The sequence below is a fragment of the Mycolicibacterium iranicum genome (assembly GCF_014190915.1).
Classification (GTDB): domain Bacteria; phylum Actinomycetota; class Actinomycetes; order Mycobacteriales; family Mycobacteriaceae; genus Mycobacterium; species Mycobacterium iranicum_B.
On record NZ_JACHVU010000003.1, the window covers coordinates 564263 to 621702 of the forward strand.

55 protein-coding genes and 1 pseudogene (2 of these 56 running past the window's edge) are annotated in these 57440 nt (G+C 68.5%); 40 read left to right on the forward strand and 16 right to left on the reverse strand.

Going from position 1 to position 57440, the window contains the following annotated elements; translation table 11 throughout:
• The 3 genes in view from scpA to lipL are tightly spaced (at most 51 nt apart) and all read left to right on the forward strand, a layout consistent with a single transcriptional unit that may run on beyond the window.
• Positions 1–6: the 3' portion of a methylmalonyl-CoA mutase gene (gene scpA, locus FHR72_RS09975; RefSeq protein ID WP_183467755.1), read on the forward strand. It extends 2253 nt beyond the left edge of the window; 6 of the gene's 2259 nt are visible here — the last part of the coding sequence; its start codon lies beyond the left edge, outside the window; the stop codon is at positions 4–6.
• Complete coding sequence (meaB, locus tag FHR72_RS09980) at positions 7–1020, forward strand: methylmalonyl Co-A mutase-associated GTPase MeaB (protein ID WP_183467756.1); 1014 nt, start codon at positions 7–9, stop codon at positions 1018–1020.
• A 51-nt stretch (positions 1021–1071) separates the two neighbouring features.
• Positions 1072–2364, forward strand: coding sequence for an esterase/beta-lactamase LipL (lipL, locus tag FHR72_RS09985; protein WP_183467757.1), 1293 nt, complete (start codon positions 1072–1074; stop codon positions 2362–2364).
• Between the two features lie 2 nt (positions 2365–2366).
• On the opposite strand, the gene FHR72_RS09990 is transcribed toward lipL, so the two are convergent.
• Entirely contained in the window at positions 2367–3101 is a 735-nt protein-coding gene (locus FHR72_RS09990) for a hypothetical protein (RefSeq protein ID WP_183467758.1), read from the reverse strand.
• Positions 3102–3154: 53 nt separating this feature from the next.
• Entirely contained in the window at positions 3155–3529 is a 375-nt protein-coding gene (locus tag FHR72_RS09995; protein ID WP_183467759.1) for an XRE family transcriptional regulator, read from the reverse strand.
• A gap of 136 nt (positions 3530–3665) precedes the next feature.
• On the opposite strand from FHR72_RS09995, the gene FHR72_RS10000 reads away from it, so the two are divergent.
• Both FHR72_RS10000 and ileS read left to right on the forward strand, forming a co-directional pair.
• On the forward strand, positions 3666–4274 hold the full coding sequence (locus tag FHR72_RS10000) for a hypothetical protein (protein WP_183467760.1): 609 nt from the start codon (positions 3666–3668) through the stop codon (positions 4272–4274).
• A 272-nt stretch (positions 4275–4546) separates the two neighbouring features.
• Positions 4547–7663, forward strand: coding sequence for an isoleucine--tRNA ligase (gene ileS / locus FHR72_RS10005; protein WP_183467761.1), 3117 nt, complete (start codon positions 4547–4549; stop codon positions 7661–7663).
• A 15-nt stretch (positions 7664–7678) separates the two neighbouring features.
• Here ileS and FHR72_RS10010 read toward each other — a convergent pair whose 3' ends face one another.
• Positions 7679–7915: an RNA-binding S4 domain-containing protein gene (locus tag FHR72_RS10010; protein WP_183467762.1), complete on the reverse strand. Its 237-nt coding sequence runs from the start codon at positions 7913–7915 to the stop codon at positions 7679–7681.
• 39 nt (positions 7916–7954) lie between these two features.
• On the opposite strand from FHR72_RS10010, the gene FHR72_RS10015 reads away from it, so the two are divergent.
• Positions 7955–9316 (forward strand): DNA polymerase IV, encoded by a 1362-nt coding sequence (locus FHR72_RS10015; protein WP_183467763.1) that lies wholly within the window; start codon positions 7955–7957, stop codon positions 9314–9316.
• On the opposite strand, the gene FHR72_RS10020 is transcribed toward FHR72_RS10015, so the two are convergent.
• On the reverse strand, positions 9317–10219 hold the full coding sequence (locus tag FHR72_RS10020; RefSeq protein WP_183467764.1) for an asparaginase: 903 nt from the start codon (positions 10217–10219) through the stop codon (positions 9317–9319).
• A 42-nt stretch (positions 10220–10261) separates the two neighbouring features.
• Between FHR72_RS10020 and lspA the strand changes: the two genes are divergently transcribed.
• The 5 genes from lspA to dnaE all read left to right on the forward strand — a co-directional run bounded on the left by lspA (position 10262) and on the right by dnaE (position 17124).
• On the forward strand, positions 10262–10960 hold the full coding sequence (lspA, locus tag FHR72_RS10025) for a signal peptidase II (protein WP_311736109.1): 699 nt from the start codon (positions 10262–10264) through the stop codon (positions 10958–10960).
• The gene (locus tag FHR72_RS10030) at positions 10957–11886 is read left to right on the forward strand and encodes an RluA family pseudouridine synthase (RefSeq protein WP_183467766.1); all 930 of its coding nucleotides are present in this window, start codon (positions 10957–10959) and stop codon (positions 11884–11886) included. The genes lspA and FHR72_RS10030 overlap by 4 nt, the downstream gene beginning before the upstream one ends.
• Positions 11883–12773 carry an EamA family transporter RarD gene (rarD, locus tag FHR72_RS10035; RefSeq protein ID WP_183467767.1) on the forward strand — a complete coding sequence of 297 codons (891 nt, stop codon included), beginning with the start codon at positions 11883–11885 and terminating at the stop codon, positions 12771–12773. Before FHR72_RS10030 ends, rarD begins: the two co-directional genes overlap by 4 nt.
• Before the next feature lie 53 nt (positions 12774–12826).
• Positions 12827–13501, forward strand: a complete 675-nt coding sequence (locus FHR72_RS10040; protein ID WP_183467768.1) for a TetR/AcrR family transcriptional regulator — start codon at positions 12827–12829, stop codon at positions 13499–13501.
• Positions 13502–13572: 71 nt separating this feature from the next.
• Positions 13573–17124 (forward strand): DNA polymerase III subunit alpha, encoded by a 3552-nt coding sequence (gene dnaE, locus FHR72_RS10045; RefSeq protein ID WP_183467769.1) that lies wholly within the window; start codon positions 13573–13575, stop codon positions 17122–17124.
• An 82-nt stretch (positions 17125–17206) separates the two neighbouring features.
• On the opposite strand, the gene FHR72_RS10050 is transcribed toward dnaE, so the two are convergent.
• A complete protein-coding gene (locus FHR72_RS10050; protein WP_183467770.1) occupies positions 17207–17437 on the reverse strand; it encodes a hypothetical protein in 231 nt (76 codons plus the stop codon).
• A 135-nt stretch (positions 17438–17572) separates the two neighbouring features.
• On the opposite strand from FHR72_RS10050, the gene ilvA reads away from it, so the two are divergent.
• Positions 17573–18862 carry a threonine ammonia-lyase IlvA gene (gene ilvA / locus FHR72_RS10055; protein WP_183467771.1) on the forward strand — a complete coding sequence of 430 codons (1290 nt, stop codon included), beginning with the start codon at positions 17573–17575 and terminating at the stop codon, positions 18860–18862.
• 16 nt (positions 18863–18878) lie between these two features.
• Here the strand turns inward: ilvA and treZ are convergent, their stop codons facing one another.
• From treZ to FHR72_RS10075, 4 genes are read right to left on the reverse strand one after another with little or no spacing between them, the layout of a single operon-like run.
• Positions 18879–20612: a malto-oligosyltrehalose trehalohydrolase gene (treZ, locus tag FHR72_RS10060; RefSeq protein WP_183467772.1), complete on the reverse strand. Its 1734-nt coding sequence runs from the start codon at positions 20610–20612 to the stop codon at positions 18879–18881.
• The gene (treY, locus tag FHR72_RS10065) at positions 20605–22896 is read right to left on the reverse strand and encodes a malto-oligosyltrehalose synthase (RefSeq protein ID WP_183467773.1); all 2292 of its coding nucleotides are present in this window, start codon (positions 22894–22896) and stop codon (positions 20605–20607) included. Before treY ends, treZ begins: the two co-directional genes overlap by 8 nt.
• Before the next feature lie 3 nt (positions 22897–22899).
• Positions 22900–25047 (reverse strand): glycogen debranching protein GlgX, encoded by a 2148-nt coding sequence (gene glgX / locus FHR72_RS10070; protein ID WP_183467774.1) that lies wholly within the window; start codon positions 25045–25047, stop codon positions 22900–22902.
• Positions 25047–27242, reverse strand: a complete 2196-nt coding sequence (locus FHR72_RS10075) for an acetyltransferase SucT (RefSeq protein WP_183467775.1) — start codon at positions 27240–27242, stop codon at positions 25047–25049. The genes glgX and FHR72_RS10075 overlap by 1 nt, the downstream gene beginning before the upstream one ends.
• Positions 27243–27265: 23 nt before the next feature.
• On the opposite strand from FHR72_RS10075, the gene FHR72_RS10080 reads away from it, so the two are divergent.
• Genes FHR72_RS10080 through FHR72_RS10095 form a run of 4 tightly spaced genes read left to right on the forward strand, consistent with a single transcriptional unit; the run spans position 27266 to position 30964 of the window.
• On the forward strand, positions 27266–28567 hold the full coding sequence (locus tag FHR72_RS10080; protein ID WP_183467776.1) for an adenosylmethionine--8-amino-7-oxononanoate transaminase: 1302 nt from the start codon (positions 27266–27268) through the stop codon (positions 28565–28567).
• Positions 28568–28620: 53 nt separating this feature from the next.
• A complete protein-coding gene (locus tag FHR72_RS10085) occupies positions 28621–29763 on the forward strand; it encodes an 8-amino-7-oxononanoate synthase (protein WP_183467777.1) in 1143 nt (380 codons plus the stop codon).
• Entirely contained in the window at positions 29760–30440 is a 681-nt protein-coding gene (gene bioD, locus FHR72_RS10090) for a dethiobiotin synthase (RefSeq protein WP_183467778.1), read from the forward strand. The genes FHR72_RS10085 and bioD overlap by 4 nt, the downstream gene beginning before the upstream one ends.
• On the forward strand, positions 30440–30964 hold the full coding sequence (locus FHR72_RS10095) for a 2'-5' RNA ligase family protein (protein WP_183467779.1): 525 nt from the start codon (positions 30440–30442) through the stop codon (positions 30962–30964). Before bioD ends, FHR72_RS10095 begins: the two co-directional genes overlap by 1 nt.
• Before the next feature lie 28 nt (positions 30965–30992).
• Here the strand turns inward: FHR72_RS10095 and FHR72_RS10100 are convergent, their stop codons facing one another.
• On the reverse strand, positions 30993–31565 hold the full coding sequence (locus tag FHR72_RS10100) for a TetR family transcriptional regulator (protein WP_183467780.1): 573 nt from the start codon (positions 31563–31565) through the stop codon (positions 30993–30995).
• A gap of 48 nt (positions 31566–31613) precedes the next feature.
• Here FHR72_RS10100 and bioB point away from each other — a divergent pair, with 48 nt between their 5' ends.
• Genes bioB through FHR72_RS10115 form a run of 3 tightly spaced genes read left to right on the forward strand, consistent with a single transcriptional unit; the run spans position 31614 to position 33528 of the window.
• Positions 31614–32609 carry a biotin synthase BioB gene (gene bioB / locus FHR72_RS10105; protein ID WP_183467781.1) on the forward strand — a complete coding sequence of 332 codons (996 nt, stop codon included), beginning with the start codon at positions 31614–31616 and terminating at the stop codon, positions 32607–32609.
• 29 nt (positions 32610–32638) lie between these two features.
• A complete protein-coding gene (gene bsaP, locus FHR72_RS10110) occupies positions 32639–32875 on the forward strand; it encodes a biotin synthase auxiliary protein BsaP (RefSeq protein ID WP_183467886.1) in 237 nt (78 codons plus the stop codon).
• Positions 32872–33528 (forward strand): DUF2567 domain-containing protein, encoded by a 657-nt coding sequence (locus FHR72_RS10115; protein ID WP_183467782.1) that lies wholly within the window; start codon positions 32872–32874, stop codon positions 33526–33528. The genes bsaP and FHR72_RS10115 overlap by 4 nt, the downstream gene beginning before the upstream one ends.
• Here the strand turns inward: FHR72_RS10115 and FHR72_RS10120 are convergent.
• Both FHR72_RS10120 and FHR72_RS10125 read right to left on the reverse strand, forming a co-directional pair.
• Positions 33464–34816 carry a lipase family protein gene (locus tag FHR72_RS10120; RefSeq protein WP_183467783.1) on the reverse strand — a complete coding sequence of 451 codons (1353 nt, stop codon included), beginning with the start codon at positions 34814–34816 and terminating at the stop codon, positions 33464–33466. The genes FHR72_RS10115 and FHR72_RS10120 overlap by 65 nt on opposite strands.
• 42 nt (positions 34817–34858) lie before the next feature.
• Positions 34859–35536 (reverse strand): NUDIX hydrolase, encoded by a 678-nt coding sequence (locus tag FHR72_RS10125; RefSeq protein ID WP_183467887.1) that lies wholly within the window; start codon positions 35534–35536, stop codon positions 34859–34861.
• A 74-nt stretch (positions 35537–35610) separates the two neighbouring features.
• Between FHR72_RS10125 and nadA the strand changes: the two genes are divergently transcribed.
• Genes nadA through FHR72_RS10145 form a run of 4 tightly spaced genes read left to right on the forward strand, consistent with a single transcriptional unit; the run spans position 35611 to position 39532 of the window.
• Entirely contained in the window at positions 35611–36654 is a 1044-nt protein-coding gene (nadA, locus tag FHR72_RS10130; protein ID WP_183467784.1) for a quinolinate synthase NadA, read from the forward strand.
• The gene (locus FHR72_RS10135; RefSeq protein ID WP_183467785.1) at positions 36651–38228 is read left to right on the forward strand and encodes an L-aspartate oxidase; all 1578 of its coding nucleotides are present in this window, start codon (positions 36651–36653) and stop codon (positions 38226–38228) included. Before nadA ends, FHR72_RS10135 begins: the two co-directional genes overlap by 4 nt.
• Positions 38225–39082, forward strand: a complete 858-nt coding sequence (gene nadC, locus FHR72_RS10140; RefSeq protein WP_183467786.1) for a carboxylating nicotinate-nucleotide diphosphorylase — start codon at positions 38225–38227, stop codon at positions 39080–39082. The genes FHR72_RS10135 and nadC overlap by 4 nt, the downstream gene beginning before the upstream one ends.
• A 3-nt stretch (positions 39083–39085) precedes the next feature.
• Complete coding sequence (locus FHR72_RS10145; protein ID WP_183467787.1) at positions 39086–39532, forward strand: hypothetical protein; 447 nt, start codon at positions 39086–39088, stop codon at positions 39530–39532.
• 1 nt (position 39533) lies between these two features.
• Here the strand turns inward: FHR72_RS10145 and FHR72_RS10150 are convergent, their stop codons facing one another.
• Together FHR72_RS10150 and FHR72_RS10155 are read right to left on the reverse strand one after the other, a co-directional pair.
• A complete protein-coding gene (locus tag FHR72_RS10150; RefSeq protein ID WP_183467788.1) occupies positions 39534–40172 on the reverse strand; it encodes a LysE family transporter in 639 nt (212 codons plus the stop codon).
• Positions 40173–40194: 22 nt separating this feature from the next.
• The gene (locus FHR72_RS10155) at positions 40195–40617 is read right to left on the reverse strand and encodes a nitroreductase family deazaflavin-dependent oxidoreductase (RefSeq protein ID WP_183467789.1); all 423 of its coding nucleotides are present in this window, start codon (positions 40615–40617) and stop codon (positions 40195–40197) included.
• 36 nt (positions 40618–40653) lie between these two features.
• On the opposite strand from FHR72_RS10155, the gene hisD reads away from it, so the two are divergent.
• Genes hisD through hisI form a run of 8 tightly spaced genes read left to right on the forward strand, consistent with a single transcriptional unit; the run spans position 40654 to position 47090 of the window.
• Complete coding sequence (hisD, locus tag FHR72_RS10160) at positions 40654–42009, forward strand: histidinol dehydrogenase (RefSeq protein WP_183467790.1); 1356 nt, start codon at positions 40654–40656, stop codon at positions 42007–42009.
• A 29-nt stretch (positions 42010–42038) separates the two neighbouring features.
• Complete coding sequence (locus tag FHR72_RS10165; protein ID WP_311736110.1) at positions 42039–43157, forward strand: histidinol-phosphate transaminase; 1119 nt, start codon at positions 42039–42041, stop codon at positions 43155–43157.
• A complete protein-coding gene (gene hisB, locus FHR72_RS10170) occupies positions 43154–43771 on the forward strand; it encodes an imidazoleglycerol-phosphate dehydratase HisB (protein ID WP_183467792.1) in 618 nt (205 codons plus the stop codon). Before FHR72_RS10165 ends, hisB begins: the two co-directional genes overlap by 4 nt.
• Complete coding sequence (hisH, locus tag FHR72_RS10175) at positions 43768–44388, forward strand: imidazole glycerol phosphate synthase subunit HisH (RefSeq protein ID WP_183467793.1); 621 nt, start codon at positions 43768–43770, stop codon at positions 44386–44388. The genes hisB and hisH overlap by 4 nt, the downstream gene beginning before the upstream one ends.
• Before the next feature lie 5 nt (positions 44389–44393).
• Entirely contained in the window at positions 44394–45149 is a 756-nt protein-coding gene (gene priA / locus FHR72_RS10180; RefSeq protein WP_183467794.1) for a bifunctional 1-(5-phosphoribosyl)-5-((5-phosphoribosylamino)methylideneamino)imidazole-4-carboxamide isomerase/phosphoribosylanthranilate isomerase PriA, read from the forward strand.
• Positions 45146–45964 (forward strand): inositol monophosphatase family protein, encoded by an 819-nt coding sequence (locus FHR72_RS10185; RefSeq protein WP_183467795.1) that lies wholly within the window; start codon positions 45146–45148, stop codon positions 45962–45964. Before priA ends, FHR72_RS10185 begins: the two co-directional genes overlap by 4 nt.
• Positions 45961–46746, forward strand: a complete 786-nt coding sequence (gene hisF, locus FHR72_RS10190; protein ID WP_183467796.1) for an imidazole glycerol phosphate synthase subunit HisF — start codon at positions 45961–45963, stop codon at positions 46744–46746. Before FHR72_RS10185 ends, hisF begins: the two co-directional genes overlap by 4 nt.
• Positions 46743–47090, forward strand: a complete 348-nt coding sequence (gene hisI / locus FHR72_RS10195) for a phosphoribosyl-AMP cyclohydrolase (protein WP_183467797.1) — start codon at positions 46743–46745, stop codon at positions 47088–47090. The genes hisF and hisI overlap by 4 nt, the downstream gene beginning before the upstream one ends.
• A gap of 50 nt (positions 47091–47140) precedes the next feature.
• On the opposite strand, the gene FHR72_RS10200 is transcribed toward hisI, so the two are convergent.
• Positions 47141–47938 carry an ABC transporter ATP-binding protein gene (locus FHR72_RS10200; protein ID WP_183467798.1) on the reverse strand — a complete coding sequence of 266 codons (798 nt, stop codon included), beginning with the start codon at positions 47936–47938 and terminating at the stop codon, positions 47141–47143.
• Positions 47935–48399, reverse strand: a complete 465-nt coding sequence (locus FHR72_RS10205) for a peroxiredoxin (protein WP_183467799.1) — start codon at positions 48397–48399, stop codon at positions 47935–47937. The genes FHR72_RS10200 and FHR72_RS10205 overlap by 4 nt, the downstream gene beginning before the upstream one ends.
• A 32-nt stretch (positions 48400–48431) precedes the next feature.
• Between FHR72_RS10205 and FHR72_RS10210 the strand changes: the two genes are divergently transcribed.
• The 9 genes and pseudogenes from FHR72_RS10210 to FHR72_RS10250 all read left to right on the forward strand — a co-directional run.
• Positions 48432–49991: an anthranilate synthase component I gene (locus FHR72_RS10210; protein WP_183467800.1), complete on the forward strand. Its 1560-nt coding sequence runs from the start codon at positions 48432–48434 to the stop codon at positions 49989–49991.
• Positions 49988–50575, forward strand: a complete 588-nt coding sequence (locus FHR72_RS10215; RefSeq protein ID WP_183467801.1) for a TIGR02234 family membrane protein — start codon at positions 49988–49990, stop codon at positions 50573–50575. Before FHR72_RS10210 ends, FHR72_RS10215 begins: the two co-directional genes overlap by 4 nt.
• A gap of 72 nt (positions 50576–50647) precedes the next feature.
• Positions 50648–51466, forward strand: coding sequence for an indole-3-glycerol phosphate synthase TrpC (trpC, locus tag FHR72_RS10220; RefSeq protein WP_183467802.1), 819 nt, complete (start codon positions 50648–50650; stop codon positions 51464–51466).
• Positions 51467–52729, forward strand: a complete 1263-nt coding sequence (trpB, locus tag FHR72_RS10225; RefSeq protein ID WP_183467803.1) for a tryptophan synthase subunit beta — start codon at positions 51467–51469, stop codon at positions 52727–52729. It abuts the gene before it with no gap.
• Positions 52726–53514, forward strand: a complete 789-nt coding sequence (gene trpA, locus FHR72_RS10230; RefSeq protein WP_183467804.1) for a tryptophan synthase subunit alpha — start codon at positions 52726–52728, stop codon at positions 53512–53514. The genes trpB and trpA overlap by 4 nt, the downstream gene beginning before the upstream one ends.
• A pseudogene (lgt, locus tag FHR72_RS10235) lies at positions 53511–55631 on the forward strand (prolipoprotein diacylglyceryl transferase); the annotation flags it as partial. The gene trpA and the pseudogene lgt, both read left to right, overlap by 4 nt.
• Before the next feature lie 818 nt (positions 55632–56449).
• Positions 56450–56659 carry a hypothetical protein gene (locus FHR72_RS10240; protein WP_183467806.1) on the forward strand — a complete coding sequence of 70 codons (210 nt, stop codon included), beginning with the start codon at positions 56450–56452 and terminating at the stop codon, positions 56657–56659.
• 224 nt (positions 56660–56883) lie between these two features.
• Positions 56884–57318 carry an NINE protein gene (locus FHR72_RS10245; RefSeq protein ID WP_183467807.1) on the forward strand — a complete coding sequence of 145 codons (435 nt, stop codon included), beginning with the start codon at positions 56884–56886 and terminating at the stop codon, positions 57316–57318.
• Positions 57308–57440: the start of a DUF2752 domain-containing protein gene (locus tag FHR72_RS10250; RefSeq protein WP_183467808.1), read on the forward strand. The gene runs 281 nt beyond the window's last position; only the first 133 of its 414 coding nucleotides appear in the window; its start codon is at positions 57308–57310; the stop codon falls past the right edge of the window. The genes FHR72_RS10245 and FHR72_RS10250 overlap by 11 nt, the downstream gene beginning before the upstream one ends.

Below are 57440 nucleotides of genomic sequence, written 5' to 3' on the forward strand. Positions count from 1 at the left end.
AGCTAGATGAGCCAGCTGCCCACCGACCTCGCGGCGGCACTGCGCACCGGGGACCGCTCGGCGCTGGCGCGGGCGATCACACTCGTCGAGTCGACCCGCGCCGATCACCGGGAGAGGGCCCAGGAACTGCTGCTCGAGCTGTCCTCGGCTGGTGGGCAGGGCTCATCGCGGGGGCCGGCGACGCGAGTCGGTATCACCGGCGTTCCCGGGGTCGGCAAGTCGACGACCATCGAGGCACTCGGCATCCACCTGATCGAACAGGGCCACCGGGTGGCGGTTCTCGCCGTCGACCCGTCCTCGACGCGCACGGGCGGATCGATCCTGGGCGACAAGACCCGGATGGCCAGACTGGCAGTCCACCCGGACGCCTACATCCGTCCGTCGCCGACGTCGGGCACGCTCGGCGGCGTCGCGAAAGCGACGCGCGAGACGATCGTGTTGCTGGAGGCGGCCGGATATGACGTCGTCCTGGTCGAGACCGTCGGGGTCGGGCAGTCCGAGGTGACGGTTGCCAACATGGTCGACACCTTCGTCTTCCTGACCCTGGCCCGCACCGGCGACCAACTCCAGGGCATCAAGAAAGGTGTCCTCGAGCTGGCGGATGTGGTGGTGGTCAACAAGGCCGACGGCGAGCACGCACTCGAGGCCAAGGCCGCGGCCCGGGAGCTCGCCGGCGCGATCAGGTTGATCTACCCCCGCGAAACCTTATGGCGCCCACCGGTTCTGACGATGAGTGCGCTGACCGGCGCGGGCCTGTCCGAGCTGTGGGACACCGTGCTCAAACACCGCGGGGTTCTGTCGGAGGCCGGCCAGTTCGAGGCGAGACGCCGTACCCAGCAGGTGGAGTGGACATGGTCGATGGTGCGGGACACCGTGCTCGACCGGGTGATGTCCAGCCCCGGGGTGCGGGCGATCCGCGCCGACGTGGAGCGGCAGGTGCGCGAGGGTGAACTCACGCCGGCGCTTGCTGCACAGCAGATACTGGCGGCCGTCGAGCAGTCCGATCGGCCCGGGGGCTAACAAATCGGTAACTCTGCAATTGTTTGCCCTGCACCGGGGTAAATTCATCTTGTGACGGGCGTCAACTCCCGGGAGCGCAGCGCGGCGCTCTCGCATGGCCACGGCGGGCACCTGCCCCATGGCGTTCAAGGCGCAGCAGATCCCAATTTCACGTGCGCGGTACGTGCGTTCTCGCAGATGTTCCCGCATCGGCGCTTCGGCGGCGGCGCCCTGTCGGTGTATCTGAACGGCGAATGCGTCGTCGACGTATGGACCGGATGGTCGGACCGCAAGGGCAAACGGCGCTGGACCGCCGACACCGCGCCCATGGTGTTCTCGGCGACCAAGGGTGTCGCCGCGACCGTCATCCACCGGCTGGCCGACCGCGGGCTGATCGACTACGACGCCCCGGTCGCCGAGTACTGGCGTGAGTTCGGCGTCAACGGCAAGTCGCAGATCACCGTGCGCGAGCTGATGCGCCACCGGGCCGGCCTGTCGCAACTGAACGGCGTGGCCAAGGCCGATCTGATGGACCACCTGATCATGGAGGAGCGCCTGGCCGCGGCCCCCGCGAGCTGGCTGGTCGGCAGGCCCGCCTACCACGCGTTCACCTTCGGCTGGTTGCTGTCGGGCCTTGCACGGTCGGTCACCGGGGTCGGTATGCGCGAGCTGATCCGCACCGAGGTGGCGGCTCCCCTGAACACCGACGGGATCCATCTCGGCCGGCCACCGGCGCAGGCCCCCACCCAGCCGGCGCGCATCATCGGGCCCCAGACGCGGCTGCAGAATCCGGTCTTCAATCTCGTCGCCCCGCGCATCGCCGCGCTGCCGTTCTCCGCGGCGTTCGGCGCCATGTACTTCCCCGGGGTGAAGTCGTTCGTCCAGGGCGACACCCCTCTGCTGGACAGTGAGATCCCGGCCGCGAACGGAGTGGCCACGGCCCGCGCGCTCGCCCGCATGTACGGCGCCATCGCCAACGGCGGGGAGATCGACGGGATGCAGTATCTGTCCCGCGAGACCACGGCAGCGCTGACCGGCCGACGCAGCCTGCGCCTGGACCACAGCATGGTGATGCCGCTGTCGTTCCACCTGGGTTACCACGGCCTGCCGATCCCGGGTCTGCTGCCGGGTTTCGGCCACGTCGGGCTCGGTGGTTCGCTGGGCTGGGCCGATCCGGCCGAAGGCCTGGCGTTCAGCTTCGTGCACAACCGTCTGCTCACCCCGATGGTGGTCAGCGATCAGGCCGGCTTCGTCGCGACCGCCGCACTGGTGCGCCGCGGCGCGTCACAGGCACGCAAGAACGGGTTCCGCAGAGTGCGTGAGTTCGGCGCGCCGTTCACCGACGTCACCGCCACCGCGGTCTAGGTCTAGGTCTTCGCTCCCGAGAACCATCGCGTCTTGATCCGCCACGAATGGGCGGAGGTCAGCGCAAATCCCGCGCCGCAGGCGCACGCGAAGATCCAGACGAGCGTGGTGCCCTGGACGGTCTGCAGTGCCGGGACGAACGCGGTGATCACCCGCACGACACACGCCAGGATTCCCATGCCGCACGCGAAGAGATAGACATTGGCGATCGGGCGCGACCGCGGGTCTGTCCGCAGGATCAGCAGGGCTCTGCCGCCGTAGCCGAGCAGGTAGATCAGCATGCCGCAGAGCATCAGCCAGTAGATGTTGAGCCACAGGTCGGTCGGCACGTCGAAGAAGTCCGCACGGTAGATCGACGCTCCGTTGCCCAGCCAGAACGCCGCCAGCAGAAGGGGGATGCACAACGTCGCCGGCAACTCGATGTGCTGGCGGAACCGTTGCTGCATCGCGTGGTCCTGCTCCAGACGGCCCAGCGCGTTGTAGACGACCGCCGACGCGGCGACGATGTAGCAATCGTGTCCGAGGTAGTCCTCGAGATTCCATTTACCCGTCAGCGAGTACAGCCACGGTCCCAGCGTCTCGGAGGCCAGCGGGGACATCAGCAGAACGGCGGCACCCTGCAGGGCGATGTTGAGTGTTGCGGCGACTTCCCAGCGACAGGACCACGTGACGCGGCGGATCCACAGGCTCCACGCGATGCACAACAAGGTGATCACGATGAGGGATGCCAAAGCCATGGGTGGTCGCTTTCACACGGATACGGTTCAGCAAATTGTAAAGGCAGAAACCGTCAAAGGGGAGGTGCATCCATACGTGGTGACAGCTGCGACAATTTCGTGCGCTGCCTCGGGGTGGCCTTGACGGTGGTGTCGGGCAGTGTGGCCAGGGAAGAAGGTGCTGGTCCCGTCGCTTCGACGTACTGCCAGACCTCCTGCCGGGTCATCAGCCCGAATTGAATCTGGAGATCCGGATAGCTCAACGAGAATCGGTCGGCAACCAGTCGGAGTTCCTCGGCATTGGGATAGTCGGCCTCTTTGATGCGCCGGTAATAGGTGCTGCTCGAAATGCCGAGAGCGTCAAATAAGTCCTTTGCGTCGATCTCTCCGTCCAGGAGGTAGTCGAGCAGGGCCTTGAGCTGTCTGCCGTTCTCGTCCGTACGGGGCATCTGAACACCATAAACCCTGATCCCGGCTTTGGGCAGTCCCTCCCGGCAAATGGATTAGTCCGTCTTTATTGACATGGCCGTCACAGTATTGGGAGCACTCTCCCAATTCTGGGACATTCGCTGTACGGTTAGCTGCATGGTCGCTCCATACATCACAGACGAGGTCAAACAACGGCCCGTCTTCACCGCGCCGGTATCCCTGGATGTGTTCGATCGCCCCGCGATCGACGCGCTGCCCGCCCAACTCGAGAAGTTCGGCACCTCGCCGTCGAGCGAACTGACCGAAGAACTCGACGCGGCCGCTGAATGGCTCGGCGTGCAGGTCGAGGAGATCCTCCTCGCCGCGCTGGGCCGCACACTTGGCCGGACCCGCGGCGAGGGAACCGTGACGGTCGACGTCACCGGTGGCCATCGCTGGCTCAGTCACCCCGTGACGCTGATCTGTTCGGACGCGTCGCCGATGGGGCCCACGGAGATGCTGCAGGGAGCGCACACCGCGCTGACCGAAACGTCCGATCTGGCCAACGCGCAGGCGGAGCTGCTGCTCAACGTCGCCGTGGCCGGGCTGATCGACGTCCCCGCCGGGCGCGCGCTGGAGCTGCGTGTGCAGCGCGTGGACGGGCTGCTCCAGGTCGACTGGTGGTACGACCCGCAGCGCTTCGACGCCTACTCCATCGAAGAGATGGCCGAGCAGTTCCCGCTCGCTCTGATCGACATCACCTCGGACGCCGCCGCGCCCCTGTGAGACCCGACGCGGCGCTGCCGCGGTGATCTCACCGCGGCGGCGCCGCTAAACTATGTCCAGCGGCGTCGATCCGGCCATCACCGGGGAGCCTTCGGAAGAACGGTGGCGGGTTCTCGCCCGCGCCCAGTAGAACCGAACGGGTGGGCCCGTCAACGCCCTCGAAGAGCGGCGCACCACTTCGTGCGCAAGCGGGGTGGTACCGCGGCGCTCGCGCACCTGCGCGACGTTCGTCCCCGTGCCTGACGATCTGTACGGCACAGGAGACCCAGCACGTGAGCGCATATCCCAAGCCCACTTCCGGCGCGCCGAAATTTCCGGCGCTGGAAGCCGAGGTGCTGAGCTACTGGGACAGCGACGACACCTTCCGCGCCAGCATCGCGCAGCGCGACGGCGCGCCCGAGTATGTCTTCTATGACGGGCCCCCGTTCGCCAACGGGCTTCCGCACTACGGCCATCTGCTCACCGGTTACGTCAAGGACATCGTGCCGCGCTACCGCACGATGCGCGGCTACAAGGTGGAGCGCCGATTCGGCTGGGACACACACGGTCTGCCCGCCGAGCTCGAGGTGCAGCGCCAGCTCGGCATCACCGACAAGGCCCAGATCGAAGAGATGGGCATCGAGAAGTTCAACGACGCGTGCCGCGAATCGGTGCTCAAATACACCGGCGAATGGCGTGACTACGTCACGCGGCAGGCGCGCTGGGTGGATTTCGACAACGACTACAAGACGCTCGACATCGGATTCATGGAGTCCGTCATCTGGGTGTTCAAGCAGCTGTGGGACAAGGGCCTCGCCTATGAGGGCAACAGGGTGCTTCCGTACTGCTGGAACGACGAGACCCCGCTGTCCAGCCACGAGCTGCGCATGGACGACGACGTCTACCAGAACCGGCAGGATCCGGCGCTAACGGTCGGCTTCCGCGTTGGTGGGGTGGCCGGCGGTCCGCTTGACGGCGCCTACCTGCTCATCTGGACCACCACGCCGTGGACGCTGCCTTCCAATCAGGCCGTCGCCGTCAACCCCGACGTCACCTACGTCGTCGCGGAAACCGACGGTCGCCGGTTCGTGCTCGCCGAGGCGCGCCTCGGCGCCTACGCCCGCGAGCTCGGCGAGGAGCCGACGATCGTAGGGACCTACCTCGGCCGCGACCTACTCGACGTGCACTACGTGCCGCCGTTCCCGTACTTCATGGATTCGCCGAACGCGTTTCGCGTGCTGCCCGCCGATTTCGTCAGCACAGAGGACGGCACCGGCCTGGTCCACATGTCGCCGGCCTATGGCGAGGACGACATGGCCACCGCGCAGGCCGGCGGGATCGACGCCGTCACCCCGGTGGATGCCAAGGGGCGCTTCGACGCCACGGTGCCCGACTACGCCGGTCAGCACGTGTTCGACGCCAACCCGCAGATCATCCGCGACCTCAAGAACGGGTCCGGCGCCGCAGCCGCCAACGGGGCGGTGCTGGTGCGCCACGACTCCTACGAGCACTCCTACCCGCACTGCTGGCGTTGCCGCAATCCGCTGATCTACCGGGCCGTGTCCTCATGGTTCATCAAGGTGACCCAGTTCCGGGACCGGATGGTCGAGCTCAACCAGGAGATCACCTGGTACCCCGAACACGTCAAGGACGGGCAGTTCGGCAAGTGGCTGCAGGGCGCCCGGGACTGGTCGATCTCACGAAACCGCTACTGGGGCACGCCGATTCCGGTGTGGAAGTCCGACGACCCGGCCTATCCGCGCATCGACGTCTACGGCAGCCTCGACGCGATCGAACGCGACTTCGGGGTGCGCCCGGACAATCTGCACCGCCCGTTCATCGACGAACTGACCCGGCCCAACCCGGACGACCCGACCGGCGCGTCGACCATGCGCCGCATCGAAGACGTGCTCGACGTCTGGTTCGACTCCGGCTCGATGCCCTATGGGCAGGTGCACTACCCGTTCGAGAACGAGGACTGGTTCGAGTCTCATTACCCCGGCGATTTCATCGTCGAGTACATCGGTCAGACGCGTGGCTGGTTCTACACGCTGCACATCCTGGCCACTGCTCTGTTCGACCGGCCGGCGTTCCGTACCTGCGTGTCCCACGGCATCGTGCTCGGCAACGACGGTCAGAAGATGAGCAAGTCGCTGCGCAACTACCCCGACGTGTCCGAGGTCTTCGACCGCGACGGCTCGGACGCGATGCGCTGGTTCCTGATGGCCTCGCCGATCCTGCGGGGCGGGAACCTCGTGGTCACCGAACAGGGCATCCGTGAGGGTGTGCGTCAGGTCCTGTTGCCGCTGTGGAACGCCTATACGTTCCTCGCGCTCTACGCACCGCAGAAGGGCACCTGGCGCACCGACTCCACGAACGTGCTGGACCGCTACATCCTGGCGAAGCTGGCCGTCCTGCGCGAGCAGCTGACCGCCTCGCTGGACGTGTGCGACATCTCGCAGGCCTGCGACCAGCTGCGGCAGTTCACCGAAGCGCTCACGAATTGGTATGTGCGACGGTCGCGTTCGCGGTTCTGGGAAGAGGATGCCGACGCGATCGACACGCTGCACACCGTGCTCGAGGTGACCAGTCGCCTGGCCGCGCCACTGCTGCCGCTGGTCACCGAGGTGATCTGGCGCGGCGTGACGGGGGAGCGGTCGGTGCACCTGACCGATTGGCCCGACGCCGACTCCCTGCCCGCCGATCCGCAGCTGGTCGCCGACATGGACCTGGTCCGCGAGGTCGCGTCAGCGGGGTCGTCGCTGCGTAAGGCGAAGAAGCTGCGGGTGCGCCTGCCGTTGCCGAAACTGACTGTCGCCGTTGCCGATCCGCACCGGCTCGAGCCCTACCGCGACCTGATCGCCGACGAACTCAACGTCAAGGCCGTCGAGCTCTCCGACGACATCGCCGCCCACGGCCGCTTCGAGCTGACCGTGAACGCCCGCGTCGCGGGGCCGCGTATCGGCAAGGACGTCCAGGCGGCGATCAAGGCAGTGAAGGCGGGGGAGGCGGTCGTCAACGACGACGGCACGCTGAGCGCCGGCCCGGCGGTCCTGCTGCCCGAGGAGTACAGCTCCCGACTGGTGGCCGCCGACCCGGAGTTCACCGCCGCACTGTCTGACGGAGCCGGGCTGGTGGTTCTCGACGGGACCGTCACGCCGGAGCTGGAGGCCGAAGGATGGGCCAAAGACCGGATCCGCGAGTTGCAGGAGCTGCGGAAGACGACCGGGTTGGAGGTGTCCGACCGCATCTCGGTGGTCATGTCCGTGCCCGCCGAGCAGCAGCCGTGGGCGCAGACCCACCGGGACCTGATTGCGGGCGAAATCCTCGCGACGAGCTTCGAGTTCGGCGAGCCGGACGGCGGCGCCGACATCGGTGAGGGCGTGCGGGTCTCGATCGCCAAGGTGTGACGGGACCCGGATGGCCTACTCGGCGGTGACGCGGGCGCTGCGCCCGAACAGTGTGACGACGTCGCCGTCGTGCAGCTGCCGGCCGCGCCGCTGCTCGACCTCGCCGTTCACGGCGACCTGGCCGTCCGCGATGACCGCCTTGGCGTCGGCGCCCGAGTCGATGAGCCCCGCGAGTTTGAGGAACTGGCCGAGGCGGATCGAGGCGTCCCGGATCGGAACCTCGGACGCGTCGCCTTCGCTCGGGTGTGCCACGCCGCCACGCTATCTCCTCACGCCTTAGCATCGGCATCTGTGGCCGCTCGATGGGTCCTGCACCTGGACATGGACGCGTTCTTCGCGTCGGTGGAGCAGCTGACCCGCCCGACGCTGCGGGGCCGCCCGGTGCTCGTCGGCGGGCTCGGCGGCCGCGGCGTGGTGGCCGGGGCGAGCTACGAGTCACGGGTGTACGGCGCACGCTCGGCGATGCCCATGCACCAGGCGCGTCGTCTGGTGGGGGCCACCGCTGTGGTCCTTCCGCCGCGCGGGGTCGTCTACGGCCTGGCCAGCAGGCGGGTGTTCCAGACGGTCCGCACCAGGATGCCGGTGCTCGAGCAGTTGTCGTTCGACGAGGCCTTCGGCGAGCCGGCCGAACTGGCCGGAGCCTCGGCATCGGAGGTGGCCGATTTCTGTCAGGCGCTGCGTGCGGAGGTCACCGCCGTCACCGGGCTCGTCGCATCCGTGGGGGCCGGATCGGGGAAGCAGATCGCCAAGATCGCCTCGGGCCTGGCCAAGCCGGACGGCATCCGGGTGGTCACCCGTGACGACGAGGCGCCGCTGCTGGAAACGCTGCCGGTGCGCCGGCTCTGGGGTATCGGCCCGGTGGCCGAGGAAAGGCTGCACCGGCTCGGCATCGAGACCATCGGCGGTTTCGCCGCCCTGTCGGACACCGAGGTCGCCAACATCCTGGGACCCACGGTCGGGCCCGCGCTGCACCGGCTGGCCCGGGGCATCGACGACCGTCCGGTCGCCGAGAACGCGCCCGCCAAACAGATCAGCGCCGAGTCGACCTTCCCGCAGGACCTCACGACCCTGGCCCAGCTTCGCGACGCCGCGGCGCCGATCGGCGAGCACGCCCACCGCAGGTTGCTCAAGGACGGCCGGGGCGCCCGCACCGTCACCGTGAAGCTGAAGAAGTCGGACATGAGCACGCTCACGCGGTCGGCCACGTTGCCCTATGCGACGACCGATGCCGGCACGCTGATCGCCACCGCGCACCGGCTTCTGCTCGACCCGGTGGACATCGGGCCCATACGTCTTGTGGGCGTGGGTTTCTCGGGGTTGACCGATATCCAGCAGGAGTCGCTGTTCCCGGAGCTGGAGATGGCGACCGCCGAGGAGATGGCCAGCATCGCGGCGTCACCGCAGCCGGCCGATCCCGGCGTGACGGTGCCGGCCTGGCGCATCGGTGACGATGTCTCGCACACCGAGCTCGGTCACGGCTGGGTGCAGGGCGCCGGCCACGGGGTGATGACGATCCGCTTCGAGACCCGCGGCAGCGGGCCCGGGGCCGCGCGCACCTTCCGCGAGGACGACCCCGCGGTGGCGCGCGCCAATCCCGTCGACAGCCTCGACTGGCCCGACTACGTCGACGAGGTGGCCCGCCACCAGAGCTGATCAGCCCCAACGCGCGAAGTCGTCGCCGGCGGACCGTCCCGCCGCCAGGGTGGCCATCAGCAGCACGCGCGCCTGGGGCGGACGAAGTTGCGGCGCCACGATCGCGCCCGCATCCACGAGATCCCGGCCGGGTCCGTAGCCGGGGTTGACCCGTCCGCCCGGCACGCGCGTCGACACCGCGACCGTCACGCCGTCGCGGCGGTGCCTGCGCACGCCGGCGATCAGCGCCTTGCCCGCGTTGCCCGCGCCCATCGCCTCCAGGACGATGCCCCGCGCGCCGGCGGCCACGCAGGCGTCCAGGGCGGCGGTGTCCGCCCCCGGATACGCCGCGACGATGTCGACGCGCGGGGCGTCGGCCGCGATCAACGACCCCAGGTGTGGGCACGGCGCGTCGCGCCCGGCACGTCGACCGGCGAAGCTCTGCAGGTCGGTGGTCGCCACCTTGTGCAGGCCGAGGGCGGCGAAGACGTCGCCGGCGAACGCCACCGTCACCCCGAGGTGCCGGGAGGCGGGGTCGGCGGCCACCGCGAGCGCATCGCGCAGGTTGACCGGGCCGTCGGCGTCGGGCGCGTCGGCGCTGCGCTGGGACCCGGTGAGCACCACGGGCACGTCACCGTCGTAGGTGAGGGCCAGCCACAGGGCGGTCTCCTCCATGGTGTCCGTGCCGTGCGTGATCACGATGCCCGCGGTGGTGCCTGCCCCCGCCGCGGAGCGCACCGCGGCACCGATGCGGTCCCAGTCGGCGGGGACGAGTTCGGAGCTGTCGACGGCCATGACGTCGACGACCTCGACGTCGAGACCCTCGGTGAGGTCGGCGCCGGAGCGAGTAGGGCGCTTCACTCCCTCGGCATCCGAGATGGTCGAGATCGTGCCGCCGGTGGCGAGGACGACGAGGCGATGCATGGGTGGAATTGTTCCCCACCGGCTCTTTGCGATGATGGGTGCGTGACTGACGAATCTTCGAGCCCGGCCGAACCGGTGACCGGTGCGGCGGCCACGGGTGACACGCCCGTGTCGCCGGCCAAGCCGCGACGCCGGCTGCGCCTCCTCCTGAGCGTGGCGGCGGTCGTGCTCGTTTTCGACATCATCACCAAGGTGCTCGCGGTCCGGCTGCTGACGCCGGGACAACCCGTCTCGATCATCGGCGACACGGTCACATGGACACTGGTCCGCAACTCGGGGGCGGCGTTCTCGATGGCGACTGGCTACACCTGGGTGCTGACCCTGGTGGCGACCGGTGTGGTGTTCGGCATCATCTGGATGGGCCGGCGCCTTGTATCACCGTGGTGGGCGCTGGGTCTGGGCATGATCCTCGGTGGCGCGCTGGGCAACCTGGTGGACCGCTTCTTCAGATCGCCGGGCCCGCTGCGCGGGCATGTCGTCGATTTCCTGTCGATCGGTTGGTGGCCGGTGTTCAACGTCGCCGACCCGGCGGTGGTCGGCGGGGCGATTCTGCTGGTGGCGCTGTCGTTGTTCGGGTTCGACTTCGACACCGTCGGGAGGCGCCAGCCGACCGGCGCAGAGGACGAGGTCGGGAGGCGCCAGCCGACCGGCGCAGAGGATGAGGTCGGGAGGCGCCAGCCGACCGGCGCAGAGGATGAGGTCGGGAGGCGCCAGCCGGACCCCGAGCCCGGGGAAGGATGACGTCCCGGTCGATGCCCGTGCCCGAGGGGCTGGCAGGCATGCGGGTGGACGCGGGCCTGGCCCGGCTGCTGGGTCTGTCGCGCACTGCGGCCGCCGCGATCGCCGAGGAGGGTGGCGTCGAGCTGGACGGGGCGCCCGCGGCGAAATCGGACAAGCTCAACGCGGGGGCATGGCTGGAGGTGCGCCTGCCCGAACCGCCCGCGCCGGTGGAGAACACGCCGGTCGACATCGAGGGCATGGGGATCCTGTACTCCGACGACGACATCGTCGCCGTCGACAAGCCGCCGGGGGTGGCCGCCCATGCGACGGTCGGCTGGCACGGGCCGACGGTGCTCGGCGGACTCGCCGCCGCGGGCTTCCGGATCAGCACCTCGGGGATCCACGAACGTCAGGGCATCGTGCACCGGCTCGACGTCGGAACGTCCGGCGTGATGGTGGTCGCCCTGTCGGAACGGGCCTACACAGCGCTCAAACGCGCGTTCAAGCAGCGGACCGTCGAGAAGCGGTATCACGCCCTCGTGCAGGGACATCCGGATCCGTCCAGCGGCACCATCGACGCGCCGATCGGCAGACACCGCGGGCACGACTGGAAGTTCGCGGTCGTCGAGGGCGGCAGGAACAGCGTGACCCACTACGACACGCTGGAGGCCCATCAGGCGGCCAGCCTGCTCGACATCGAACTCGAGACGGGGCGCACCCATCAGATCCGGGTGCACTTCGCGGCGCTGCACCATCCGTGCTGCGGGGACCTGACCTATGGGGCAGACCCCACCCTGGCCCGCCGCTTGAATCTCGAACGGCAGTGGCTGCATGCCCGCTCGTTGGCGTTCGCTCATCCGGCGGACGGGCGGCGGGTCGAGATCACGAGCCCGTACCCGGCCGATCTGCAGCAGGCCCTGGACATCCTGCGTCAGCACGAGCTGTGAGGTCCGGCCTGCTCTACGGCGCCGGCGCCTACCTGATGTGGGGGGTGTTCCCGGCGTTCTTCCCGCTGCTCAAGCCGGCCGGCGCCCCGGAGGTGCTCGCCCACCGGATCATCTGGGGCTTCGCGCTGATGGTGGTCGTGGTCGCAGCGGTGCGTCGGCTCGGGGACATCCGGCGCATCACCCGGCGGACGTGGCTGCTTCTGGTGGCCGCCTCGGGCCTGATCTCGGTCAACTGGCTCATCTACGTCTACGCCGTCAACAACGGCCACGTCGTCGACGCCGCGCTGGGGTACTTCATCAATCCGCTGGTGTCGATTGCTCTGGGCCTGTTGATCTTTCGGGAACGATTGAACCGCTGGCAGTTCGCGGCGCTGGCGATCGCCGTGACGGCGGTGGTGATCATGACGGTGCAGTTGGGACAGCCGCCGCTCGTGGGTCTGGGCCTGGCGTTGTCTTTCGGCCTCTACGGTGCGGTGAAGAAATCGGTGCCGACGGATCCGCGGGTCAGCGTGGGCCTGGAGGCGGCCATCGCCACGCCCTTCGCGCTGGCCTACCTGGTGGTGTTGCAGCTCAGTGGCGGCGGAACCCTGACCGGGCACGGCGCGGGACATGTGGCGCTGCTGATCGTCTCGGGCATGCTGACCGCGCTTCCCCTGCTGCTGTTCGCCGCCGCGGCCCAGCGGCTGCCGATGGTCACGCTGGGCCTGCTGTTCTACATGACGCCGGCGATGCAGCTGACGTGGGGCGTGGTCGTGGGGCACGAACCGATGCCACCGATGCGCTGGCTCGGGTTCGCGCTGATCTGGCTCGCGCTGCTCGTTTTCACCGTCGACGCGGTGCGTCGCGCGCGTGTCGAGCGCAGGGCTCCCGCCCCGGTGGCGGCCTAGGCTTTGCGCGCGATGTTGTTGACCCGCCGGTAGCTATGCCATAACGTTTGCTCGTGGAGAACGAGACCCTCACGGTGACCGCTGTCCGTAAACGCGGTCGCCCGGTGGGGGCGGATTCCGAGCAGACCCGCAGGAGCATCCTCGCCGCGGCCAGGGACATCATCGCCGAGCGTGGTTACCAGGCAGCGACGTTCCAACAGATCGCGCAGCGCGCCGGCGTCAGCCGGCCCACCCTGCACTACTACTTCTCCACTCGTGAGGACCTCTACGAAACGCTGCTGGCCGACGTCCGGGCACGGATGGAGCAGTGCGCCGCCGTGGCCGTCGGAAGCGGGTGCTTGCGCAGTCAACTAGCAGCGTTCTCGGCCGAGCTGCACCGTCTGGGCAGCGCCGAGCCGGCGTTGATGAAGCTGGTGGTGACCGCGCGCATCGACCATCACCGGGCAGCGCACCGCCACGAGGCGGCGTCCGCCGTGGTGTCCACGGTGCACGCGTTCTACGACGCGGTGGTCGTCGACGCGGTCCGTCGTGGGGAACTCGCGCCCGACACCGACGCCCACGCGGTGGCCGACATGCTCGCCGCGGTGTTCTGGGGGCTCGGCTTCTATGCCGGCTTCCTGGCCGACGGCGCGGACACCGGCCGGACATCTGAGATAGCCAGGCAATTGCTGCGAACGCTCGATGGCGGATTGCTGCACGAACCGGTCGGCGTCGAGCGCCGGGCGTGACCGCAACTTCCTGAGACACGCAGCCCGACACGCCGAACGCTGTCGGTGGGCGGTCATAGACTGGCCTGCCTATGAGCGGGTCATTCGTGCATCTCCACAACCACACCGAGTATTCGATGCTCGACGGTGCCGCGAAGGTCAAACCGATGCTTGCCGAGGCGCAGCGGCTGGAGATGCCCGCGATCGGCATGACCGACCACGGAAACATGTTCGGCGCCAGCGAGTTCTACAACGCCGCCACCGACGCCGGAATCACGCCGATCATCGGTGTCGAGGCCTACATCGCGCCCGCCTCGCGCTTCGACACCAAGCGCGTCCTGTGGGGCGACCCGGGCCAGAAGAGCGACGACGTGTCGGGCAGCGGCTCGTACACGCACATGACGATGGTCGCCGAGAACGCGACCGGGTTGCGCAACCTGTTCAAGCTGTCGTCCCTGGCGTCCTTCGAGGGTCAGCTGGGCAAGTGGTCCCGCATGGATGCCGAGATCATCGCCGAGCACTCCGAGGGCATCATCGCCACGACGGGCTGCCCGTCCGGCGAGGTGCAGACCCGACTGCGGCTGGGCCACCGGCAGGAGGCCATCGAGGCGGCGGCCAAGTGGCGTGAGATCTTCGGTCCCGAGAATTTCTTCCTGGAGCTCATGGACCACGGCCTCGACATCGAGCGCCGGGTTCGCGAGGGCCTGCTGGAGATCGGGCAGAAGCTCAACATCCCGCCGCTGGCGACCAACGACTGCCACTACGTCACCCGCGAGGCGTCCCGCAACCACGAGGCGCTGCTGTGTGTGCAGACCGGCAAGACCCTCTCGGATCCCACCCGCTTCAAGTTCGACGGCGACGGCTACTTCCTGAAGTCGGCCGCCGAGATGCGCGCCCTGTGGGACGACCAGGTGCCGGGCGCGTGCGACTCGACACTGCTGATCGCCGAGCGGGTGCAGTCCTACGCCGATGTGTGGGCACCGCGCGACAGGATGCCGATCTTCCCCGTGCCCGAAGGACACGACCAGGCGTCGTGGCTGCACCACGAGGTGATGGCCGGGTTGCAGCGCAGGTTCGGCAACGTGGCCATCGAGCAGGTGCCGGCCGACTACATCGAGCGCGCCAACTACGAGATCAAGGTCATCTGCGACAAGGGATTCCCGTCCTACTTCCTCATCGTCGCCGACCTGATCAACTACGCGAAGTCGGTCGACATCCGGGTCGGTCCCGGGCGCGGCTCGGCGGCCGGGTCGCTCGTCGCCTACGCGATGGGGATCACCAACATCGACCCGATCCCGCACGGCCTGCTCTTCGAACGCTTCCTCAACCCGGAGCGGCCGTCGGCCCCCGACATCGACATCGACTTCGACGACCGTCGCCGCGGTGAGATGTTGCGCTACGCGGCCAACAAGTGGGGGAGCGATCGCGTCGCCCAGGTCATCACCTTCGGCACGATCAAGACGAAAGCGGCGCTGAAGGATTCGGCACGGGTGAACTACGGCCAGCCCGGGTTCGCCATCGCCGACCGCATCACCAAGGCGCTGCCCCCGCCGATCATGGCCAAGGACATCCCGCTGTCGGGCATCACCGACCCGACCCATGAGCGGTACAAGGAAGCCGCCGAGGTGCGCAGCCTCATCGACACCGACCCCGATGTCCGGACCATCTACGAAACCGCGCGCGGTCTCGAGGGTCTGGTCCGCAACGCGGGTGTGCACGCCTGCGCGGTGATCATGAGCTCCGAGCCGCTCATCGATGCGATCCCGCTGTGGCGGCGGCCGCAGGACGGTGCGGTGATCACCGGGTGGGACTACCCGTCGTGTGAGGCCATCGGCCTGCTGAAGATGGACTTCCTCGGGCTGCGCAACCTGACGATCATCGGTGACTGCATCGAGAACATCAAAGCCAACCGCGGCATCGACCTGGACCTGGAGTCGCTGTCCCTCGACGACCCCAAGGCCTACGAGCTGCTCGGGCGCGGCGACACCCTCGGCGTGTTCCAGCTCGACGGCGGCCCGATGCGTGACCTGCTGCGGCGCATGCAGCCCACCGAGTTCAACGACATCGTCGCCGTGCTGGCGCTCTACCGGCCCGGCCCGATGGGCATGAACGCCCACAACGACTACGCCGACCGCAAGAACAACCGGCAGGCCATCAAGCCGATCCATCCCGAGCTGGAGGAACCCCTCAAGGAGATCCTCGCCGAGACCTACGGCCTGATCGTCTACCAAGAGCAGATCATGTTCATCGCCCAGAAGGTCGCCTCCTACACGATGGGCAAGGCCGATGCGCTGCGAAAAGCCATGGGTAAGAAGAAGCTTGAAGTCCTCGAAGCCGAGTACAAGGGTTTCCGCGAGGGCATGACCGCCAACGGGTTCTCCGAGGCCGCGGTGAAAGCGTTGTGGGACACCATCCTTCCGTTCGCCGGCTATGCGTTCAACAAGTCGCATGCCGCCGGCTACGGCCTGGTGTCGTACTGGACGGCGTACCTCAAGGCCAATTTTCCGGCCGAATACATGGCGGGACTTCTCACCTCGGTCGGTGACGACAAGGACAAGGCCGCGGTGTACCTGGCCGACTGCCGGCGCCTCGGCATCACGGTCCTGCCGCCCGACGTCAATGAGTCGGTGCAGAACTTCGCCTCCGTCGGCAATGACATTCGCTTCGGGCTCGGCGCGGTGCGCAACGTCGGCGCGAACGTCGTGTCCTCGATCGTCAGCACCAGGACGGAGAGGGGCAAGTACACCGATTTCTCCGACTACCTGAACAAGATCGACATCGCCGCGTGCAACAAGAAGGTGACGGAGTCGCTCGTCAAGGCCGGGGCGTTCGATTCGCTCGGGCATCCTCGCAAGGGCTTGTTCCTGGTGCACACCGACGCGGTGGACTCGGTGCTGGGAACCAAGAAGGCCGAGGCGATGGGCCAGTTCGACCTGTTCGGTGGGGGAGACGGCGGGGCGGACAGTGGCGAGTCCGTGTTCACCATCAAGGTCCCCGACGAGGAGTGGGAGGACAAGCACAAGCTCGCCCTCGAGCGCGAGATGCTCGGGCTGTACGTGTCGGGCCATCCCCTCAACGGCATCGCCCACCTGCTCAACGCCCAGGTCGACACGCAGATCCCGGCCATCCTGGAGGGTGACATCGCCAACGACACGCAGGTGCGGGTCGGCGGCATTCTCGCCTCGGTCAACCGCAGGGTGAACAAGAACGGCCTGCCGTGGGCGTCGGCGCAGATCGAAGACCTCTCCGGTGGCATCGAGGTGCTGTTCTTCCCCCAGACGTACTCAATGTTCGGCGCCGAGATCGCCGACGACGTCGTGGTGCTGATCGGGGCCAAGGTGGCCAAGCGCGACGACCGGATCTCGCTGATCGCCAACGAGCTCGTGGTCCCCGACTTCTCCAGCGCCCAGGCCAACCGCCCGGTGGCGGTGAGCTTGCCGACGCGGCAGTGCACGATCGACAAGGTGACCGCGCTCAAACAGGTGCTCGCCCGCCATCCCGGCACGTCGCAGGTCCACCTGAGGTTGATCAGCGGTGAACGCATCACCACGTTGGAGCTGGACCAATCGCTGTGCGTCACGCCCTCGTCGGCGCTCATGGGCGACCTGAAGGAACTCCTGGGCCCCGGCTGCCTCGGCGGCTGAGGCCGGCGCCTCGGCGACGGGGCCGCTCGAACACGAGACCCCGGCGACCGAAAACGGTCGCCGGGGTCTCGTGTTCGTCAGATCAGTGTCGGGAAGCGGTCCGCCACCCCAGGCCGAGCCACACCAGCGCGGCGGCACCGGAACCGCTCAGCACCGCGGGTGCGGCGGTCGCAGTCGCCACAGCGACGACGAGGGCCACCACGACGCCCACCAGAAGGGCCAGCACTTTGTAGGCGGGCCACGGCACCCCGGCGATCAGCACCGTTCCCGCCGGGCGGGTCGCGATAGCGCGGGCGTGTTCGGCGGTGGTCATAGTGCCACGATAGCCCGTAGGAAAGATTTCGGCCACCCGAAACACTGGATACGGTGCCACGATTTTTGCTAGTCGGGCTACCTTTTCCCGCCCGCGCATTTTTCCCCCGGCGGGGTCCGGTGGCACCATTGTCCGGTGTCCGCTGAGCTGAGCCATAGCCCCCGCATCGATCCTGCTGCACCGCTGCGTGCCGCGGACATCGACGAGGCCGCCCAGCGCATTTCCGGGGTGGTGTCGAGGACCCCGTTGCAGTTCAGCGACCGGCTGTCGGAGCTGACGGGTGCGCAGGTGTACCTCAAGCGCGAGGATCTGCAGGCAGTCCGCTCCTACAAGCTGCGTGGCGCCTACAACCTGCTGATGCAGTTGAGTCCCGAGGAGAAGGCGGCGGGGGTGGTGTGCTCGTCGGCGGGCAACCATGCGCAGGGCTTTGCGCTGGCCTGCCGATCGATGGGCATTCGCGGTCGTGTGTACGTCCCGGCCAAGACCCCGAAGCAGAAACGCAACCGGATCCTGTATCACGGCGGGGACTTCATCGACCTGATCGTCGGGGGCAAGACCTATGACATGGCGGCCCAGGCCGCACTCGACGATGTCGCGCGCACCGGGGCCACCCTCGTGCCGCCGTACGACGACCTGCGCACCATGGCGGGCCAGGGCACGATCGCCGTCGAGATCCTCGACGAGCTCGGCAGCGAGCCGGATCTCGTGGTGGTACCCGTCGGTGGCGGCGGATGCATCAGCGGTATCACCACCTATCTGGCCGAGAAGACCGCGACCACCTCGGTGCTCGGCGTGGAGCCTGCCGGCGCGGCCGCGCTCGTCGCCGCCCTGGCCAAGGGCGAGCCGGTGACGTTGCAGACTGTCGACCAGTTCGTGGACGGCGCCGCGGTGGCCCGGGTGGGCGCCAAGCCCTTCGCGGCGCTCTCGGCCGCTGGGGACATGGTCGGCATCACCACGGTCGACGAGGGCGCGGTGTGCACCGCGATGCTGGATCTCTACCAGAACGAGGGCATCATCGCCGAGCCTGCCGGCGCGCTGTCGGTCGCGGCACTCTTCGACGCCGACATCGAACCCGGTTCGACGGTGGTCTGCCTGATCTCCGGCGGCAACAACGACGTCTCCCGCTACGGCGAGGTTCTCGAACGGTCGCTGGTGCACCTCGGACTCAAGCACTACTTCCTCGTGGACTTCCCGCAGGAACCGGGCGCCCTGCGACGGTTCCTTGACGAGGTGCTCGGCCCGAACGACGACATCACCCTGTTCGAGTACGTCAAGCGCAACAACCGTGAGACCGGTGAGGCGCTGGTCGGTATCGAGATGGGGTCGGCCTCCGACCTGGAGGGCCTCCTGGAGCGGATGAACGGCTCGGAGTGCCATGTCCAACTGCTCGAACCCGGCTCGCCGACCTACCGCTATCTGACCTGACCCCGGGCGGACAGCGCTACGTCGTGGTGCGCAGGACGACGACCGAATGCCCGCCGATGCGGCTCGACCCCGAACCCACCGTCGGCTCGTCCCAGGCCAGCACCACATCACCGGCGACGGGAACGTCGACCTCGTCGGTGCCGAGATTGCACACGACCGCCAAGGCACCCCGGCGCATGACGAACCAGCGCGCATCCTCGTCGTACTCGATGCGCAGGTTGTCCAGCCAGGGATCGGCCATATCGGGCTCGTCACGCCGCAGCGCGATGAGACGCCGGTAGAAATCGAGCACCCGCGCGTGCTCGCCACCGGTGACCTCGTCCCACTTCAGCTTGGAGCGCAGGAACGTCTCGGGGTCCTGCGGATCAGGGACCTCGTCGGCATCCCAGCCGTGTTCGGCGAACTCCGCCTTGCGCCCCTCGGCGGTGGCGCGGGCGAGCTCGGGTTCGGGGTGCGAGCTGAAGAACTGGAACGGCGACGACGACGCCCACTCCTCACCCATGAACAGCATCGCCGTGTAGGGCGATCCGAGTGCCAGGGCAGCCTTGACGGCCTGCTGCCCCGTGGTCAGGTTCTGCGACGGCCGATCGCCGATGGCCCTGTTGCCGACCTGGTCGTGGGTCAGCGTGTAGGCCAGCAGCCTGGTCGCCGGGATGGTGGCGGTGTCCAGTTCACGGCCGTGCCTGCGGCCGCGGAACGTCGAGAACGTGCCGGCGTGGTAGTAGCCGTGGCGCAGGGTGGTCGCCAACGTCTCCAACGTGCCAAAATCGTTGTAGTAACCCTGCTGTTCGCCCGAGACCGCCGAGTGGATCGCGTGGTGGATGTCGTCGTCCCACTGGGCCGTCATCCCCAGACCGCCCTGATCTCGCGGAGTGATCAGCCGCGGATCGTTCATGTCGCTCTCCGCGACGAGTGACAGGGGGCGGCCGAGTTCCGTTGACAGAGCGTCGGTCTCGGCGGACATCTCTTCGAGAATGTGGATCGCCGTGGTGTCGACCAGTGCATGCACGGCGTCCAGTCGCAGCCCGTCGGCGTGGAAGTCGCGCATCCAGCGCAGCGCACAGTCCAGGATGTAGCGGCGGACCTGGTCGGCTCCGGTGTCGGCGATGTTGATCGACTCGCCCCACGGGTTCGAGCCGCTCGACAGGTAGGGCCCGTACTTGGGCAGATAGTTCCCCGACGGGCCGAGGTGGTTGAACACCGCGTCGATGAGGACGCCGAGGCCGCGGGCATGGCAGGCGTCGACGAGGCGGACGAGACCGTCCGGGCCGCCGTACGCTTCGTGCACCGCGTACCACAGCACGCCGTCGTAACCCCAGCCGTGGGTACCGCTGAACGCGTTGACGGGCATGACCTCGACGAAGTCGACACCGAGCTCGACGAGGTGGTCCAACTTCTCGATCGCCGAGTCGAAGGTGCCCTCAGGGGTGAACGTGCCGATGTGCAGCTCATATATCACCCCGCCCTCGATCGAGCGCCCGTGCCAGTCCCCGTCGGTCCATGCTTGCGACCGCGGATCCCACAGCTGCGAGCGCTCGTGCACGCCGTCGGGCTGCCGCGGTGAGCGCGGGTCGGGAAGCACGGCGGGGTCGTCGTCGAGCACGAACCCGTAACGCGCGTCGGATGCGGCGTCGACGACTGCGCGCCACCAACCGTCGTCAGACCGGGTCATCGGGTGCAGGGTGCCCTCGACGTCGAGGCGGACCTGGTGCGGCAGCGGCGCCCAAACGGCGAACTCGTGCTCAGACATCGGCCCGCACCAACAACGCGACGGGCAGCTCGGCGAACAGCGTGGAAGCGTTGGTCGAGCCGCTGTGATCCGTGCCGGTCAACCGATCGGTCCACGACCCGTCAGGCAGATCGAGAACCGTGTCGCCCCAGCCGGAATCGGCCAGCCGTACGGTCCAGCGGCTCGCCGCGACGAGGACATCGTCACCGCGCAGGAAGGACACAACGTGTTCGGCGTGGTCGCCCGCGGCCAGGACGGGCTGATAGCCGCCGCGCAGGAACGTCTCGGGCCGCTCGCGGCGGAGGTGCAGCGCCGAACGCACCACGCGCATCTTGGGGTGCTCGCCGGCGCCCAGTTCCTGGCGCCGCGCGCCGTAATCGACGGGTCGGCGGTTGTCCGGATCCACCAGGCTGTCCTCCCACAATTCGGTGCCCTGATAGATGTCGGGGATGCCGGGCGTGGTCAGCGCCAACAGCTTCTGCCCCAGTGAGTCGTTGCGGCCATGCGGATCCAGCCGGCCCACCAGCGCTGTCAGCTCCAGCGCGACGGGCCCGTCGAACACCGTGTCCAGCCAGGTGTGCACCGCTCCCTCGAACGCCTCGTCGGGCTCGTTCCAGGTGGTGTGCAGCGACGCCTCCCTGATGGCCTTCTCGGCGTAGTCGTGGAGGCGCTGCCGCAGTTCGTCGCTGACCACGCCGTCGACCGGCCAGACGCCGAAGATGTTCTGCCACAGAAACAATCCGGTGATCGCGTCGGGTGGGGGCGCGCTGAGCTCCCACCCGCGGACCATCTCCGCCCACAGCGACGGCACCTGGGAGAGCACCCCGATGCGGGCGCGGACATCCTCGCCGCGCTTGGTGTCGTGGGTGGTCAGGGTGGTCATCGCCGACGGCCACAGCGTGGCGCGCACCGCGGCGCGCTGATGGAACTCACCGGCGCTGACGCCGAAATACTCCGGTTCACCGCCGACTTCGTTCAGGGACACGAGTCGGGCGTCGCGGTAGAACAGGCAGTCCTCCATGGACTTGGCGGTGGCCGCGCCGCAGAGCTGCTGCAGGCGCACCTCCACCTCGCGGTGACCGAGCGCGGTCGACAGAAGGGCCAGCGGATCGGCGAGGTCAGGGCGCGAGGCGACGGTCTCGCCGAGGGCGACCGGCAGTACCGCCGAGAGGGCCTGGTAGTCGGACCGATACACGCCGATGTGGCTCAGCAGCACCGCGATCGCCTCGGGCAGCGCCGTGTGGTCGCGCCCCGTCGCCGAGACCACGGTGCGGCGCAACCGGGCCAGCTCGCTGGACAGCGTCGTGGTGACCGCATCGATCTTCAGCCGGCGGGCCTCGTCGGGTGTGTCCGCGTAGTCGGCGCCCGCGGAATCGACCAGGTCTGTCAACGATTCGGCGCCACTGGGGTCGACGAACAGTCCGCCGTTCTCCCGCAGCGCGTCATAGCCGGTGGTCCCTGCGACCGGGAGGCTCGTGTCCAGCGCTTCGTCGACGGCCAGGATCTTCTCGATGACGATCCAGGCCTCGGGGCCCGCGAGTTCGCGCAACGACGCGAGATAGCCTGGAGGATCGGATAATCCGTCGGGATGGTCGATGCGGATGCCGTCGACCAGGCCCTCGGTGAACCACCGCTTCACCTCGACATGGGTGGCGGCGAAGACCGTCTGGTCTTCCTGGCGCAGGCCGGCCAGCGAGGTGATGGAGAAGAACCGCCGGTATCCGCAGACGTTGTTGCGCCAGCCGATCAGCTTGTAGTGCTGACGATCGTGGACCTGCGGTCCGTCGCCGTCGCCGGTGCCCGGCGCGATCGGCCAGCGGCGGTCACCGAGCCGCAGCATGTCGCCGTCGACGGTGAGGTCGGCGATGTCGTCGTCAGATCCCAGCACCGGCAACACGATTCGGCCGTCGGGGTCCAACGTCCAATCGATGTCGAAATAGGGGGCGTATTCGGAGCCGCGGCCGTGGGTCAGCAGATCCCACCACCATCTGTTCTCCGAAGGTTCGTCCACACCGACGTGGTTCGGGACGATGTCCACGACGATGCCCAGCCCGGCCGCCCGCGCCTTGTCGGCGAGTCGTCGGAAACCCTCCGGGCCACCGAGTTCGGCGGAGATCGTGGTCGGGTCGGTGACGTCGTAGCCGTGGCTCGACCCTTCCCCGGCGGTCAGGATGGGGGACAGGTAGAGATGGGAGATGCCGAGCTCGGCGAGGTAGTCGACCAGGTTTTCGGCGTCGGCGAACGTGAACGCCTCACCGCTGGCCGGTCCGCGCATCTGCAGCCGGTACGTAGAGATTATTGTCATGTCTCAGGCAATCTTGAGTAGCACGAGAAGTGAACGTGGCTGCACCGTGATCGTCTCTCCGGCAGCCACTTCCAGCATGCTGGTACCGCGCGGTTCTGCGGTGTCGATCGCGCCGGACCAGGCGTTCGCGTAACCCCCGTCGGGGGCGACGAAGTCCACGGCCCTCTCGTGGGCGTTGAAGCACAGCAGGAACGAGTCGTCGATGACACGTTCGCCGCGCTCATTGGGAGCAGGAATGGCGTCGCCGTTGAGGAACACGGACACGCACTTGAACCCGGAGCCCCAGTCCTGCTGGGTCATCTCCGTACCCGAAGGGTTCAGCCACGCGATGTCACGGATCTGCCCATCGGTGCGCGTCGGCTTGCCTTCGAAGAACCTCCGGCGACGGAACGCCGGATGGTCCTTGCGGAACTTCACCATCTTGCGGGTGAACTCCAGAAGATCCGAGTTGGTCTTACACAGCGACCAGTCGACCCACGACAGCTCGGAGTCCTGGCAGTAGACGTTGTTGTTGCCGCGCTGTGTGCGGCCCATCTCGTCGCCGTGCGAGATCATCGGCGTGCCCTGCGACAGCATCAAGGTGGCCATGATGTTGCGCATCTGCTTACTGCGCAGCTCCAGGATTTCCGTGTCGTCGGTCGGGCCCTCGACACCGCAGTTCCAGGATCTGTTGTGACTCTCGCCGTCCCGGTTGTCCTCACCGTTGGCCTCGTTGTGCTTCTCGTTGTAGGAGACGAGGTCGTTGAGGGTGAATCCGTCGTGGCAGGTGACGAAGTTGATGCTGGCACTCGGCCGCCGTCCGGTCGCCTCGTAGAGGTCGGACGATCCGGTCAGCCGGGATGCGAACTCACCCAGGGTCGCGGGCTCGCCCCGCCAGAAATCACGCACAGTGTCGCGATACTTCCCATTCCATTCCGTCCACAAACCTGGGAAGTTTCCGACCTGATAACCACCCTCGCCGACGTCCCACGGCTCGGCGATGAGCTTGACCTGACTGATGACGGGGTCCTGCTGGATGATGTCGAAGAACGCCGAGAGCCGATCCACGTCGTAGAACTCGCGGGCCAACGTCGATGCCAGATCGAAGCGGAAACCGTCGACGTGCATGTCGAGCACCCAGTAGCGCAGGGAGTCCATGATCAACTGCAGCGTGTGCGGGTGGCGGGCGTTGAGGCTGTTGCCGGTGCCGGTGAAGTCCTTGTAGTACCGCAGGTCACCGTCGAGCAGCCGGTAGTAGGCGGCGTTGTCGATCCCACGGAAGTTGAGGGTCGGCCCGAGATGGTTGCCCTCGGCGGTGTGGTTGTAGACCACGTCCAGAATGACTTCGATGCCGGCCTCGTGGAAGGCGCGCACCATCGTCTTGAACTCGGCGACCGCGCCCCCGGCGTGCCGGGTGGCCGCGTACTGGTAGTGCGGCGCGAAGAAACCGAATGTGTTGTAGCCCCAGTAATTTCGCAGACCGAGGTCGAGGAGCCGGTGGTCGTGCAGGAACTGGTGCACGGGCATCAACTCGATCGCGGTGACGTTCAGCGACTTCAGATGGTCGATGACGGCCGGGTGTCCGAGGCCGGCATAGGTTCCACGGAGCTCGTCGGGGACGCCGGGGTGGGTTTGCGTGATGCCTTTGACGTGGGCTTCGTAGATGACCGTGTCGTGGTAGGGGGTGCGCGGTGCGCGGTCGGAGCCCCACTGGAAGAACGGGTTGATGACCACGCTGGTCATCGTGTGCCCCAGCGAGTCGATCCTCGGCGGTTCGCCGCCGGTCGCCAGGTCGTCGGCCTCCAGGTCGTACGAGTACAGCGCCTGCCCGAACGCGAAGTCGCCGTGGAAGGACTTGCCGTAGGGGTCCAGCAGCAGCTTGCTGGGGTCGCACCGGTGACCCGACGCTGGGTCCCACGGTCCGTGCACGCGGAACCCGTAACGCTGCCCGGGTGTGATCGTCGGCAGATAGCAGTGCCACACGAAGCTGTCGACCTCGTCGAGGTCGATCCGCTGCTCACGGCCGTCCTTGCCGATCAGGCACAGCTCCACGCGGTCGGCGACCTCGGAGAACAGCGAGAAGTTGGTGCCGGCGCCGTCGTAGGTGGCGCCGAGGGGGTAGGGGGTTCCAGGCCACACGGTGGGGACGGACGACGGGTCGGCCGAGGACATCAGTCTTTCCACCATCCCGTGGCAAGGCCGAGCTGGCGCCCCAGTTCGTTGGCCATGGTGCGCATGTAGGTCGACGAGAGGTGGTGCGCGTCGTGATAGAGCAACACGTTTCCCTCCACAGCTCGGCAGTAGTCCTCGCGGCACACCGCGTCGCTCATGTCGAGCGGTTTGAGCAAGGGGAAGCGTTTGACGTAGTCCAGTGTCGGGTTGCGGTCCGACAGTACTTCGGATCTCTCGATCCCGCAGGACACGGCGTCGCCTCCGTCGGCGAGGCAGTCCGCGGGGAAGAAGGGTTCACCGTCGCGCACCATCCACGGGGTGTCGCGCATCGCGAGGACGGGAATCCGGTTCTTCGAGAATTCCCGCCAGATGCCCAGATAGCTGGACGGCATCACGTCGCCGGGCTTGATGTTCCAGGGCCGGGTCGACGTCGTGAACACGAAATCCGGTTTGTCGGCGATGATCCGGGGCATCACGCGCTCGTTCCACTCGCGGCACTTCGGGTAGGGGCGGTTGTCGCCCATCACGAGCGGATTCTCCTCGGTCGTCAGAGGGCAGCCCATCTTGAGATAGGTGACGATCTTGAAGTGGTGCATCCTGCCGAGCAGATCGAGCGCGGTGATCCAGTGCTCGGCATGCGAACCGCCGGCGAGCGCGATCGTGCGGGAGGCGGCGGCATCCCCATAGGTGCAGTTGATGATCCCGACGTTGTCGAAATCGCTGATGCAGCCGTCGATCGTCGACGCGGGGATGTCGTCCTTGGCCTCGAGCACCGTGGGGCGCATGGGCAGGTTGGGAACCCTGACGTTGTTCAACAGCGCCCGGGCACCCGGATAGTCGCGCGGCGAAAGAGCGCTCAACTCTCCGCCGTTGGCGCGCAGCACGGAGACATGTTCGCGCCAGGTGAACGACGTCGCGGTCAGCGCGACCCCGAGCAGGGCCACCGTCGCACCGAGCACGATCGTCGGCCGGCGCAGCCGCCGCCACAGTGGCATGGGAACTTTCGGGGCCGCGGCTGAGACCGGGCCCTTGGCGCGCAGGGGTTCTTCGACGTAGCGGGTCGTCAGCCACGCGAGCACACCGGAGACGAGGAGAACCGCGGCGCCCTCCCAGAAGTTCACCCGGGAGCCGCCGGTGTGCGCGAGATAGAAGATGAGCAGCGGCCAGTGCCACAGGTACAGCGCGTAGGCCATCGCGCCCAGTGCCACGAACGGGCGGGACGCCAGCAGCCGGTTCGGCGCCGGGACGCGACCGCCCGTGTGGGGATCGGCGTAGCGGTTCGCGGCGGACAGGATGAACAGCAGCGTCGCGCCCACCGGGACCAGCGCCCACGGCCCGGGGAACTCGTGCACGCCGTCGATCAGCGCGCCGCAGGACAGGATCGCGGTCAGCGCGGTGACGGCCAGCAGGGTCCGCAGCCACATCGGTGCCCGCAGGTGCGGAACGACCGCGCCGACGAGCGCCCCGAGGAGCAGTTCCCACGCGCGGGCGAAGCTGTTGTAGTACGCGGTCGCCTGGTCGGTGTTGTGCGCGATGATCGCGTAGACGAAGGACGCGATCGCCAGCGCGCTGAGCAGCGTCACGAACGCCGTGCGGGCGTGCCGGCCGAACAGGCGGCGGAACGCGAAGGCGGACAACATGATCAGCGCCAGGAACGCGATGTAGAACTGGCCCTGCACGGACATCGACCAGATGTGCTGCAGCGGGCTGACCGTCTCCCCGGCGCGCAGATAGTCCGACGCCGTGATGGCGAGTTCCCAGTTCTGGTAATACCCGAGGCTCGCCAGGCTCTGATCGGCGAACGTCTCCCAGCGGGTCTCCGGCTGGATCACGATCGTCAGCACCGCGGACGCCGCGAGCACCACGATCAGGGCGGGCAGCAACCGCCGGATAAGCCTGGTCACCTCCGACACCGGATGCAGGGTGGCTGCGGGGGTCAGCGCGTTGCGCAGCAGCCGACCACCGAAGAAGAATCCCGACAGCACCAGGAACACGTCGACGCCGCCGGACACCCGCCCGAACCACACGTGGAACACGGCGACCATGGCGATCGCGATGCCCCGCAGGCCGTCGAGATCGTGTCGATAGAACCCTGACGTGCGCGTTCCCATGCCGGAACCCGGTGGCCCGGGGACAGGTGGGGTCGGGCCCGGGGCGGTGCGGGACGCCGGCCGGGCAGGGGCGAGGGTCATCATGGTCGACGGCTAATCTACCGAAGGTGTCTGCGTTGAGGCCCATCGAGATCAGCGCCATCGATGCCGCGCACATCTGGCATCCCTACAGCCCGATCGGCGACGAGGCCCTCGCGCCCGTCGTGGCGGTCGGTGCCCGCGGCGCCTGGCTGACAGTGATCCACGACGGCCGCGAGGTCGAGGTGCTCGACGCCATGGCGTCCTGGTGGACCGCCGTCCACGGTCACGGCCACCCCGACCTCGACGCGGCGATCACCCGCCAGCTCGCGACGATGAACCACGTCATGTTCGGTGGCCTGACGCACGAACCCGCCGCTCGGTTGGCACAGCTGCTGGTCGAGGTCACGCCGGCAGGACTGGAGACCGTGTTCTTCAGTGACTCGGGCTCGGTGTCGGTCGAGGTGGCCGTGAAGATGGCCCTGCAGTACTGGCGCAGCAGCGGCAACCCGCGCAAGAGGCGCCTGATGACCTGGCGCGGCGGCTACCACGGGGACACCTTCACCCCGATGAGCGTGTGCGATCCACAGGGCGGCATGCACGAACTGTGGACAGGGGTGAACTCGCTGCTGGCCGATCAAGTGTTCGCGCCGCCGGTGCCCACCGACTACGACCCCACCTACGTGGCGTCGTTCGCCGCGCTGCTCGCCGAGCACGCCCACGAGCTGGCGGCGGTGATCGTCGAGCCCGTCGTGCAGGGCGCCGGCGGGATGCGCTTCCACGACCCGCGCTACCTCGCCGATCTGCGGCGCCTCTGTGACGAACAGCAGGTGCTGCTGATCTTCGACGAGATCGCGACCGGCTTCGGTCGAACCGGGGCGATGTTCGCCGCCGACCATGCGCAGGTCTGTCCCGACATCATGTGTGTCGGGAAGGCCTTGACCGGGGGCTACCTGACGCTGGCCGCCACACTGTGTACACGGGCCGTCGCCGACACCATCAGCGGCAATCCGCCGGGCGCCCTGATGCACGGGCCGACGTTCATGGCCAACGCGTTGGCCTGCGCGGTCAGCGTGGCGTCGGTGGAGTTGCTGCTGACATCGGACTGGCAGGCACGGGTGCATTCGATCGAGGACGGGTTGCGCACCGGTCTCTCCGAGGCGGCGGGGCTGCCCAACGTGGTCGATGTGCGCGTCCTGGGGGCCATCGGCGTGATCGAGCTGGACCGGCCGGTCGACCTGCGGATCGCCACTCCGGCCGCGATCGAGCACGGCGTGTGGCTGCGACCCTTCCGCAACCTCATCTATGTGATGCCCCCGTACGTGTGTACACCCGACGAGATCTCGCAGATCACCTCGGCGATGATCCAGGTGGCGCGTGCACTAACCTGAACGGTGTTCAACTGCCGGCCCGCCGGCGCGTTCCACTGCCGAGAGGAGCCCCGGTGACCCGCGTCGGTCTCTCACCGCTGGCCTGGCTCGACGACGTCGAGGCCCAGCGCCGCGCCGCCGGGCTGCGGCGCTCCCTGCGCACCCGCCCACCGGTGGGCGCCGAACTGGACCTGGCCTCCAACGACTACCTCGGCCTCTCCCAGCACCCGCGCGTGATCGACGCAGGCGTCGCGGCATTGCGGACCTGGGGTGCCGGATCGACCGGGTCGCGCCTGGTCACCGGCAACACCGAACTCCACGAAACCTTCGAGGAGGCCCTCGCACACTTCGTCGGCGCCGAATCGGCGCTGACGTTCTCGTCCGGGTACACCGCCAACCTCGGTGCCGTGGTCGCACTCTCCGGACCCGGATCCCTGCTGATCTCCGACGCCTACACCCACGCCTCACTGGTCGACGCCTGCCGGTTGTCCCGGGCGCGGGTGGCCGTCACTCCGCACAACGACGTCGCCGCTGTCGAGCACGCTCTGTCGACCCGCGCCGAAGAGCGGGCCGTCGTGGTCACCGATTCGGTGTTCTCCGCCGACGGCGACCTCGCCCCTCTGCGCGCCCTGCACGACGCCTGCAGCAGGCACGGGGCCCTGCTGATCGTCGACGAGGCCCACGGCCTGGGTGTGCGCGGCGACGCCGGACGGGGACTGCTCGACGAGGTCGGCCTGGCCGGCGCGCCGGACATCGTGATGACCACGACCCTGTCCAAGGCGCTGGGTAGCCAGGGCGGGGTCGTCCTCGGCCCGGCCGCGGTGCGCGATCACCTGATCGACGCCGCGCGCCCCTTCATCTTCGACACCGGCCTGGCGCCCGCCGCGGTCGGCGCGGCGCACGCTGCGCTGCAGGTGCTGGTCGACGAGCCGTGGCGGGCCCAGCGGGTGCTCGACCATGCCGCGACGCTGGCCGGGATCTGCGGCGTCGCCGACACACCGTCCTCGGCGGTGGTGTCGGTGATCCTGGGCGAACCCGAGGTGGCCTTCGCCGCGGCAGCGGCCTGCCTGCAGCGCGGCGTGCGGGTCGGATGCTTCCGCCCCCCGACGGTGCCGGCCGGGACGTCGCGTCTCCGGCTCACCGCACGGGCCTCGCTGTCGGACGACGAGATGTCGCTGGCCCGCGACGTGCTCACCGAGGTGCTGTCGCCGTCATGAGCGTCCTCGTCGTCACCGGAACCGGAACCGGTATCGGGAAAACCGTCGCCACCGCGGCGCTGGCGTGTCACGCGCGCCTCGCGGGAATGGACGTCGCGGTCTGTAAGCCGGTACAGACGGGCACCCAGGACGGCGACGACGACCTCGCGGAGGTCGCCCGCCTCGCCGGGATCGCCGAATTGCACTCCCTGGCGAAGTTTCCGGAGCCGCTGGCCCCCCTGGCCGCTGCACAGCGCGCCGGTGGGTCGCTGCCGACGCGCACGGCGTTGCGTGACCTCGTCACCGCGACGGACCGGCCCGGCAGGCTCACGCTCGTGGAAGGTGCCGGGGGACTGCTGGTCGAGATCGGGGCCGACGGCGTGACGCTTCGCGACCTGGCCCAGGAACTCGGTGCGCCCGTCCTCACGGTGGTGGCACCCGGCCTCGGCACGCTGAATCATACGGTCCTGACCCTGGAAGCGTTGGCGCACAGAAGCGTTCAATCCGTAGGCCTGGTCATCGGGGCGTGGCCGGCCCAACCGGGACTGGCCGAGATCGACAACCGTGATGCGCTGGCACGGCTGGCCCCGGTGCGCGCCGCGCTGCCGGCCGGTGCGGGCACGCTGAGTACTCCGGATTTCGAGCGCCTCAGCGTCCAGGCGTTCGATCCGGCCTGGGTCGCGAGCCTCGTCGGCTGATGGTCCATTCCGTCGAATTACTGTTCGACGCCGAGACCGACGCTGCCGTCCGTCGACTCTGGGACGATCTGTCAGACAACGGCATTCGCAGTCTTGCCGGCCACCGGTCGGAGTCGAACATGCCCCACGTCACGGTGACCGTCGCCGAGGACATGGACGATGCCGTCGACGAGGCGTTGCGCCCGGTGGTGAAAGGCCTGCCCCTGGGATGCGTCCTGGGGGCGCCGATGTTGTTCGGCCGGGGGCGTGCGGTCACCCTGGTCCGACTGGTGGTGCCCTCGGCGAAACTGCTCGAACTGCACGCCGCGGTACACCGAATCTGTCTGCCGCACATGGCCGGCGGCGTTCTGCCGCACGCCGAACCGCGTCAGTGGACCCCGCACGTGACCCTGGCCCGGCGTGTTCCGCTGGAGTTGGTGCCTGTCGCGCTGGCGGTGCCGGGCGTCACCGACGACATCGCCGCGAGCGCCACGGCACTGCGGCACTGGGACGGCAACGCCAAGGTCGTGCACCCGATCGGCTGAGCGCCGGCGCCGCGACCGCCGGGCGACGTCAGACCTCGGAACTGCTCAGCACGCCCAGCCCGTCGGTGAGGAGCTGCAGACCGAAGGCGAACCGGGCGTTCGGGTCTTCGGTCCACACGCTCTGCGCAACATCGGCGCCCGCGGCATCCCACTGCAGCCGGGACTGCTCGTCGGCGGTGAAGCCGAGCACGTAATAGATGACGGTGCGTGCGGCGAGCAACGTCTGTTCCGGCGCCACACCGGCCTCACCGGCGGCGTCGGCCAGTTGATGGAGCACCGCGGTCATGGCCTCGGACTGTCCGGCGGCGAAACTCGCGGAGACCAGCTCGGCGCCGTCGGTGTGGGACAGCAGTGCGTCGCGCAGCCGGCCGCACGTCATGCCGATGCGATTGCGCCAGTCGCCCTCGGCATCCTGCAGCGGGTGCAGGATCCGGTCGGCCACCGCCCCCAGCAGTTGCTGTTTGTTGGCGAAATGCCAGTACAGCGCCCCGGGGGACACGTTGAGCTCTCGCGCAAGCCGGCGCATCGACAGGTCGGCGATCCCGTAGTTGTCCAGCAGTGTCGTCGCCACGTCGACCACGTCGCGTTTGTGAAGCTGCACGCCAGTACCCTAACCTGAACGGTGTTCAAGGCAAGAGGAGATGCACTGGTGACCGACATTCTGGCAGTGGCGCGCGAGCAGGTGCTTGAGCGTGGCGAGGGCCTCGACCAGGACCAGACCCTGCAGGTGCTGCAGCTGCCGGACGAGCGGCTCGACGACCTGCTCGCACTGGCTCACGAAGTCCGCATGGCGTGGTGCGGGCCCGACGTCGAGGTCGAGGGCATCATCAGCCTGAAGACCGGCGGCTGCCCCGAGGACTGCCACTTCTGTTCGCAGTCGGGCCTTTTCGCCTCGCCGGTACGCAGCGCGTGGCTCGACATCCCCAGCCTGGTCGAGGCGGCCAAGCAGACCGCCAAGACCGGTGCCACCGAGTTCTGCATCGTGGCCGCGGTCCGTGGTCCCGACGAGCGCCTGCTGGCGCAGGTCGCGGCCGGTATCGAGGCCATCCGCAACGAGGTCGACATCCAGATCGCGTGCTCGCTGGGCATGCTCACCCAGGATCAGGTCGAGCAGCTCGCCGCGATGGGCGTGCACCGCTACAACCACAATCTGGAGACCGCGCGGTCGTTCTTCACCAACGTCGTCACCACCCACTCCTGGGAAGAACGTTGGGGCACACTGCAGATGGTGCGCGACGCCGGGATGGAGGTGTGCTGCGGCGGCATCCTCGGTATGGGGGAGACACTGGAGCAGCGCGCCGAGTTCGCCGCCAACCTGGCCGAGCTCGACCCGCACGAGGTTCCGCTGAACTTCCTGAACCCGCGGCCGGGCACCCCGTTCGGCGACCTGGAGGTGCTGCCGGCCTCCGAAGCACTCAAGGCCGTCGCCGCGTTCCGCCTGGCGCTGCCGCGCACCATGCTGCGTTTTGCCGGCGGTCGCGAGATCACGCTCGGCGATCTGGGCGCCAAGCAGGGCATCCTCGGCGGCATCAACGCCGTCATCGTCGGTAACTACCTGACGACTCTGGGCCGGCCCGCCGAAGCCGATCTGCAGCTGCTCGACGACCTGCAGATGCCGATCAAGGCACTCAACGCGACGCTGTAGTCCGGCGACACGGTAGAACCGATCAGGTGATGGTCACCGACAGCACAGAACTTCCGGCGCCGGTCGGTGCGGGCGTCTACAACGTCTACACCGGAGCGCAGGCGGGTAGCAGCGTACCCACCGCAGCCCAACTCGGCCTGGAACCACCGCGGTTCTGCGCGGCCTGCGGACGGCGGATGATCGTGCAGGTGCGCCCCGACGGCTGGTGGGCGAAGTGCTCCCGGCACGGCCTGGTGGACTCCACCGACCTGGATCTGTTCCGGTGAGCGGGGTCGCTGCGCCACCACGAACCTCCCCTCTGACGGCCGCGGTCGCCGTCGTGCTCGGGCTGTTGGTCGCCGGCGCCGTGGTCGGCGCGCTGTGGGCGTGGCTGGCGCCACCGATCCGCGGCGTCATCGCGCTCACCCGCGACGGGGACCGGGTGAAGGCCGCCCTCGGCACGGAGTCCGACAACTGGTTCACCTCGGCGTTCCTGGTCGTCGGGATGCTGTCGGTGATGGCCGTCGTCGCGGCGGTCCTGGTGTGGCAGTGGAAATCTCACCGGGGGCCGGTGATGGTCGCGGCGCTGACCGCCGGGTCGGTCGCCGCGGCGGCCGTGACGTCCGGCATCGGCACACTCGTCGCGCATCTGCGCTACGGCAGCGTAGACCTTGCGGCGGCGCCCGTGTCCGAGCAGCAGCGGGTGTTCTACGTGACCGAGGCTCCGTCGGTGTTCTTCGGGCATTCGCCGGTGCAGATCGCCGTGACCCTGCTTTTCCCGGCCGCCGTCGCAGCGACCGTCTATCTGTTGGCCGCCGTCGCGACGCCGCGCGACGATCTCGGCGCCTGGCCGCCGGTGGAGTACCCGGGAGCGCCTACTGGTCGAACCGGGACAGCGGCTGACGTTCCACCCGTCGCCCCAGGACCACCTTCACCGTGATCTTGCCGAGGGTCAGCATTCCGCGATAGGTCGACGGATTGAGCAGCGTCGGCCACTTGGTCCGGGCGATGTGCGCGCGCAGCGGCCTGTCGGCGAAGCGGTCGCGCAGCCAGCGCAGGGTCATCGGGGCGGACATGGGGTGCAGCAGCAGGTGTTCGGAGAGCATGTCGCGGTGGTAAGTGACGCTGGCGCCACCCCGCGTGTAGGTCTCGGTCAGCTCGTCGATGTCGTCCACCGAGATGATGCGGTCGTGGACCGCCTGCACGATCAGCACGGGCACCTTCGGGGCGCTCGTCCCCAGCTTGATGCTGTCGAAGACATGCTGGACCTCGGGCGTCAGCAGCATCTCCTCCAGCGGACGGTCGATCATGTCGGCCATGTCCTTGCCCGCCATCGACACCATCGCGTGCGCGGTGGTCATCCGCTGGATCCGCTGCAGCATGGCCTTGCCCTCGACGGTGCCGTGCTCCTGGATGAGGCGGTCGAGGTCGGGGTAGATGTGGCACAGCGCCGCGACCACCAGGGCGGGTAGACCGGAGTAGATGCTGCCGTTGAGGCGTTTGAAGGTGTGTCCGAGGTCGCCTACGGGCGAACCCAGGACGGCGCCTACGACGTTGAGTTCGGGTGCGTACTCGTCCTGGACTTCGGCGGCCCAGGCCGACGCCAGACCACCGCCGGAGTAGCCCCACAGCCCGATGGGCGACTGGCCGGTCAGCCCGAAGGGCTCGTGGTTGATGGCGGCCCGCAGGCCGTCGAGGATGTGATAGCCGGGTTCGTAGGGGGCGCCCCACATACCGGTCGAACCCTCGTGGTCGGGTATCGAGACGGCCCAGCCTTCGGCCAGAGCCGCGGCGACCAGAAGGAACTCGAACTGGGCGACGGCACCGAGGGCCCGGGCGCCGCGACGCATGGCATACGACGGGAAACAGCGCGCCGCGATGGCGTCGATCGCGCACTGGTAGGACACGATGGGCAGCGGACGTTCGTTGGTGCGTTCGGTCGGGATCACCACCGTGGTGACGCCGGCCTGGGGCTCGCCCTGGAAATCGGCGGTCCGGTACAGGAGCTGGGTGGCGGTGAACTTCTGCGGGATGACCCCGAGGAAGGCCAGTTCGACGTCGCGGGAGCGCAGGACCGTGCCGGGACGGGCGTGCTCGAAACCGGCGGGGGGCTCGTAGAACGGGTCCTTGTCAGGCACGACGGGCCTCACGCGGGGCTGGAGGGGCTCGTGAATCGGCTGACCGATCCATTCGGCACCGGTCGACCGTGCAGCATTGCCCAAGTCCATCCAGGCATTGTCGCTTAAGAAGTGCTTAAGAATCCAGTCGACTCACCCGGGCGGCCGTAATGCAGCGAATTCGTCGGTGACGCGGTAGCGCGATTCGGTGAACCGATAGAGCGCGGCCGGGCGGCCTCCGCTGCGCCCGGAACGTGCCGTCGTCCCCGTCCGGCTGATGACATGCCGGCGTTCCAGCACCCGCTGCAGGTTGGTGGCGTCGACCGGGTGCCCGAGCGCGGCACTGTAGATGTCGCGAAGGGTCGAGAGGGCGAATTCCGCTGGCGCCAGCGCGAATCCGATGTTGGTGTAGGAGAGTTTGGCCTCCAGCCGGGTGCGTGCGTGCTCGACCATCGGCGCGTGGTCGAACGCCATCGCCGGGAGGTCGCTGACGGGGTGCCAGAGGGTGTCCGGCGGCAACTCGGGGGTGGCGGGAGAGGGGACCAGCCCGAGGAACGTCGAGGCGATGGTGCGGGGCCCCGGAACGCGGGCCGGGTCGGAGAAGATGGCCAGCTGCTCCAGGTGTGCCAGCTGGCGCAGGTCGACCTTCTCGGCGAGTTGGCGCCGAACAGAGCTCGTCAGGTCTTCGTCGGCGCCGAGTCGGCCGCCGGGTAACGACCATTTGCCCATCTCGGGGTCCAGCGCCCGCTGCCACAACAGCACGTGAAGTGCGGGTTTCCGCGAGGTGGCCGGGGCCTGTGTCTGCCGCACCTGGAACACGACGGCGAGCACCTCGTGGTCAGTGCTAGTATGAGCCATGTTTTCGATTGTAAGTCGAAAACCTCGGATGAGTGAAGGAGACGGCGATGACGGTTCTCGCTGGGATGTTCGACACCGCACTGGCCGATCGTGTCGTGGACGGACCGGGCGGATTCTCCGGTGTCGAGGGCGACGAGGAGTGGGCCGCTGAGGTGCGCCGACTGCTCAAGCTGCGGGGTGCGACGCTGCTCGCACACAACTACCAGCTTCCCGCGATCCAGGACGTCGCCGACCACGTCGGGGACTCGCTGGCGCTGTCGCGGATCGCCGCCGAGGTGCCCGAGGACACCATCGTGTTCGCCGGCGTGCACTTCATGGCCGAGACCGCCAAGATCCTCTCGCCGGAGAAAACGGTCCTGATCCCCGACCAGCGGGCCGGCTGCTCGCTGGCCGACTCGATCACCGCCGACGAGCTCCGGGCCTGGAAGGCCGAGCATCCCGGCGCCGCGGTGGTGTCCTATGTCAACACCACGGCCGCGGTGAAGGCCGAGACCGACATCTGCTGCACCTCGTCCAACGCCGTCGAGGTGGTCGCTTCGATTCCGGAAGACCGCGAGGTGCTGTTCTGCCCCGACCAGTTCCTCGGTGCACACGTGCGCAGGATGACCGGCCGCAAGAACCTGCACGTGTGGGCCGGTGAATGCCACGTCCACGCCGGTATCAACGGCGACGAGCTCGCCGACCAGGCCCGTGCCCATCCCGACGCCGAACTGTACGTGCACCCCGAGTGCGGGTGCGCCACCTCGGCGCTCTACCTCGCCGGCGAAGGCGCCTTCCCCGAGGAGCGGGTCAAGATCCTGTCCACCGGCGGCATGCTCGACGCAGCCCGCGAGACCGGCGCCCGTCAGGTCCTGGTGGCCACCGAGGTCGGCATGCTGCACCAATTGCGCCGTGCCGCGCCTGATGTCGACTTCCGGGCGGTCAACGACAGGGCTTCCTGCCGCTACATGAAGATGATCACCCCGGCGGCGATGCTGCGCTGCCTGGTCGAAGGCGCCGACGAGGTGCACGTCGATCTCGATGTCGCTGCGGCGGGCCGGTTGAGCGTGCAGCGGATGATCGAGATCGGGCAGCCCGGCGGCGGGGAATGACCGCGTTCGCGGGCTGCGGCGGGGCCGGGTTCTGGCGGCGGCGCGCGGACGTCGTCGTCGTCGGCACCGGCGTTGCCGGTCTGGCGGCCGCGCTGGCAGCCCATCGTCGCGGGCTGAAGGTGGTGGTGCTCAGCAAGGCGGGGGAGACAGCGACGTTTTACGCGCAGGGCGGTATCGCCGTGGTGTTGCCCCGCGCACTGCGGGAGGCCGGCGACTCTGTCGACGCGCACGTCGCCGACACCCTGGCCGCAGGCGCCGGGCTGTGCGACCCCGACGCGGTGCGCTCGATCGTCGCCGACGGCCATCGCGCCGTGGCCGAACTCGTCTCCGCCGGAGCACGATTCGACGAGTCCGCCCCTGGCACCTGGGCGCTGACCCGGGAGGGCGGGCACACGAAGCGCCGCATCGTCCACTCCGGTGGTGACGCGACCGGCGCCGAGGTACAGCGCGCTCTCGACCACGCCGCAGCGCATCTGGACATCCGACGCAACCACGTCGCCCTGGATCTGGTCCTCGACGAGGGTGCGGTCGCCGGTGTGACCGTCCTCAGCGAGGACGGCCTCGGGGTGCTCTCTGCGCCGTCGGTCATTCTGGCGACCGGGGGTCTGGGGCATCTCTACCGCGCCACCACCAACCCGGACGGTTCGACCGGAGACGGTGTCGCGCTCGCCCTGTGGGGTGGGCTCCCGGTCAGCGACGTCGAGTTCATCCAATTCCACCCGACGATGCTGTACGCGGGCGACGTCAGCGGCCGCCGTCCCCTCATCACCGAGGCGCTACGCGGCGAGGGCGCGATACTGGTCGACCGTCACGGTGATTCGGTCACCGCGGGGGTTCATCCGATGGGTGACCTGGCGCCGCGCGATGTGGTTGCCGCGGCCATCGAGGCCCGTCTGAGTGACACCGGGGACACGTGCGTCTATCTCGACGCACGCGCGGTCGCGGGGTTCGCGGATCGCTTTCCGACCGTCAACGCCGCCTGCCTGCAGGCGGGCATCGATGCGACGCGCCAACCGATTCCGGTGGTGCCGGGTGCGCATTACAGCTGCGGCGGCGTGACGACCGACGTGCACGGCCGTACCGACATGGCCGGGCTCTTCGCCGCCGGCGAGGTGGCACGCACCGGTATGCACGGGGCGAATCGGTTGGCCTCCAACAGCCTGCTCGAGGGTCTGGTCGTCGGGGAGCGGGCAGGTGTCGCGGCCGCCGACCACGCCCGGACCTCGGGCCCGAGTCGCCTCGTCGACCCGGAACCGCCGGTGCGGCCGACGTTGCCGCGCCCCGAATTGCAGCGTGCGATGACCCGGCACGCCGCAGTCGTGCGCGATGCCGGGGGATTGCGCGAGCTGTCAGACCTGCTGAACACTGCGGCCCCGACGCCGCTGCGTTCGCGAACCGATTTCGAGGACGCCGCACTGACCGCCGTCGCCGGCGCCGTCGCAGCAGCCGCCCTGTCCCGCACCGAGACCCGCGGCTGCCATCACCGCAGCGACTTCCCGGGCACTGACCCCGCACAGGCGTTCAGCACAGCGCGTCGCGCCGGTATCGCACACGAGGCGGTGGCCTGCCCGTGAGCCTCACCGATATCGAACTGGCCGAGGGCCGAGCGGTCATCGCACGTGCCCTCGAAGAGGACCTGCGATACGGCCCCGATGTGACGACCTTCGCCACGGTCTCGGCCGACGCCCGTACCACCGCGACGATGGCGTCGCGCGAAGACGGAGTCGTCGCGGGGCTCGATCTCGCCCTCCTCGTCCTCGACGAGGTTCTGGGCGTCGACGGCTACCGCGTCCAGAGCCGCGTCGACGACGGCACCCGTCTCGGTCCGGGCGGCGCGGCACTGGTCGTCGAGGGTCCCACGCGGGGCCTGCTCACCGCGGAGCGCACGATGCTGAACCTGGTGTGCCACCTGTCCGGGATCGCGACGGCGACCGCAGCCTGGGTGGAGGCGGTGTCGGACACCGACGCGAAGATCCGGGACACCCGAAAGACGCTGCCGGGCCTGCGCGCGCTGCAGAAGTACGCGGTGCGCGTCGGTGGCGGCGTGAACCATCGGATGGGCCTCGGTGACGCGGCGTTGATCAAGGACAACCATGTCGCGGCGGCCGGTTCTGTGGTCGCGGCCCTTCGCGAAGTACGCGCGGCCGCACCGGATCTGCCCTGTGAGGTGGAGGTCGATTCCCTGGAGCAGCTCGACGACGTGCTCGCCGAGGGGGTCGAACTCGTGCTGCTCGACAACTTCCCCGTCTGGCAGACCCAGATCGCGGTGCAGCGCCGCGTTTCGCGGTCCCCGCACACACAGCTGGAGTCCTCCGGCGGCCTCGCGCTGGAGAACGCGGCCGACTATGCGGGCACCGGGGTGGACTACCTCGCGGTCGGCGCTCTGACCCATTCGGTCCGCGTCCTGGATCTGGGGTTAGATCTGTAGATCATGAAACTGGCTGTGGCCATTGCGGTGCTGTCGCTGGGCGTCGCGGTCTTCGCGCTGATGCGCACCTTCGACGCCGGGCCGGACTACACCGAGGCTCAACGCAGCGAGGCCAGGTCCACGATCTGTTCGGCATTCGAGACGGTGCGCACCGGGGTCGCGACCAACACCAACGTCGAGCCCCCGGGCGGGTCGAGTGACATCTCGGGCGCCCTGGCCGTCGCGGCCAACGCACGCATCTCACTGCTCGACGGCGGGCAGTACCTGCTGGCGCGGCTGGATCCGGCCACCCCGACCGACCTTGCCGGCGAGGTGCGCCGCTTCGCCGGTCAGCTGATGGACATCGGTGCCGCGGCCACGGCCGGCGTACCGAACACCGACCCCGCGCAGGCCGCGCGGCTTGCGGATGCCGAGGCGGCCAGCACAGCGATCACCGGGCGCTGCCGGTAGGTCAGGCCGCCGCCGGGCCGCGCCGCACCAGGGCCAGCACCACGGCCGCACCGGCGAACAGTCCGGAGAACACGCGGTTGAGCACTGTCTGTTGCCGTGGTGTGCGCAGCCATGTCAGCAGACGCACCGACAGGGCGGTGTAGAGGCCCATCACGACGAGGTCCACGGCGACCATCGTGATCCCGATCGCCAGGTACTGCGGGAGCAGCGGCGCGGTGGGCACCACGAACTGGGGCATCACGGCCAGGAAGAACACCAGCCCCTTCGGATTGGTCGCGTTGACGAGGAAGCCCCGGACCATCAGGGAGACGCGGCCCCCGTCGACGGCCCGATGCACCTGGGCGCCGAGGTCGACGGGCGCGGTGCGCCACTGCCGCACCGCCAGATAGGCGAGGTACGCCACCCCCAGCCATTTGATGACGGTGAACGCCACGATGGAGTTCGTCACGGCGGCCCCGAGCCCGACTGCGACCAGGGTGAGCTGCAGCATCAACCCCACTTCGAGGCCGAGGATGCTCCAGTACCCTCGGCGGACCCCGTGGGTCAGGCCGGTGGCCATGGACTGGATCGCCCCGGCGCCCGGCGACACCGCGATCACGATGGCCGCACCGAAGAACGCCAGCCACATCTGCCACGTCATGGCGTCAGTGTCTCAGGCCAGGTCAAGCGATATCGGCGACGAAGACACCCGACTGCCGGGCCACCATCTGGGCCATCCGCGGCAGCGAAGCGTCCTCGGTCCCCGCGGGCAGCACGCGCGGGCGTATCAGGTGGAAGGTCTTCTTACCGATCTGGATGTCCGCCTCGCCGGCGGCGAGCACATTCTTGACCCAGTTCGTCTTGCCGTGAGCCAACCCGATGGCCAGCAGATCGCCCTTGCGGTACGGGGTCACGATGGTCTCGTATTCAGTACCCGAGGTGCGTCCGCGATGCTTGATGACCCCCAGCCCGGGCATGCGCTTGGACAGTGGCCGCAGCAGCGGGTTGATGTACTTGATCTGCAGACGTTCGAACCACGGCGGGAAGATCATGGGCACGCCGGGTGCGTTGTTGGGGTGTGTGCTTCTGCTGGTCCGATCGGACATGACGCCTCCGATACCGATTTGTGCTGCTCTGGGACAATGGTCAGCGTGAATGTATCGCCAGGACTGCTGCGGCGCATCGACCTGCGCGGCACGACGCTGTCCGCGGCCCGTCTGCGCACGGCGCTGCCGCGCGGGGGAGTCGACGTCGACGCCGTCGTCCCCAAGGTCCGGCCCATCGTCGAGGCTGTCGCCCAGCGCGGAGCCGAGGCGGCGCTCGCCTACGGTGCCACGTTCGACGGGGTGCGGCCGGATCGTGTGCGGGTGCCCTCCGACCGGCTCGTGGCGGCCCTGGACACCCTCGACCCGGACGTCCGCCGCGCGCTCGAGGTCGCCATCGACCGCGCCCGCGCGGTCCACGCCGACCAGCGCCGCACCGACAGCACGACCACGCTGGCCCCCGGGGCGTCGGTCACCGAGCGGTGGGTGCCGATGGAGCGTGTCGGCCTCTACGTTCCGGGCGGTAACGCCGTCTATCCGTCGAGCGTGGTGATGAACGTCGTGCCGGCCCAGACCGCCGGGGTCGACTCCCTGGTCATCGCGAGCCCGCCTCAGGCGTCCAACCCCGCGCCCTTCCAGGGCCTCCCGCATCCGACGATCCTGGCCGCGGCGGCGCTGCTCGGTGTCGACGAGGTGTGGGCCGTCGGCGGCGCGCAGGCCGTCGCGCTGCTCGCCTACGGCGGTGAGGACACCGACGGGACGGAGCTGGCGCCGGTCGACATGATCACCGGGCCCGGCAACATCTACGTCACCGCGGCCAAACGCATCTGCCGTTCCCAGGTCGGTATCGACGCCGAAGCCGGGCCGACCGAGATCGCGATCCTGGCCGACCACACGGCGGACCCCGTGCATGTCGTCGCCGACCTGATCAGCCAGGCCGAACACGACGAGATGGCCGCCAGTGTGCTGGTGACCGACAGCATCGAGCTGGCCGACGCCACCGATCGTGAGCTGGCCGTGCAACTGCAGACCACCGTCCACCGCGAGCGCGTCACGGCCGCACTCGGCGGCGAGCAGTCGGCCATCGTCCTCGTCGACGACATCGACGCAGGGGTTCGTACCGTGAACGCCTATGCCGCCGAACATCTGGAGATCCAGACGGTCGACGCCAGTGCCGTCGCCGGTCGAATCCGCTCGGCCGGAGCCATTTTCGTCGGGCCGTGGTCACCGGTGAGCCTGGGCGACTACTGCGCCGGGTCGAACCACGTGCTGCCCACCGCCGGGTGCGCCCGGCACTCCAGCGGTCTGTCGGTGCAGACCTTCCTGCGCGGGATTCACGTCGTCGACTACACCGAATCGGCGTTGAAGGACGTCTCGGGGTATGTGATCACGCTGGCCAACGCCGAGAACCTGCCCAGCCACGGCGAAGCCGTGCGTCGACGGTTCGAACGGTGATGAGCGCTCGCGCGAAGAACGGACCAGAGGTGAGCGGTGGCCCGGTCCTGGGTGGCGAGGTGACTCTCGACGCCCTGCCGCTGCGCGAGGACCTGCGCGGCAAATCCCCGTACGGCGCACCGCAGTTGGAGGTGCCGGTCCGGCTCAACACGAACGAGAACCCGCACCCGCCCACGGAGGCGCTCGTCGACGATGTCGCGGAATCGGTCCGCGAGGCCGCCCGGAACCTGCACCGGTACCCGGACCGCGACGCGGTGGCGTTGCGCGCCGACCTCGCCGCCTATCTGAGCGCGGTCACCGGCAACTCCGTCGGCGTCGAGAACGTGTGGGCGGCCAACGGCTCCAACGAGATCCTGCAGCAGCTGCTGCAGGCGTTCGGCGGGCCCGGCCGCAGCGCCATCGGTTTCGTGCCGTCGTACTCGATGCACCCCATCATCTCCGACGGCACGCAGACCGCATGGCTGGTCGCGAACCGCGCCGACGACTTCGGCCTCGACGCCGGGGTCGCGGCGACCGCGATCAAGGAACACAACCCGGACATCGTGTTCGTCACCAGCCCCAACAACCCGTCCGGGCAGAGTGTCTCGCTCGACGACCTGCGGTCGCTGCTGGACGCGATGACCAAGGGCATCATGATCGTCGACGAGGCCTACGGCGAGTTCTCGTCGCAGCCGAGCGCGATCGCGTTGCTCGAGGCTTACCCGACCAGGCTCGTCGTCAGCCGCACCATGAGCAAGGCATTCGCGTTCGCCGGCGGTCGGCTGGGGTATTTGATCGCCGCGCCCGCGGTCATCGACGCGATGCTGCTGGTGCGGCTGCCCTACCACCTGTCGTCGGTGACGCAGGCTGCCGCGCGGGCCGCGCTGCGTCACGCCGACGAGACGCTGGGCAGCGTCGCGACGCTGATCGCCGAGCGGGAGCGGGTTTGCGCAGCGTTGCGCGACATGGGATTCCGGGTGATCCCGAGCGACTCGAACTTCGTCCTCTTCGGCGAGTTCGTCGACGCACCCGCCACCTGGCGGCGCTACCTCGACGAGGGTGTCCTGATCCGGGACGTCGGGATCCCGGGGTACCTGCGCACCACCATCGGGCTCGCCGCCGAGAACGACGCGCTGCTGACCGCCAGCGCCCAGATAGGAGCATCATGAGCCGCCCCAACCGCCGAGCCAGGGTCGAACGCAAGACCAAGGAATCCGACATCGTCGTCGAACTCGACCTCGACGGCACCGGCCAGGTCAGCATCGACACCGGCGTCCCGTTCTTCGACCACATGCTCACCTCGCTGGGCAGTCACGCGAGTTTCGATCTGTCGGTGAAAGCCGTCGGCGACATCGAGATCGAGGGCCACCACACCATCGAGGACACGGCCATCGTGCTCGGGCAGGCGCTCGCGCAGGCCCTGGGTGACAAGAAGGGGATCCGCCGCTTCGGCGACGCGTTCATCCCGATGGACGAATGCCTGGCGCACGCCGCCGTCGACGTCTCCGGGCGACCCTATTTCGTGCACACCGGCGAGCCGGACTACATGGTGCAGTTCACGATCGCCGGTTCCGCTGCGCCGTACCACACCGTGGTCAACCGCCATGTCTTCGAATCGCTGGCCTACAACGCCCGCATCGCGCTGCACGTGCGCACCCTCTACGGGCGCGATCCGCACCACATCACCGAGGCCGAGTACAAGGCCGTCGCCCGGGCGCTTCGTCAGGCCGTCGAGTACGACCCCCGCGTCACCGGCGTGCCGTCCACCAAAGGAACTCTGTGACAAAGAAACTCGTCGTACTGGACTACGGATCGGGGAACCTGCGCTCGGCGCAGCGGGCGTTGGAGAGGGTCGGGGCCGAGGTCGAGGTGACCGCGGATCACGACGCCGCGGCGAACGCCGACGGTCTCGTCGTGCCCGGCGTGGGTGCCTTCGAGGCCTGTATGAGCGGCCTGCGGGAGATCGGCGGCGAGCAGATCATCGCCGATCGCGTCGCGGCCGGCCGTCCGGTGCTGGGGGTCTGCGTGGGCATGCAGATCCTGTTCTCCCGGGGCGTGGAATTCGGGGTCGAATCGACGGGCTGCCGGCAGTGGCCGGGTGCCGTCGTCCGCCTCGACGCCCCGGTGATCCCGCACATGGGCTGGAACGTCGTCGACGCCCCGCAGGGCAGCGTGCTGTTCGACGGCATGGGCTCCGACACCCGCTTCTACTTCGTGCACTCCTACGCCGCGCAGCAGTGGGAGGGCGATCCCGGCGCGAAGCTCACGTGGGCGACCCACCACGTGCCGTTCCTGGCCGCTGTGGAGGACGGACCCCTCTCGGCGACCCAGTTCCATCCTGAGAAGAGCGGCGACGCCGGCGCCGAATTGTTGTCCAACTGGGTCGGAGCGCTAAGTTGACCAGCGTGAATTCCGTGAACGCCCCGTCCAAGCTCGTCCTGCTCCCGGCCGTCGACGTCGTCGAAGGGCGCGCGGTGCGCTTGGTGCAGGGTCAGGCCGGCAGCGAGACGGAATACGGTTCCGCGCTCGACGCGGCGATGACGTGGCAGCGCGACGGCGCCGAATGGATCCACCTCGTCGATCTCGACGCCGCCTTCGGGCGCGGGTCCAATCGGGAACTGCTGGCCGAGGTCGTCGGCACCCTCGACGTCGCCGTGGAACTGTCCGGCGGCATCCGCGACGACGACTCACTGGCCGCGGCACTGGCCACCGGGTGCGCGCGCGTGAACCTGGGCACGGCGGCCCTGGAGAACCCCCAGTGGTGTGCCAAGGTCGTCGCCGAGCACGGCGAGAAGATCGCCGTCGGACTCGACGTCAAGATCGAAGACGGGCAGTACCGGCTACGGGGGCGCGGCTGGGAGACCGACGGCGGCGACCTGTGGACCGTGCTCGAACGCCTTGACGCAGAGGGCTGTTCGCGCTTCGTCGTGACCGACGTGACCAAGGACGGCACCCTCAACGGCCCGAACCTGGAGCTGCTGGGCCAGGTCTGCGAGCGCACCGACGCGCCGGTCATCGCCTCCGGCGGCGTGTCCAGCCTCGACGACCTGCGTGCCATCGCGACCCTGACCGACCGCGGCGTCGAGGGTGCCATCGTCGGAAAGGCGCTCTACGCCGGACGTTTCACGTTGCCGCAGGCTCTCGACGCGGTCAGCACGTGAGCCTCGACGACAACCAGCTGGCCGAACTGCTCAGCACCGCGGCCGGCGTGCTGGATGCGGCCTCCGCACAATTCGTCGACGGGCACCGCGCCGACTCGGCCGTCGAGAAGAAGGGCAACGACTTCGCCACCGAGGTGGACCTCGCCATCGAGCGACGTGTCGTCGCCGAGCTGACCCGGCTCACCGGCATCGGTGTGCACGGTGAGGAATTCGGCGGGGAATCCATCGACGCCGAGCTGGTGTGGGTGCTCGATCCGGTCGACGGCACCTTCAATTACGCGGCAGGCTCACCGATGGCGGCGATCCTGCTGGGCCTGCTGGCCGACGGCGAGCCGGTGCTCGGGCTGACGTGGCTGCCGTTCATGTCGCAGCGCTACACCGCGATCGCCGGCGGGCCGGTGCGCTGTAACGACGACGCCCTCGACCGGCTGGAGCCCACCACGATCGGCGAATCCATCGTCGGTGTCGGCACGTTCAACATCGAGTCCCGGGGACGCTACCCGGGTCCGTACCGGGTGAAGGTGCTCGAGGGCCTCAGCACGAAGTGTTCGCGCATGCGGATGCACGGCGCCACCGGTGTCGACCTCGCGTATGTGGCGGCCGGAATCCTGGGCGGCGCCATCAGTTTCGGCCACCATGTCTGGGACCACGCCGCAGGCGTGGCCCTGGTGCGGGCGGCCGGCGGCATCGTCACCGATCTCGCGGGCGATCCGTGGACCTCGTCGTCCCCGTCGGCGCTGGCGGCCGCTCCGGGCGCCCACGAGGAGATCCTGCAGATCGTGCGCGACGTCGGCGACCCGAAGGACTTTCTGTGACACCCGTCAGTGACGTCGCAACGCGGGTGATTCCGTGTCTCGACGTCGACGACGGCCGGGTCGTGAAGGGCGTCAACTTCGCCAACCTGCGCGACGCCGGGGACCCTGTCGAACTGGCCGCGGCATACGACGCCGAGGGCGCCGACGAACTCACCTTCCTCGACGTCACGGCGTCGTCGTCGGGACGCACGACGATGTTGGACGTGGTGCGCCGCACCGCCGAGCAGGTGTTCATCCCCCTGACCGTCGGCGGCGGTGTGCGCGCGATCGACGACGTCGACGTGCTGCTGCGCGCAGGGGCGGACAAGGTGTCGGTGAACACCGCCGCGATCGCGCGCCCGGAGCTGCTGTCGGAGTTGTCCCGCCGGTTCGGCTCCCAGTGCATCGTGCTGTCGGTGGACGCTCGCACGGTGCCCCCGGATTCGCCTCCCACGCCGTCGGGCTGGGAGGTCACCACCCACGGCGGCCGCCGCGGCACCGGCATCGACGCCGTCGAATGGGCTGTGCGCGGAGCCGAACTCGGCGTGGGGGAGATTCTGCTCAACTCGATGGACGCCGATGGCACCAAGGCGGGCTTCGATCTGAAGATGCTGCGTGCCGTGCGCGGTGCGGTCACCGTGCCGGTGATCGCCAGCGGCGGTGCGGGAGCCGTGGAACATTTCGCGCCCGCCGTTGTTGCAGGAGCCGACGCCGTGCTCGCCGCGAGCGTGTTCCACTTCCGGGACCTGACCATCGGTGAGGTGAAGGCGGCGATGGCGGCGGAAGGGATCGTGGTGAGGTGAAATTGGACCCGGCGATCGCGTCCCGCCTCAAGCGCGACGGCAACGGCCTGTTCAGTGCCGTGGTGCAGGAGCGCGCGACGGGCCAGGTTCTGATGGTCGCGTGGATGGATGACGACGCGCTTGCCCGCACGCTGGAAACCCGTGAGGCCACGTACTATTCGCGGTCGCGTGGCGAGCAGTGGGTCAAGGGCCTGACGTCGGGGCATACGCAGCACGTGCATTCGGTGCGGCTGGACTGTGATGGGGACACCGTCCTGCTGGAGGTCGACCAGATCGGGGGTGCGTGCCACACCGGCGATCACACGTGCTTCGACGCCGACCTGCTGCTGGCCCCGGAGTCCTGAGCGTCACGGGCCCAACCGGATCGTGCAGTGATCAGGCACCGATCCGGCGGCTAGATGATTCGGCCCGCCTTCGCCCGTGCCGTCCAGCGTCCGTCGTCGTAGCCGACGGCCACCGGGTGGGCGAATGCCTCCGACACCGTCTCGGTGGTGATCGTCTCCCTGGCAGGCCCGCTCGCCACCACCGCGCCCTCCGCGATCAGCAGGGCGTGCGTGGTCGTGGTCGGAAGTTCTTCGAGATGGTGGGTGACCAGTATCGATGCCACCTCGGGATGGGTCTGATCGAGTGAGTCGATGGTCTCCAACAGCTGTTCGCGCGCAGCGACATCCAAACCTGTCGAGGGCTCGTCGAGCAGCAGTAAGCGCGGTTCGGCGATCAGCGCGCGGGCGATCAGCGTGCGGCCACGTTCACCCTGCGACAGCGTCGGCCACACGTCCTGTGCCCGGTGTGACAACCCGACCGCGGCGATCATCGCGTCGGCGCGTTCGGACTCCTCGGTGGAAGCCCTCCAGCGCATCGGCGTGTCGATCGTCGCGGTGATGCCGGTCATCACCACGTCGCGGACCGTCAGCGAATACTGCAGCTGATGGCGCGGATTGACGTGGCCGATGTGACGGCGCAGCGTGGCCAGGTCCACCCGGCCCATGCGGCTGCCCAGGATCTCGACGGTGCCCGACGTCGGAAACGTCACGCCCGCACAGAAACCGAGCAGGGTGCTCTTGCCCGCGCCGTTGGGCCCCAGCAGTGCCCAGTGCTCACCCGCGCGCACGGTCAGCGAGATGCCGTCGAGGATCTGCTTACCGGCGCGGCGGAACGTCACATCGGTGAGCCGCAGCACCTCGACGGTCATGCCGACTGGCGCTGCCGCAACACCTCGAGGGCCTTGTCGGCGTGGGTGTCCATGCTGAACTCGCTCGCGATGACCTCGAGGACGGTGCGGTCGGTGTCGATGACGAACGTCGTCCGCTTCACCGGCATGAACTTGCCGAGCAGCCCCCGCTTGACGCCGAACTGGGTGGCCACCACGCCCTCGGCGTCCGACAGCAGCGGATAGTCGAATTTCTGCTGATCGGCGAACTTGGCCTGCTTGTCCACCGAGTCGGCGCTGATGCCGACGCGGCTCGCCCCCACCGCGGCGAACTCGGCGGCGAGATCCCGGAAGTGGCACGCCTCTTTGGTGCACCCGGGGGTCATCGCCGCGGGATAGAAGAAGAGCACGATCGGGCCGCCGGCGAGCAGCTCGGTCAGCGTCCTGGTCTTGCCTGTCTGGTCCGGTAGTTCGAACTCCGCCACCCGATCGCCACGATTCACGATCTCCACCGTACTTCTGGGAGAATCGCCGGGTGCAGACGACCGCCGACCTGCCTGCCGGGTCTTCGCGCGACCGCTCATCGCGACTCGTCACGACCTCGCGGGAGGACTTCCGGGCGCTGGCCGCCGAGCATCGCGTGGTGCCGGTGACCCGCAAGGTGCTCGCCGACAGCGAGACACCGCTGTCGGCGTATCGCAAGCTGGCGGCGAACCGTCCCGGAACGTTCCTCCTGGAGTCCGCCGAGAACGGCCGGTCCTGGTCGCGGTGGTCGTTCATCGGCGCAGGCGCGCCGTCGGCGCTGACCGTGCGTGACGGGGAAGCGGTGTGGCTGGGCGTCATCCCGCAGGACGCCCCCGCCGGTGGGGATCCGTTGCACGCCCTGCGCGCCACCCTGGGCCTGCTGGAGACCGCCGCTCTGCCCGGGCTGCCGCCGCTGTCATCCGGTTTGGTCGGCTTCTTCGCCTACGACATGGTTCGCCGACTGGAACGCCTGCCGGAGTTGACGGTCGACGACCTCGGCCTGCCCGACATGATGCTGCTGCTGGCCACCGACATCGCCGCGGTCGACCACCACGAGGGCACGATCACGCTGATCGCCAACGCGGTCAACTGGAACGGCACCGACGACCGTGTCGACTGGGCCTACGACGATGCGGTCGCGCGCCTGGACGTGATGACGGCTGCGCTGGCCGAACCGCTGACCTCGACCGTGGCGACGTTCAGCAGGCCCGCACCGGAGCATCGCTCGCAGCGCACCGTCGAGCAGTACACCGAGATCGTCGACAAACTCGTCCGCGACATCGAGGCCGGCGAGGCGTTCCAGGTGGTGCCCTCGCAGCGCTTCGAGATGGACACCGCCGCCGATCCGCTGGACGTCTACCGGATGCTGCGCGTCACGAACCCCAGCCCGTACATGTACCTGCTGAATGTGCCGGATCAGAGTGGGGGACTGGACTTCTCGATCGTCGGATCCAGCCCGGAAGCGCTCGTCACCGTCAAGGACGGACGGGCCACCACCCACCCGATCGCAGGGACCCGCTGGCGCGGGGACACCGAGGAGGAAGACCTCCTGCTCGAAAAAGAGCTTCAGGAGGACGAGAAGGAGCGCGCCGAGCATCTGATGCTGGTCGACCTCGGCCGAAACGATCTCGGGCGGGTCTGCCGGCCTGGGACGGTGAAGGTCGAGGACTACAGCCATATCGAGCGCTACAGCCACGTCATGCATCTGGTGTCGACGGTGACCGGCCTGCTCGCCGACGGCAAGACCGCGCTGGACGCAGTGACCGCGTGTTTCCCCGCGGGAACGCTGTCCGGGGCCCCGAAGGTGCGCGCCATGGAACTCATCGAGGAGGTCGAGAAGACCCGGCGTGGCCTGTACGGCGGCGTGCTGGGTTACCTCGATTTCGCCGGCAATGCCGATTTCGCGATCGCGATCCGCACCGCCCTGATGCGCGGCGGCACCGCTTATGTGCAGGCCGGGGGTGGCGTGGTCGCCGACTCCAACGGCCCCTACGAGTACAACGAGTCGGCCAACAAGGCCCGCGCGGTGCTGGCCGCGATCGCCGCGGCCGAGACGCTGAGGGAGCCGTGATCCGGGTCGCGCAGCTGCTGCTGGTGCTCGCTGCGGCGGGCCTGTGGGGCGCGTCGCGGCTGACGTGGGTGGTGTTGGAAACCTCTGACGGGCTGGGGCTGCCCCGAACGGCGACGGTGAACGGCGCGACGTGGTCCTCGACGCTCATCCCCACAGCGTTGTTGCTCCTGGCCGCGGCCGCTGCGGCGCTGGCAGTGCGCGGCTGGCCGCTGCGTGCCCTCGCCGTGCTCGTGGCGCTCGCCAGCGCAGGGCAGGGCTACACGGCCCTGAGCCTGTGGGTTATTCCGGACGTGGCCGCCTACGCCGCGCGGCAGGCCGACATCCCCGTGATGGACCTCGTCGGCAGTGGCCGCGAATATGCCGGGGCCGGGGTGACCGCGGTGGCGGCTGCGGTGACGCTGGTCGCGGCGGTGCTGATGATCCGTTCGGCGTCGAACACACGAGCCCTGCGGTACCGGCGCGGCCCCGCTGTGGAACCGGCGGACCCGGGCGTTGCCATGTCCGAGCGGATGATCTGGGATGCCCTCGACGAGGGCTCTGATCCCACCCAAGACCCGGCCGACCCTGACAACAAGGGGCGGTGACGGAGCATGGCTCGGTGGCGACTACCCTTCGGTATGAATCGAACGGCCGTCAGGGGAAGGGATACGACGCCTATGGGTTCGGCGACCGTCCTCGACTCCATCCTCGAGGGAGTGCGCGCTGACGTTGCCGCTCGCGAAGCCGTGGTCAGCCTGGCTGAGGTCAAGGAGCAGGCGCAGCGGGCACCAGCACCGCTCGACGTGATGGCTGCGCTGCGCGCGCCGGGCATCGCGGTGATCGCAGAGGTCAAACGCGCGAGCCCGTCGCGGGGTGAACTGGCGTCCATCGCCGACCCGGCGCAGCTCGCCCGGGCCTACCAAGACGGCGGGGCGCGCGTCATCAGCGTCCTGACCGAGCAGCGTCGCTTCAACGGCTCCCTCGACGATCTCGACGCCGTACGCGCCGCAGTGTCGATCCCGGTGTTGCGCAAAGACTTCATCGTTCGGCCGTATCAGATCCACGAGGCGCGCGCCCACGGCGCCGACCTGCTGCTGCTGATCGTGGCGGCCCTCGAACAACCGGCGCTGGAGTCGCTGCTGGAGCGCACCGAGTCGCTGGGCATGACCGCTCTGGTCGAGGTGCACACCGAGGAGGAAGCGGACCGCGCCTTGCAGGCCGGTGCGTCGCTGATCGGAGTGAATGCGCGCAACCTCAAGACCCTCGAGGTCGACAGGGACTGCTTTGCGCGCATCGCGCCGGGACTGCCCAGCAAGGTCATCAAGATCGCTGAATCGGGGGTGCGCGGAACTGCCGATCTGCTCGCCTACGCCGGAGCCGGGGCCGACGGCGTGCTCGTCGGTGAAGGCCTGGTCACGAGCGGTGACCCCCGAAGCGCCGTCGCCGACCTGGTGACCGCCGGCACCCACCCGTCGTGCCCGAAACCTGCGCGTTAAGTGGTTGATTTCGCCGCTCCCGATCTGCCTCGCGCCAGCGCGGCGGTCGCCGAGCCCACCCCGCACGATCCCGATGCGCGAGGCCATTTCGGCGTCTACGGCGGGCGGTTGGTCCCCGAGGCGTTGATGGCGGTGATCGAGGAGGTCACGGCCGCCTACGAGAAGGCTCGGGGTGATCAGGCGTTCCTCGACGAACTCGACCGGCTACAGCGCCACTACACCGGTCGCCCGTCTCCGATGTACGAAGCCGAGCGGCTCAGCGAGCACGCCGGTGGTGCGCGGATCTTCTTGAAGCGGGAAGACCTCAACCACACGGGATCTCACAAGATCAACAACGTTCTGGGCCAGGCGCTTCTGGCCAAGCAGATGGGCAAGACCCGGGTGATCGCCGAGACCGGCGCCGGCCAGCACGGGGTCGCGACGGCGACGGCGTGCGCATTGCTCGGGTTGGAATGCGTCATCTACATGGGTGCGGTGGACACTGCGCGCCAAGCGCTCAACGTTGCGCGGATGCGACTTCTGGGCGCTTCGGTGGTGGCGGTGGAGTCCGGCTCCAAGACGCTCAAGGACGCGATCAACGAGACCTTCCGCGACTGGGTGAGCAACGCGGACAACACGTATTACTGCTTCGGCACCGCGGCCGGGCCTCATCCGTTCCCGATGATGGTGCGCGACTTCCAACGGGTGATCGGCCTGGAGGCCAGGGCCCAGATGCTCGACCAGGCGGGCCGGTTGCCTGATGCCGTTGTGGCGTGTGTCGGTGGTGGCTCGAACGCGATCGGCATCTTCCATGCCTTCATCGACGACCCGGACGTGAGCCTGATCGGATACGAAGCGGCGGGCGACGGTGTCGAAACGGGCCGCCACGCAGCGACCTTCACGGGCGGATCGCCCGGCGCGTTCCAGGGATCTTTCTCGTACCTGCTGCAGGACGAGGACGGCCAGACCATCGAATCGCATTCCATCTCAGCCGGTTTGGACTACCCGGGGGTGGGCCCTGAGCATGCCCTGCTCAAAGACGTGGGTCGCGCCCGCTACCTGCCCATCACCGACACCGAAGCGATGGAAGCGCTGTCTCTGTTGAGTCGCACCGAAGGCATCATCCCGGCCATCGAGTCGGCGCATGCGATCGCCGGTGCGCTCCAGCTGGGTGAGCAACTCGGTGCGGGATCGATCATCCTGGTGAACGTGTCAGGCCGCGGTGACAAGGACGTCGAGACGGCGGCCAATTGGTTCGGTCTGTTGGAGGACGGGGCGAGATGAGTCGGCTTGCTGGCTTGTTCGACTCGTGCCGCGCCGAGGGCCGGGCGGCGTTGATCGGTTACCTGCCGACGGGCTTCCCGGACGTGGACGCTTCGATCGACGCGATGGTCGCCCTGGTCGAATCAGGATGCGACATCATCGAAGTCGGTATCGCGTACTCCGACCCCGGCATGGACGGGCCGACGATCGCCGCCGCGACCGAGGTGGCCCTTCGCGGTGGGGTCCGGGTGTACGACGCATTGCGTGCAGTGGAGGCGATCACCGCCGCCGGTGGTAGTGCTGTGGTCATGACCTATTGGAACCCGGTGCTGCGCAAGGGTGTTGACACATTCGCCCGCGATCTGGCCTCAGCCGGGGGGCTCGGTCTGATCACTCCCGACCTCATTCCCGACGAGGCCGATGAGTGGTTCGCCGCGTCGGAGGCCAACGACCTCGACAGGATCTTTCTGGTGGCGCCGTCTTCGACCCCCGAGCGGCTCAACGAGACGGTCCAGGCGTCGCGCGGGTTCGTGTACGCCGCGTCCACGATGGGCGTCACCGGTGCCCGCGACGCGGTGTCGAATGCCGCGCCCGAACTCGTGAGCCGGGTGAAGGCCATCTCGGACATTCCGGTAGGCGTCGGTCTGGGCGTGCGGTCGCGCGAGCAGGCTGCCGAGATCGGGGCCTTCGCCGACGGCGTCATCGTCGGTTCGGCGCTGGTGTCGGCGTTGAAGGAGGGCATCCCGGCGGTGCGCTCGCTGACCGAAGAACTTGCAGACGGGGTAAGGCAGAGGATTACTGCGTGACGACGACGGTTCTGGCGTACATCCCGAGCCCAGCTCAGGGCGTCTGGCACCTCTTCGGCCTCCCGATTCGCGCATACGCGCTGTGCATCATCGCCGGCATCATCGCCGCGTTGGTCATCGGTGACCGGCGCTGGGTGGCCCGCGGCGGAGAGCCCGGCGTCATCTACGACGTGGCGCTGTGGGCGGTGCCGTTCGGGCTCGTCGGCGGCCGGCTGTACCACGTCCTGACCGACTGGCCGACCTACTTCGGTGAGGACGGCAAGGGTCTCGGAGCTGCGCTGAGAATCTGGGACGGCGGCCTCGGGATCTGGGGTGCGGTCGCGCTCGGCGCCATCGGGGCTTGGATCGCGTGCCGACGCCGCGGAATTCCGCTGCCCGCGTTCGGCGACGCCATCGCGCCCGGAATCGTTCTGGCACAGGCGATCGGGCGCCTGGGGAACTACTTCAACCAGGAACTCTACGGTCGGACGACGACGGTCCCGTGGGGCCTCGAGGTGTACGAGCGCCGCAACGCCGCCGGCGTGCTCGATTCCCTCAACGGTGTGTCCACCGGTGAACTCATCGCCGTCGTCCACCCGACATTCCTCTACGAACTGCTGTGGAACCTGCTTGTTTTCGCGCTGCTGATCCTCGTGGACCGCCGGTTCAAGATCGGTCACGGCCGGCTGTTCGCCCTGTACGTCGCGGCGTACTGCGTCGGGCGGTTCTGGATCGAGCTGATGCGCAGCGACACCGCGACCCTGCTCGCAGGCATCCGTATCAACACCTTCACGTCGACGTTCGTCTTCATCGGCGCCGTGGTGTACATCATGGTGGCCCCGAGAGGCCGCGAGGATCCGGACAGCCTGCGGGGCAACGAGGAGTCCGACGTCGAGGAACTCGCCAAGGAGGTCGCGGTCGCGTCTGCTGTCGGCGTCGTCGCGGCGGCCACGGTCGCCGACCGGGAGGACGCCCGGAACGACGCTGACGACGACGATCAGGACGGCAAGGCCGACACCGAGGTCATTCCGGACACAGGCGGTCTCGGCTCGGTGGAGGGCGACGACGCTGTGGTGGCCGCTGAGGGCGCCCCGGCAGCGCACGACGCCGCCGTCGAAGGAGCCGCCGAGGCGGAGGCGCTCGCTGCCCAGCTCGACGTATCCGTTGACGAAGACGACGACCGCAGCGCAGAACTCATCGAAGCTGACGGGGAGACGACCGCCCCGCCGTTGCCGGAAGAGTCCGGTGGGCTCGGCGCGGTCGAGGGCGACGAGGCCGCCGAAGCCGCCGCCGGCGCCCCGGCCGCGCGCGCAGCGGTCACCGCTGAGGACGAATCCGAGGGTCTGGGTTCGGTCGACGGTGATGAGGTCGTCGAGGCTGTCGGAGATGCCGGCGAGGCGCATGAGTCGGCTGTCGCGGGTGAAGCTTCCGCCGACGAGTTGGTGGGCGACGTTGAGGCTGAGGACCTGGCGGCTGAGGGCGATCGGGGCGCGGTGACCGCATCCGACGGTTTGGGCTCGGTTGACGGTGACGAGGTCTCCGAGGCTGTCGGAGATGCCGGCGAGGCGCATGAGTCGGCTGTCGCGGGTGAAGCTTCCGCCGAAGAGTTGGTGGCTGTTGCGCAGGTGGCAACGACGCCGGCAGAGCCGTCAGAACCCGGCTCCGAACCTGCTGACGTCGGTGACGCGGAGGAACTGACCGCCGTCGCGCAGGTCGCTGCCGAAAATTCTGACGACACCGAGGATGAGACACCCGGCGACGTCGAAACACCTTCCGAGCCTGACGGCTTGGGTTCGGTCGAGGGCGATGAGGTCGTCGGTGCGGTTGAGGATGCGTCGGAGGCGCACGACGTGGCCGTGGAGGGGGAGGCGTCGGCGGAGGAGTTGGCTGCTGATGTTGCCGAGGTCGATGCCGAGAGCGTGACCGGTTCCGAGGTCGACTCGGACGGCGCGGCGGAGGCGGACGCGGGTTCTGTTTCGGAGTCTGACGGCTTGGGTTCGGTCGAGGGCGATGAGGTCGTCGGTGCGGTTGAGGATGCGTCGGAGGCGCACGACGTGGCCGTGGAAGGGGAGGCGTCGGCGGAGGAGTTGGCTGCTGACGTAGGCGAGGTTGACGCCGAGAGCGTGACCGGTTCCGAGGCCGATGCGGACGGCGCGTCTGAGTTCGACGCCGGCTCTACTCCCGACGCCGACGGCTTGGGTTCGGTCGACTCGGATGAGGTCGTCGGTGCGGTTGAGGATGCGTCGGAGGCGCACGAATCGGCCGTCGAGGGTGAGGCGTCGGCGGAGGAGTTGGCTGCTGACGTAGGCGAGGTTGTTGCCGAGAGCCTGAGCGGTTCCGAGGCCGACTTGAACAACGCTTCGGAGGCTGACGCGGGTTCTGCGCCCGGCAGCGACGGCTTGGGTTCGGTCGACTCGGATGAGGTAGCTGAAGCTGCCAAGGACGCCTCGGACGCCCACGAATCGGCCGTCGAGGGTGAGGCTGCGGCAGAGGAGTTGGCTGCTGATGTGGCCGAAGTTGATGCCGAAAGCCTGAGGGGTTCCGAGGCCGACGCTGGTTCTACTCCCGACTCCGACGGATTGGGTTCCGTCGAGGGCGATGAGGTAGCTGAAGCTGCCAAGGACGCCTCGGACGCCCACGAATCGGCCGTCGAGGGTGAGGCCGCGGCAGAGGCGCTGGCCGCCCAGGACGACACGACGGCGGCAGACGACGCTCGCTCACCGAGTGCCCCGCTGGCGACGAGTTGGCCATCCCGGGCGCAGCAGTCCAAATTGGGTGGCACGGTGCGGGACTGGCTCCGCCGTCGAAGGAACCGCTGACCCGTCCCGCGCGGGTTCCGGCGGCGCTGAATCGTCGCGGGTTGTCGCTCAGCCGCAGCTGCAGCAACCCACAGATTCTCCTCAGCTACTGCGCCGTCGGCGGCATTACCGTCTCCCCCAGGGAGGAGGACGAGTAGGTGCCGTATCAGATCAAAGTATTGAGTTACGTATCCGCGCTGTTCGTAGTGGTCGCGGGCGGGCTTCTGGGAGCCTGGGCGTACATGGAGCTGGAACACAGGCACGAGCAGGAGCGCCTGCTCGACTGTATCCGCAGCGAAAGTGTCGACGAGGGCGACGAACCCGCGATGCGCGTCGTCGAAACCAGCATCCTGCAGTGTCAGGACTGAGTGCCCGCGCGAGCCGGCTGGCGCTCGACCCACTCCGGCCGACCTGCGCCTCGTCAGGACAGCCCAGTCATTGCGATGACCCGTGCGCAGGTGATTGCGCCTCCGCGTAGACCCACAGGTCCGCACGGCACAGAGTCGATGAACCGAAGGGATCTGCCAGCGGTGATTCTTAGGTCGACCCTCGACCCTTCTGGCCAAGGGCCCGTTCTGGCATGCTGGTGATCATGACCGAGCCCCCGTTCAGTGGTAACGAAGGCGCACAGCAGTTTCCGCCTCCGCCGCAACAACCGGGCTACATGCCACCCGGCCCGCAATACTCTCCGCCGCCGCCAGGCGCCTACCCGCCGCCCGCTGGTGGCGGCTATCCAGGCGCCTACATGGATCCGATGGCGCCCTACGGCCGCCATCCCGTGACGGGGGAGCCGTTCTCCGAGAAGTCGAAGGTGGTCGCGGGACTGCTGCAGCTCCTCGGCCTGTTCGGCCTCGTCGGCATCGGACGCATCTACATGGGCTACACCAAACTGGGTGTCATCCAGCTCATCGTCGGCATCGTCACGTGCACGCTCGGCGCCATCATCTGGGGAATCATCGACGCGGTGCTGATCCTCACCGACAAGGTGCGCGACCCCGAGGGCCGTCCGTTGCGCGATGGAACCTAGCGCGACTCCGAGCAACCGCACGACACTGTGGGTCGGGCTCGGCGGCGGCGCCCTGGTCGCCGGTGCCCTCACCTACATCGGTGTCGGCGACCCGCACAGTCCGGGCTTTCTGTTCCCGCCGT

What these genes read in the sequence shown, in the direction of transcription:
- meaB (WP_183467756.1), top strand. Translation starts at nt 7, where the DNA reads ATGAGCCAGCTGCCCACCGACCTCGCGGCGGCACTGCGCACCGGGGAC.
- FHR72_RS09990 (WP_183467758.1), bottom strand. Translation starts at nt 3,101, where the DNA reads ATGGCTTTGGCATCCCTCATCGTGATCACCTTGTTGTGCATCGCGTGG.
- FHR72_RS09995 (WP_183467759.1), bottom strand. Translation starts at nt 3,529, where the DNA reads ATGCCCCGTACGGACGAGAACGGCAGACAGCTCAAGGCCCTGCTCGAC.
- FHR72_RS10000 (WP_183467760.1), top strand. Translation starts at nt 3,666, where the DNA reads ATGGTCGCTCCATACATCACAGACGAGGTCAAACAACGGCCCGTCTTC.
- FHR72_RS10020 (WP_183467764.1), bottom strand. Translation starts at nt 10,219, where the DNA reads ATGCATCGCCTCGTCGTCCTCGCCACCGGCGGCACGATCTCGACCATC.
- FHR72_RS10030 (WP_183467766.1), top strand. Translation starts at nt 10,957, where the DNA reads ATGACGTCCCGGTCGATGCCCGTGCCCGAGGGGCTGGCAGGCATGCGG.
- dnaE (WP_183467769.1), top strand. Translation starts at nt 13,573, where the DNA reads ATGAGCGGGTCATTCGTGCATCTCCACAACCACACCGAGTATTCGATG.
- FHR72_RS10050 (WP_183467770.1), bottom strand. Translation starts at nt 17,437, where the DNA reads ATGACCACCGCCGAACACGCCCGCGCTATCGCGACCCGCCCGGCGGGA.
- treZ (WP_183467772.1), bottom strand. Translation starts at nt 20,612, where the DNA reads ATGTCTGAGCACGAGTTCGCCGTTTGGGCGCCGCTGCCGCACCAGGTC.
- treY (WP_183467773.1), bottom strand. Translation starts at nt 22,896, where the DNA reads ATGACAATAATCTCTACGTACCGGCTGCAGATGCGCGGACCGGCCAGC.
- glgX (WP_183467774.1), bottom strand. Translation starts at nt 25,047, where the DNA reads ATGTCCTCGGCCGACCCGTCGTCCGTCCCCACCGTGTGGCCTGGAACC.
- FHR72_RS10075 (WP_183467775.1), bottom strand. Translation starts at nt 27,242, where the DNA reads ATGATGACCCTCGCCCCTGCCCGGCCGGCGTCCCGCACCGCCCCGGGC.
- bioD (WP_183467778.1), top strand. Translation starts at nt 29,760, where the DNA reads ATGAGCGTCCTCGTCGTCACCGGAACCGGAACCGGTATCGGGAAAACC.
- FHR72_RS10095 (WP_183467779.1), top strand. Translation starts at nt 30,440, where the DNA reads ATGGTCCATTCCGTCGAATTACTGTTCGACGCCGAGACCGACGCTGCC.
- bsaP (WP_183467886.1), top strand. Translation starts at nt 32,639, where the DNA reads ATGGTCACCGACAGCACAGAACTTCCGGCGCCGGTCGGTGCGGGCGTC.
- FHR72_RS10120 (WP_183467783.1), bottom strand. Translation starts at nt 34,816, where the DNA reads ATGGACTTGGGCAATGCTGCACGGTCGACCGGTGCCGAATGGATCGGT.
- nadA (WP_183467784.1), top strand. Translation starts at nt 35,611, where the DNA reads ATGACGGTTCTCGCTGGGATGTTCGACACCGCACTGGCCGATCGTGTC.
- FHR72_RS10135 (WP_183467785.1), top strand. Translation starts at nt 36,651, where the DNA reads ATGACCGCGTTCGCGGGCTGCGGCGGGGCCGGGTTCTGGCGGCGGCGC.
- FHR72_RS10145 (WP_183467787.1), top strand. Translation starts at nt 39,086, where the DNA reads ATGAAACTGGCTGTGGCCATTGCGGTGCTGTCGCTGGGCGTCGCGGTC.
- FHR72_RS10150 (WP_183467788.1), bottom strand. Translation starts at nt 40,172, where the DNA reads ATGACGTGGCAGATGTGGCTGGCGTTCTTCGGTGCGGCCATCGTGATC.
- FHR72_RS10155 (WP_183467789.1), bottom strand. Translation starts at nt 40,617, where the DNA reads ATGTCCGATCGGACCAGCAGAAGCACACACCCCAACAACGCACCCGGC.
- hisD (WP_183467790.1), top strand. Translation starts at nt 40,654, where the DNA reads ATGGTCAGCGTGAATGTATCGCCAGGACTGCTGCGGCGCATCGACCTG.
- hisB (WP_183467792.1), top strand. Translation starts at nt 43,154, where the DNA reads ATGAGCCGCCCCAACCGCCGAGCCAGGGTCGAACGCAAGACCAAGGAA.
- FHR72_RS10200 (WP_183467798.1), bottom strand. Translation starts at nt 47,938, where the DNA reads ATGACCGTCGAGGTGCTGCGGCTCACCGATGTGACGTTCCGCCGCGCC.
- trpC (WP_183467802.1), top strand. Translation starts at nt 50,648, where the DNA reads ATGGGTTCGGCGACCGTCCTCGACTCCATCCTCGAGGGAGTGCGCGCT.
- trpA (WP_183467804.1), top strand. Translation starts at nt 52,726, where the DNA reads ATGAGTCGGCTTGCTGGCTTGTTCGACTCGTGCCGCGCCGAGGGCCGG.
- FHR72_RS10245 (WP_183467807.1), top strand. Translation starts at nt 56,884, where the DNA reads ATGACCGAGCCCCCGTTCAGTGGTAACGAAGGCGCACAGCAGTTTCCG.